At 73.5% G+C, this 54454-nt stretch carries 55 protein-coding genes, 1 tRNA gene and 1 pseudogene (2 of these 57 running past the window's edge); 36 read left to right on the forward strand and 21 right to left on the reverse strand.

The genetic code is table 11. The features are described from left to right. Positions 1-974, reverse strand: partial view of a lipoprotein gene (locus AB2U05_RS20850; RefSeq protein WP_045695793.1) — the 5' portion only. It extends 322 nt beyond the left edge of the window; the window shows 974 of its 1296 coding nt (coding positions 1-974); it begins with the start codon at positions 972-974; the stop codon falls past the left edge of the window. Between the two features lie 477 nt (positions 975-1451). Between AB2U05_RS20850 and AB2U05_RS20855 the strand changes: the two genes are divergently transcribed. The 3 genes from AB2U05_RS20855 to AB2U05_RS20865 are packed head-to-tail and all read left to right on the forward strand — an operon-like array spanning position 1452 to position 5982. Continuing rightward, positions 1452-2096, forward strand: coding sequence for a class F sortase (locus AB2U05_RS20855; protein ID WP_045695794.1), 645 nt, complete (start codon positions 1452-1454; stop codon positions 2094-2096). Next, entirely contained in the window at positions 2093-3418 is a 1326-nt protein-coding gene (locus AB2U05_RS20860) for an alpha/beta hydrolase family protein (RefSeq protein ID WP_052706333.1), read from the forward strand. Before AB2U05_RS20855 ends, AB2U05_RS20860 begins: the two co-directional genes overlap by 4 nt. After that, positions 3385-5982, forward strand: a complete 2598-nt coding sequence (locus AB2U05_RS20865; RefSeq protein ID WP_369183924.1) for a bifunctional lysylphosphatidylglycerol flippase/synthetase MprF — start codon at positions 3385-3387, stop codon at positions 5980-5982. Before AB2U05_RS20860 ends, AB2U05_RS20865 begins: the two co-directional genes overlap by 34 nt. A 166-nt stretch (positions 5983-6148) precedes the next feature. Here AB2U05_RS20865 and AB2U05_RS20870 read toward each other — a convergent pair whose 3' ends face one another. Continuing rightward, positions 6149-6577, reverse strand: a complete 429-nt coding sequence (locus tag AB2U05_RS20870; protein ID WP_045709063.1) for an SsgA family sporulation/cell division regulator — start codon at positions 6575-6577, stop codon at positions 6149-6151. 307 nt (positions 6578-6884) lie between these two features. Between AB2U05_RS20870 and AB2U05_RS20875 the strand changes: the two genes are divergently transcribed. The 3 genes from AB2U05_RS20875 (at position 6885) to AB2U05_RS20885 (ending at position 10567) form a co-directional block, all read left to right on the forward strand. Beyond that, a complete protein-coding gene (locus AB2U05_RS20875) occupies positions 6885-8717 on the forward strand; it encodes a DEAD/DEAH box helicase (protein ID WP_045695797.1) in 1833 nt (610 codons plus the stop codon). A gap of 354 nt (positions 8718-9071) precedes the next feature. Next, positions 9072-9722, forward strand: a complete 651-nt coding sequence (locus AB2U05_RS20880; RefSeq protein ID WP_045695800.1) for an IclR family transcriptional regulator — start codon at positions 9072-9074, stop codon at positions 9720-9722. Between the two features lie 38 nt (positions 9723-9760). Continuing rightward, entirely contained in the window at positions 9761-10567 is an 807-nt protein-coding gene (locus tag AB2U05_RS20885; RefSeq protein WP_244178748.1) for a S16 family serine protease, read from the forward strand. A gap of 26 nt (positions 10568-10593) precedes the next feature. Here AB2U05_RS20885 and AB2U05_RS20890 read toward each other — a convergent pair whose 3' ends face one another. Beyond that, positions 10594-11148, reverse strand: a complete 555-nt coding sequence (locus AB2U05_RS20890) for an Lrp/AsnC family transcriptional regulator (protein ID WP_244178749.1) — start codon at positions 11146-11148, stop codon at positions 10594-10596. 202 nt (positions 11149-11350) lie between these two features. On the opposite strand from AB2U05_RS20890, the gene AB2U05_RS20895 reads away from it, so the two are divergent. Then, on the forward strand, positions 11351-11917 hold the full coding sequence (locus tag AB2U05_RS20895; protein WP_052706331.1) for a VOC family protein: 567 nt from the start codon (positions 11351-11353) through the stop codon (positions 11915-11917). Positions 11918-11942: 25 nt separating this feature from the next. Here AB2U05_RS20895 and AB2U05_RS20900 read toward each other — a convergent pair whose 3' ends face one another. Continuing rightward, a complete protein-coding gene (locus AB2U05_RS20900) occupies positions 11943-12485 on the reverse strand; it encodes a hypothetical protein (protein WP_369183925.1) in 543 nt (180 codons plus the stop codon). Between the two features lie 143 nt (positions 12486-12628). On the opposite strand from AB2U05_RS20900, the gene AB2U05_RS20905 reads away from it, so the two are divergent. From AB2U05_RS20905 to AB2U05_RS20915, 3 genes are all read left to right on the forward strand, one after another. Then, the gene (locus tag AB2U05_RS20905; protein WP_369183926.1) at positions 12629-13339 is read left to right on the forward strand and encodes a response regulator transcription factor; all 711 of its coding nucleotides are present in this window, start codon (positions 12629-12631) and stop codon (positions 13337-13339) included. A gap of 17 nt (positions 13340-13356) precedes the next feature. Next, positions 13357-14781, forward strand: a complete 1425-nt coding sequence (locus AB2U05_RS20910; protein ID WP_045695913.1) for a HAMP domain-containing sensor histidine kinase — start codon at positions 13357-13359, stop codon at positions 14779-14781. Positions 14782-15037: 256 nt separating this feature from the next. Beyond that, the gene (locus AB2U05_RS20915) at positions 15038-16441 is read left to right on the forward strand and encodes a glycosyltransferase 87 family protein (RefSeq protein ID WP_369183927.1); all 1404 of its coding nucleotides are present in this window, start codon (positions 15038-15040) and stop codon (positions 16439-16441) included. Between the two features lie 117 nt (positions 16442-16558). On the opposite strand, the gene AB2U05_RS20920 is transcribed toward AB2U05_RS20915, so the two are convergent. Then, positions 16559-16975 carry an SsgA family sporulation/cell division regulator gene (locus AB2U05_RS20920; RefSeq protein WP_045695806.1) on the reverse strand — a complete coding sequence of 139 codons (417 nt, stop codon included), beginning with the start codon at positions 16973-16975 and terminating at the stop codon, positions 16559-16561. 467 nt (positions 16976-17442) lie between these two features. Here AB2U05_RS20920 and AB2U05_RS20925 point away from each other — a divergent pair, with 467 nt between their 5' ends. Both AB2U05_RS20925 and AB2U05_RS20930 read left to right on the forward strand, forming a co-directional pair. Continuing rightward, positions 17443-18957 carry an RDD family protein gene (locus AB2U05_RS20925; protein ID WP_369183928.1) on the forward strand — a complete coding sequence of 505 codons (1515 nt, stop codon included), beginning with the start codon at positions 17443-17445 and terminating at the stop codon, positions 18955-18957. 87 nt (positions 18958-19044) lie between these two features. Continuing rightward, entirely contained in the window at positions 19045-19779 is a 735-nt protein-coding gene (locus AB2U05_RS20930; protein WP_369183929.1) for an RDD family protein, read from the forward strand. A 70-nt stretch (positions 19780-19849) separates the two neighbouring features. On the opposite strand, the gene AB2U05_RS20935 is transcribed toward AB2U05_RS20930, so the two are convergent. Next, positions 19850-20098 carry a hypothetical protein gene (locus tag AB2U05_RS20935; protein WP_045695812.1) on the reverse strand — a complete coding sequence of 83 codons (249 nt, stop codon included), beginning with the start codon at positions 20096-20098 and terminating at the stop codon, positions 19850-19852. Between the two features lie 205 nt (positions 20099-20303). Between AB2U05_RS20935 and AB2U05_RS20940 the strand changes: the two genes are divergently transcribed. From AB2U05_RS20940 to mycP, 4 genes are all read left to right on the forward strand, one after another. Beyond that, a complete protein-coding gene (locus AB2U05_RS20940; RefSeq protein ID WP_369183930.1) occupies positions 20304-21020 on the forward strand; it encodes an endonuclease V in 717 nt (238 codons plus the stop codon). Positions 21021-21116: 96 nt separating this feature from the next. Beyond that, on the forward strand, positions 21117-21560 hold the full coding sequence (locus AB2U05_RS20945; RefSeq protein ID WP_369183931.1) for a hypothetical protein: 444 nt from the start codon (positions 21117-21119) through the stop codon (positions 21558-21560). A 112-nt stretch (positions 21561-21672) separates the two neighbouring features. After that, a complete protein-coding gene (locus AB2U05_RS20950; RefSeq protein ID WP_157882087.1) occupies positions 21673-22926 on the forward strand; it encodes a WXG100 family type VII secretion target in 1254 nt (417 codons plus the stop codon). A 19-nt stretch (positions 22927-22945) separates the two neighbouring features. Beyond that, positions 22946-24280: a type VII secretion-associated serine protease mycosin gene (gene mycP, locus AB2U05_RS20955; protein ID WP_369183932.1), complete on the forward strand. Its 1335-nt coding sequence runs from the start codon at positions 22946-22948 to the stop codon at positions 24278-24280. Here mycP and AB2U05_RS20960 read toward each other — a convergent pair. Together AB2U05_RS20960 and AB2U05_RS20965 are read right to left on the reverse strand one after the other, a co-directional pair. Further along, complete coding sequence (locus tag AB2U05_RS20960) at positions 24274-24855, reverse strand: GNAT family N-acetyltransferase (RefSeq protein ID WP_369183933.1); 582 nt, start codon at positions 24853-24855, stop codon at positions 24274-24276. The genes mycP and AB2U05_RS20960 overlap by 7 nt on opposite strands. A gap of 69 nt (positions 24856-24924) precedes the next feature. Further along, positions 24925-25587: an NAD(P)-dependent oxidoreductase gene (locus AB2U05_RS20965; RefSeq protein ID WP_369183934.1), complete on the reverse strand. Its 663-nt coding sequence runs from the start codon at positions 25585-25587 to the stop codon at positions 24925-24927. Between the two features lie 149 nt (positions 25588-25736). Between AB2U05_RS20965 and AB2U05_RS20970 the strand changes: the two genes are divergently transcribed. Together AB2U05_RS20970 and AB2U05_RS20975 are read left to right on the forward strand one after the other, a co-directional pair. Then, positions 25737-26117 (forward strand): helix-turn-helix domain-containing protein, encoded by a 381-nt coding sequence (locus AB2U05_RS20970; RefSeq protein WP_045695829.1) that lies wholly within the window; start codon positions 25737-25739, stop codon positions 26115-26117. Positions 26118-26223: 106 nt separating this feature from the next. Beyond that, positions 26224-26802 (forward strand): DinB family protein, encoded by a 579-nt coding sequence (locus AB2U05_RS20975; RefSeq protein WP_045695833.1) that lies wholly within the window; start codon positions 26224-26226, stop codon positions 26800-26802. Positions 26803-26823: 21 nt separating this feature from the next. Here the strand turns inward: AB2U05_RS20975 and AB2U05_RS20980 are convergent, their stop codons facing one another. After that, a complete protein-coding gene (locus AB2U05_RS20980) occupies positions 26824-27270 on the reverse strand; it encodes a hypothetical protein (RefSeq protein WP_369183935.1) in 447 nt (148 codons plus the stop codon). Positions 27271-28105: 835 nt separating this feature from the next. Further along, positions 28106-28630 (reverse strand): hypothetical protein, encoded by a 525-nt coding sequence (locus AB2U05_RS20985; protein ID WP_369183936.1) that lies wholly within the window; start codon positions 28628-28630, stop codon positions 28106-28108. A 256-nt stretch (positions 28631-28886) separates the two neighbouring features. Here AB2U05_RS20985 and AB2U05_RS20990 point away from each other — a divergent pair, with 256 nt between their 5' ends. Then, positions 28887-29891: a hypothetical protein gene (locus AB2U05_RS20990; protein ID WP_369183937.1), complete on the forward strand. Its 1005-nt coding sequence runs from the start codon at positions 28887-28889 to the stop codon at positions 29889-29891. A 324-nt stretch (positions 29892-30215) separates the two neighbouring features. On the opposite strand, the gene AB2U05_RS20995 is transcribed toward AB2U05_RS20990, so the two are convergent. After that, positions 30216-30806, reverse strand: a complete 591-nt coding sequence (locus AB2U05_RS20995; RefSeq protein WP_045695840.1) for an isochorismatase family protein — start codon at positions 30804-30806, stop codon at positions 30216-30218. Positions 30807-31029: 223 nt separating this feature from the next. After that, positions 31030-32346 (reverse strand): nicotinate phosphoribosyltransferase, encoded by a 1317-nt coding sequence (locus AB2U05_RS21000; RefSeq protein ID WP_369183938.1) that lies wholly within the window; start codon positions 32344-32346, stop codon positions 31030-31032. 141 nt (positions 32347-32487) lie between these two features. Between AB2U05_RS21000 and clpS the strand changes: the two genes are divergently transcribed. The 7 genes from clpS to AB2U05_RS21035 all read left to right on the forward strand — a co-directional run bounded on the left by clpS (position 32488) and on the right by AB2U05_RS21035 (position 37354). Next, positions 32488-32781: an ATP-dependent Clp protease adapter ClpS gene (gene clpS, locus AB2U05_RS21005; protein WP_045695847.1), complete on the forward strand. Its 294-nt coding sequence runs from the start codon at positions 32488-32490 to the stop codon at positions 32779-32781. 81 nt (positions 32782-32862) lie between these two features. Next, positions 32863-33435: a DUF2017 domain-containing protein gene (locus AB2U05_RS21010; RefSeq protein ID WP_045695850.1), complete on the forward strand. Its 573-nt coding sequence runs from the start codon at positions 32863-32865 to the stop codon at positions 33433-33435. Positions 33436-33687: 252 nt separating this feature from the next. Next, entirely contained in the window at positions 33688-35142 is a 1455-nt protein-coding gene (locus tag AB2U05_RS21015; RefSeq protein WP_369183939.1) for an amino acid permease, read from the forward strand. A gap of 54 nt (positions 35143-35196) precedes the next feature. After that, positions 35197-35628: a Mov34/MPN/PAD-1 family protein gene (locus tag AB2U05_RS21020; RefSeq protein WP_045695856.1), complete on the forward strand. Its 432-nt coding sequence runs from the start codon at positions 35197-35199 to the stop codon at positions 35626-35628. Positions 35629-35767: 139 nt separating this feature from the next. Further along, positions 35768-35887, forward strand: a complete 120-nt coding sequence (locus tag AB2U05_RS21025) for a putative leader peptide (protein WP_317621128.1) — start codon at positions 35768-35770, stop codon at positions 35885-35887. Between the two features lie 142 nt (positions 35888-36029). Beyond that, positions 36030-36308 (forward strand): MoaD/ThiS family protein, encoded by a 279-nt coding sequence (locus tag AB2U05_RS21030; RefSeq protein ID WP_045695860.1) that lies wholly within the window; start codon positions 36030-36032, stop codon positions 36306-36308. Between the two features lie 77 nt (positions 36309-36385). Further along, positions 36386-37354, forward strand: coding sequence for a PLP-dependent cysteine synthase family protein (locus tag AB2U05_RS21035; RefSeq protein WP_045695862.1), 969 nt, complete (start codon positions 36386-36388; stop codon positions 37352-37354). 49 nt (positions 37355-37403) lie between these two features. On the opposite strand, the gene AB2U05_RS21040 is transcribed toward AB2U05_RS21035, so the two are convergent. After that, on the reverse strand, positions 37404-37865 hold the full coding sequence (locus AB2U05_RS21040; protein ID WP_369183940.1) for a type II toxin-antitoxin system PemK/MazF family toxin: 462 nt from the start codon (positions 37863-37865) through the stop codon (positions 37404-37406). A 181-nt stretch (positions 37866-38046) separates the two neighbouring features. On the opposite strand from AB2U05_RS21040, the gene AB2U05_RS21045 reads away from it, so the two are divergent. The 3 genes from AB2U05_RS21045 to AB2U05_RS21055 all read left to right on the forward strand — a co-directional run bounded on the left by AB2U05_RS21045 (position 38047) and on the right by AB2U05_RS21055 (position 40145). Continuing rightward, positions 38047-38232: a MerR family transcriptional regulator gene (locus AB2U05_RS21045; RefSeq protein ID WP_045704299.1), complete on the forward strand. Its 186-nt coding sequence runs from the start codon at positions 38047-38049 to the stop codon at positions 38230-38232. Between the two features lie 194 nt (positions 38233-38426). Beyond that, the gene (locus AB2U05_RS21050) at positions 38427-39173 is read left to right on the forward strand and encodes an MBL fold metallo-hydrolase (RefSeq protein WP_045704301.1); all 747 of its coding nucleotides are present in this window, start codon (positions 38427-38429) and stop codon (positions 39171-39173) included. Positions 39174-39314: 141 nt separating this feature from the next. Further along, on the forward strand, positions 39315-40145 hold the full coding sequence (locus AB2U05_RS21055) for an LPXTG cell wall anchor domain-containing protein (RefSeq protein ID WP_369183941.1): 831 nt from the start codon (positions 39315-39317) through the stop codon (positions 40143-40145). 7 nt (positions 40146-40152) lie between these two features. Here the strand turns inward: AB2U05_RS21055 and AB2U05_RS21060 are convergent, their stop codons facing one another. The 4 genes from AB2U05_RS21060 to AB2U05_RS21075 all read right to left on the reverse strand — a co-directional run bounded on the left by AB2U05_RS21060 (position 40153) and on the right by AB2U05_RS21075 (position 46064). Continuing rightward, positions 40153-41463 carry an LLM class flavin-dependent oxidoreductase gene (locus AB2U05_RS21060; RefSeq protein ID WP_369183942.1) on the reverse strand — a complete coding sequence of 437 codons (1311 nt, stop codon included), beginning with the start codon at positions 41461-41463 and terminating at the stop codon, positions 40153-40155. Next, complete coding sequence (locus tag AB2U05_RS21065) at positions 41460-42506, reverse strand: LLM class flavin-dependent oxidoreductase (protein ID WP_369183943.1); 1047 nt, start codon at positions 42504-42506, stop codon at positions 41460-41462. The genes AB2U05_RS21060 and AB2U05_RS21065 overlap by 4 nt, the downstream gene beginning before the upstream one ends. Before the next feature lie 431 nt (positions 42507-42937). After that, positions 42938-44209 (reverse strand): PTS transporter subunit EIIC, encoded by a 1272-nt coding sequence (locus AB2U05_RS21070; protein WP_045704307.1) that lies wholly within the window; start codon positions 44207-44209, stop codon positions 42938-42940. Between the two features lie 565 nt (positions 44210-44774). Beyond that, entirely contained in the window at positions 44775-46064 is a 1290-nt protein-coding gene (locus AB2U05_RS21075) for a PTS transporter subunit EIIC (protein WP_045704309.1), read from the reverse strand. Between the two features lie 401 nt (positions 46065-46465). Between AB2U05_RS21075 and AB2U05_RS21080 the strand changes: the two are divergent. From AB2U05_RS21080 to rdgB, 4 genes and pseudogenes are all read left to right on the forward strand, one after another. Then, positions 46466-46708: pseudogene (locus AB2U05_RS21080) on the forward strand (glucose PTS transporter subunit EIIB); the annotation flags it as partial. Between the two features lie 139 nt (positions 46709-46847). Then, positions 46848-47573, forward strand: a complete 726-nt coding sequence (gene rph, locus AB2U05_RS21085; RefSeq protein ID WP_045704311.1) for a ribonuclease PH — start codon at positions 46848-46850, stop codon at positions 47571-47573. 199 nt (positions 47574-47772) lie between these two features. Beyond that, complete coding sequence (locus AB2U05_RS21090) at positions 47773-48171, forward strand: hypothetical protein (protein WP_052706327.1); 399 nt, start codon at positions 47773-47775, stop codon at positions 48169-48171. A 34-nt stretch (positions 48172-48205) separates the two neighbouring features. After that, positions 48206-48811 (forward strand): RdgB/HAM1 family non-canonical purine NTP pyrophosphatase, encoded by a 606-nt coding sequence (gene rdgB, locus AB2U05_RS21095; protein WP_045704313.1) that lies wholly within the window; start codon positions 48206-48208, stop codon positions 48809-48811. A gap of 66 nt (positions 48812-48877) precedes the next feature. Here the strand turns inward: rdgB and AB2U05_RS21100 are convergent. Together AB2U05_RS21100 and AB2U05_RS21105 are read right to left on the reverse strand one after the other, a co-directional pair. Then, a tRNA-Leu gene (locus tag AB2U05_RS21100) sits at positions 48878-48952 on the reverse strand. A gap of 63 nt (positions 48953-49015) precedes the next feature. Then, positions 49016-49876 carry an HNH endonuclease gene (locus tag AB2U05_RS21105; protein WP_369183944.1) on the reverse strand — a complete coding sequence of 287 codons (861 nt, stop codon included), beginning with the start codon at positions 49874-49876 and terminating at the stop codon, positions 49016-49018. A 314-nt stretch (positions 49877-50190) separates the two neighbouring features. On the opposite strand from AB2U05_RS21105, the gene AB2U05_RS21110 reads away from it, so the two are divergent. After that, positions 50191-52503, forward strand: a complete 2313-nt coding sequence (locus AB2U05_RS21110; RefSeq protein WP_369185975.1) for a glycosyl hydrolase family 18 protein — start codon at positions 50191-50193, stop codon at positions 52501-52503. Positions 52504-52589: 86 nt separating this feature from the next. Here the strand turns inward: AB2U05_RS21110 and bcp are convergent, their stop codons facing one another. Further along, positions 52590-53066, reverse strand: coding sequence for a thioredoxin-dependent thiol peroxidase (gene bcp / locus AB2U05_RS21115; RefSeq protein WP_369183945.1), 477 nt, complete (start codon positions 53064-53066; stop codon positions 52590-52592). Between the two features lie 157 nt (positions 53067-53223). Between bcp and AB2U05_RS21120 the strand changes: the two genes are divergently transcribed. Then, complete coding sequence (locus tag AB2U05_RS21120) at positions 53224-53565, forward strand: DUF3618 domain-containing protein (protein WP_045704322.1); 342 nt, start codon at positions 53224-53226, stop codon at positions 53563-53565. Positions 53566-53804: 239 nt separating this feature from the next. Further along, entirely contained in the window at positions 53805-54107 is a 303-nt protein-coding gene (locus AB2U05_RS21125) for a co-chaperone GroES (protein ID WP_244179055.1), read from the forward strand. A gap of 6 nt (positions 54108-54113) precedes the next feature. Here AB2U05_RS21125 and AB2U05_RS21130 read toward each other — a convergent pair whose 3' ends face one another. Further along, a protein-coding gene (locus tag AB2U05_RS21130) for an SDR family oxidoreductase (protein WP_369183946.1) crosses the window boundary here: on the reverse strand, positions 54114-54454 show its final stretch. 379 nt of this gene lie beyond the right edge of the window; 341 of the gene's 720 nt are visible here — the last part of the coding sequence; the start codon falls outside the window, past its right edge — the gene reads right to left on this strand; it ends in the stop codon at positions 54114-54116.

Consider the following 54454-nt stretch of genomic DNA (forward strand, 5'->3'; position numbering starts at 1 on the left):
GCCTGGGTCTGGAAGCCCGGGTGGAGGGCCGGGTCGGCCTTGGTGTTCGGGCCGCACTGGTTGTACATGATGTTGTAGTCCATCGACAGCACCTGGAAGGTGTGCCCGGGGAAGGGGATGGACTGCAGCGGGAGGTCCCAGAGCGCGCCGCCCTGGATCTTCTGCGGCCACACCTGGGTGCCGTTGCCGCTGCTGTCGTAGCGCCAGCCGCGCTTGACCGCGGTGGGAAGCAGGTTGCGCTGGCCCTCCAGGCAGGGGGTGCGGCTGCCGATCAGCTCCTTGCGGTAGTCGAAGGGCAGCGGCGGCAGGTCGGTGAACCCGGTGTTGGTGCGCCAGTTCATCACGAAGTCCATCGCCTGCTGGATCTCGCTGTCCCACTCCTCCGGGGACCACTTGCCGACGCCGGTGCTGCCGCAGAAGTGGCCGTTGAAGTGGGTGCCGATCTCGTGGCCCTCCAGCCAGGCCGCGTGCACGTTCTCCAGGGTGTCGCGGATGTGCTGGTCGCTCAGGTAGCCGATGTCGGAGGCGCCGACCTTGTGCTGCGGCGGGCGGTACAGGTCCTTCTTGGACTCGGGCAGCAGGTAGAGGCCGCTGAGGAAGAAGGTCATCTTCGCGTCGTGCTCCTGCGCCAGCTTGCGGAAGCGGGCGAACAGGCCGTTGTCGAGTTCGCCGGCGCCGTCCCAGGAGAAGACCACGAACTGCGGCGGGCGCTGGCCGGGCTGGAGCCGGTCGGGGACGGGCTGGTGCGGCTGGGCGCCGGTGTCGGCGGTGGAGCCGTCGCCGATCAGGACGGTCTGCGGCTGCGGCACCGGGGCCGGGGTGGTGGTCTGCTCGGCGGCCGCGGCGGTGGCCGGGGCGGCGCTCCCCGCGGCGTGCTCCCCGCCGTTGCCGCCGTCCCTGCCGCAGCCGGCCGCCAGGGTGGCGGCCGTCGCCGCGCCGGCGGCCAGCAGGGTGCGGCGCGAGAGTGCGTCCATGGTCACTCCGTTCATGAGGCGTTCGGCAGGCGTGCGGGCGTGCGAAGGTCCGGTCGGACAAGTGGGGTGATAGAACCCGTGACCGGGTCAGCATGGCACGCGGGCGGCGGCGGCGGTCGCGGCTCGTCGGCCGTTCGGATTCGATCGCTCGATTGACGCAACCGATCGGGCCGACAGGCCGTCGATGCTCGTGCGGGGTCGCTCCTGCGCGGGTCCGGCGCCGGTCGGGGGCCTCACCCTGCGCTCGTGGGCTTCCACGCACCGTGTCCGCGGGGGCCCGGCCCCTGCCGATCGGGGGGTGCCGGTACGACCGTAGTGCGGACGTGCCTTACGGTTCGATCCGATTGAATGGGTTCTCAGGAAATTCCCAGAATGCGGGACCGCGCTTCCGGCGGGTGTTCGACCCGGCGTCCGCCGGGGGCGGCCCAGCGGTTCGACGGCAGGTTCCGGCAGCAGGTACGACAGAGGGGAGCGCCCGTGGGCGGCCAGCAGAGCAGGGGTCCCTGGCCGGGCACCCTGGCGGCGGGTGCCGCGCTGGTGCTCGGCGCCTGGCTGCTGCACGACGGCGGCTCGCCGGTCCTGCCGCCCGCCCCGGGCGCGGGGCAGTCGCTGTCCGGCTTCGCCCCGGTCTCGATCGTCCCGCCGCTGGGCCCGTCCGCCCCGACCCGCGTCCGCATCCCGGCCGTCAAGCTGGACGCCCCGGTCACCGCGCTCGGCCTCGACCCGGACGGCCACCTGCAGACCCCGCCCGCCGAGGACCGCAACCTCGCGGGCTGGTTCCGGGGCGGCGCCAGCCCCGGCCAGCGCGGCACCGCGATCCTCGCGGGGCACGTCGACAACAAGGCCGGCCCGGCCGTCTTCTATCATCTGGGCGCGCTCCGGCGGGGGGACCGGATCGAGATCGCCCGGGCCGACGGCGCCACCGCCGTCTACCAGCTGTACGCCATCGAAGTGCACGACCGAAAGGACTTCCCGGACGATCGGGTCTACCGTCAGGCCGCCGACGCACAGCTGCGGGTGATCACCTGTGGCGGCGCGTACAGCGAGGAACACGGCTACGAGGGCAACGTCGTCGCCTACGGGTTCCTGGCCGACACCACCCGACCGGGCAAAGCCGCATGACCACGCTCAACCTCGCCACGCGCTGGAACCCGATCGACTGGCCGCTCACCCACGGCCCGATCCCGCACGCCGTCCACGCCGCCGGCTGGCTGGCGCTGATCGCGCTCGCCATCGGCCGCGACCGCGGCTGGTGGCGGGTCCGCCTGCCCGCCGCGCTGTTCACCGCGGCCGCGCTCAGCCTGCTGCTCGACGTCGTGGTGGACGGCTGGTGGCACCCCTTCCCCGAGGGCACGCCCCGGTACGTCACCTGGTGGATAGCCACCGCCCTGCTGGGCCTGTGCCTGGCGGGCTACCGGATGGGGCGGCTGCGCTGGCGCGGCCGGGGGCTCGCGCTCGGCGCGGGCCTGCTGGTGCTGCTGATGGCCGCCTCCGAGGTCAACATCGGCTTCGGGCAGTACCCGACCGGGCGGGTGATCCTCGCGCCCTGGCTCACCGACACCAGCGAGCCGCTCACCCCCAAGGTCGGGCAGACCGTCGCCGCCCCGCCGGGCAAGGTGCTGGACGAGGTCTGGCAGGCCCCGGCGGACCTGCCGGCGAAGGGCACCGTCTCGGTGGTGCCGATCCCCGGCCTGCGGTCGGGCTTCAACGCCCGCCCCGCGTACGTCTACCTCCCGCCCGCCTACCAGGCCACCCCCCGGCCGCTGCTGCCCGTCGTGGTGCTGATCACCGGTCAGCCCGGCACGCCCGGGGACTGGGTGCTGGCGGGTCAGGTGAACGAGGCGATGGACGCCTACGCCGCCGAGCACCACGGGCTCGCCCCGATCGTGGTGATGCCCGATCAGCTGGGCTCCACCTGGAACAACACGCTCTGCCTGGACTCGAAGATCGCCCGGACCCAGACCTACCTGTCGGTGGACGTGCCCGAGTGGGTCCGGCACAACCTGCAGACCGCCGAGGGCCGGGGTGCCTGGGCGGTCGGCGGCGCCTCGATGGGCGGCACCTGCGCGCTCCAGCTCGGTGTCAACGCGCCCGACGTGTACGGCACCGTCCTCGACATGTCCGGCCAGGAGGAGCCCACCCTGGGCACCCGGGCGGAGACCGTCAAGGCCGCGTTCGGCGGCGACGGCAAGCGGTTCGACGCGGTCGACCCGCTGCAGCTGATGGCCCGCCGGAAGTTCCCCGACACGTCCGTCGCCTTCGTGGTCGGCGAGGGCGACGGGGAGTTCCGGCCCCAGATGGAGAAGGTCTACAAGGCCGCACAGGAGGCCGGGATGAGGACCAGGTTCGAGCTGATGCCGGGCGGCCACGGCTGGGTCGTGTTCCGCCCGGGCATCGCCCGGCAGATACCGTGGCTGGCGCAGCAGACCGGACTGGCCAGGTGATCGGGCTGCGGACGGCGCCCGCCGCCGAGCGCTCCGGACACGCGGAGCGCGTGCCGACCCCGCGCGAGGCCGACACCGACCCGGCGCCCGTCACCCGGACGGCGGAGCCGCGCCCGCAGCGGGTCCGCCGGGCCGCCCGGGCGCTCGGCGCCAGGCTGCGCGCGGCGCCGCTGACGCTCGCCCTGCTGGTCGGGCTGTGGGCGCTCGGCGCGGCCACCCACAGCCTCCCGCACGGCCCGTCCGCGCACCTGCTCGCCCGGACCGGCGTCGGCGCGGACACCCTCGCCGCGGGCCGCTGGTGGACGCCGCTCAGCTCGCTGCTGTGGTGCTCCGGCATCGGCTCGTACGTCTTCAGCAGCCTGCTGCTGCTCCTGGTCGGCCCGACCGCCGAGCGGCGGCTCGGCCGGCTGCGCACCCTCGCGGTGCTGGCCGGCGGGCAGGTCGTCGGCACGCTGGCCGGCACCGCGCTGGTCGCGGCCGGCTCCGCGGCGGGCGAGCAGTGGACGGCCTCGGTGGCCGACCAGACCTCGGTCGGCCCCGGCGTCGGCCTGTTCGCCCTGGCCGGGGTGCTCGGCTACCGGCTCACCGTGCTGTGGCGCCGCCGGCTGCACCTGCTGGTGCTGCTCCTCCCGCTGGTCATGACGCTGTACGTGGGCCACCTGCAGAGCGTCCAGCGGTGCGCCGCCGCGCTCGTCGGGCTGGGCGCGGGCGCGCTGCTCAGCCGCGGCCGCCCGAACCTGGTCGGCCGCCGCTCCTCGCACACCGAGACCCGGGTGCTGGTCGCGCTCTGCCTGGTCGCCGCCGCCTTCGGGCCGCTGATCGCCTCGCTGTACGACAACGCCAGCGGGCCGTTCAACACCTTCTCCGAGCTGTACTTCTCGCACCGGCTCGGCCCGGACGAGGTGGCCGACTTCTGCGCGATGTCGGCGCACGACTGCGCCCGCGCGCACGCCGTCGAGCGGATCTTCGACACTCCCGGCCGGATGATGGCCGCGCTGTTCCCCGGGCTGCTGCTGGTGCTCGCCGAGGGGCTGCGCCGGGGGCTGCGGTTCGCCTGGCGGATCACCGTCGCCACCGAGCTGCTGTGGGTGGCGCTGCTGGGCTGGCTGTACCTGGACGCCGGGCCGGTCGACCGGGACGTGGTGCAGTACTTCGTCGAGGCGATGCTGCTGCCGCTGCTGACCACCGCGCTGCTGCTGGCCACCCGGCAGCGGTTCCGGCTGCGGCTGCCCGGCCGGTCGGTGCGCCGGCTCGGCCTGCTGGTCGGCGGCGCCGCGCTGGCCTCCGCCGCCGCGTACGTCGGCCTCGGGCGGCTGGTGGCGAACCAGTTCGAGCCCGGTGCGGGCGTGAGCGGGCTGATCGACGGGCTGCCCGCGCAGTTCCTGCCGCCGGCCTACAACGACCTGCTGCCGGACTACCCGATCGCGGTCGGCCCGGTGGCGCGCTTCCTGGAGACGTACTGCGGCCTGGCGTTCTGGGTGGTCGCGCTCGGCGCGCTGCTGTCCGCCTTCCGGCGGCCGGTGCTGCACACCGACGCCGACGCGGCCGCCCGGGCCAGGGCGCTGCTCGCCGAGCACGGCGGCGGCACGCTGTCCTTCATCACCACCTGGGACGGCAACCACTACTGGTTCGACGAGTCCGGCCGGGCGGCCGTCGCCTACCGGGTGCTGGGCACCGTCGCGCTCACCACCGGCGACCCGTTCGGAGCCCCGGAGGACCGCGCCGGGGCGGTGCTCGGCTTCGCCCGGTACTGCGACGCGCGCGGCTGGACGCCGTGCTTCTACAGCGTCTCCCCGCAGACCAGGGACGCCGCCGGGCAGCTGGGCTGGCGCTCGGTGCAGGTCGCCGAGGACACCGTGGTCGCGCTGCCCGAGCTGGCCTTCACCGGCAAGAAGTGGCAGGACATCCGCACCGCGCTCAACAAGGCCGGCAAGCAGGGCATCACCGCCGAGTGGTGGGCGTACCACGAGGCGCCGCTGGCGCTGAAGGACCAGATCCGGGCGATCTCCGAGGAGTGGGTCTCCGAGAAGGGCCTGCCCGAGATGGGCTTCACCCTCGGCGGCCTGGAGGAGCTGGACGACCCGGACGTGCGGGTGCTGGTCGCGGTCGACGAGCAGCGGACGGTGCACGGGCTGACCAGCTGGATGCCGGTCTACGAGGACGGCGTGCCGGTCGGCTGGACGCTGGACTTCATGCGCCGGCGCTCGGAGGGATTCCGGGGCGTCAGCGAGTTCCTGATCGCCTCCGCGGCGCTCGGCTTCAAGGAGGAGGGCGCGCGCTTCCTGTCGCTCTCCGGCGCGCCGCTGGCCCGCACCGGGCAGGACGAGGAGCCCACCGGGCTGCAGCGGATGCTGGACTGGATGGGCCGGGTGCTGGAGCCGGTGTACGGCTTCCGCTCGCTGCTGGCCTTCAAGGCGAAGTTCCAGCCCGAGTACCGGCCGATGTACATGAGCTATCCCGACCCGGCGGCGCTGCCCGCGATCACCAGGGCGATCGGCAAGGCCTACCTGCCGCACCTCACGGCGGCGCAGGGCGTCCGGCTGATGCGTCGGCTGTCGGGCTGAACCGGTTCGGCCCCGCGGCGGCCGCGGCGGCCGCGGCGGCCCGACCCGGGCCCCGGACCCGGGCGTCGTCGGCGGTTTCGGGCGGTGTCGGGCGGTGTCGGAGGTGTCGGAGGTGTCGCCGGTGTCGTCCGGGAGCCCGGGGGAGCTCCCGGACGCCGTACCGCCGTCAGCCGAGCAGTTCGGCGAGCGCGCGGTCGGCGTCCAGGTGCAGGTGCTCCTCGCCCTCGGGGACGAGCAGCCGGCTGCGCCACAGGAAGCGCCGCAGGTCGGCGGTGTCGAACCGGACCAGCGCGGTGCCCTCCGGGGCCCGCAGCTCGACCAGGGTGCGGCGGCCGACCGCGGGCCGGACGTGGACGTCGCCGGCCCCGGACGGCAGCTCCAGCCCGGCCGAGAGCAGCTGGCGGCCGAACACCCAGACGATGTCGTCGCCGCTCGGGCCCTCGGCGGAGTCGTCCAGCGAGAACTCGGCGGGGAAGGCCATCCGGACGGCCAGCGGGTCCTCGGCGAGGTAGGTCAGGACCACCCGCAGGCGGGCGGAGCGGTGCGGCGACAGGATCAGCCGGGCCTGGACGGTCTCTTCGGCGGAGGTGTGCACAGGGCGGTCCCTTCGGTTCTGGGCGAGGCCGCGACAGCAGGGAGGGTCGGGGCGGACTCACCCTGGTGAGAGTCCTGGGGATTACCGCGATTACCCGGTTCCGGGGCCGATTCACTGTGATCCGCGTCACATCGGTTTCCGGCCGCCGGCCCCGGCGCGGGCGCTCGGCTGGAGGCCCGAACGGCGCCGGGCCGGTAGGCTGGGCGGGTTGTCCGATCGCCGCCCGACCGCGGGACGGGGCTGAAAAACCGCCTCTGACCTGCGATGATCCCCCTCGGAGCCCGTGAGTACCGCCGCCGCTTCCTCGATGCCGCTGTTCTCCGACGCGCCGCCGGCGCAGGAGTCCGTCCGGGCCGCCGGCCACGCCGCGCCCACCGCCTCGCACCACCTCTCGCCGGCCTTCCCCGGCCGCGCCCCCTGGGGCACCGCCGGCAAGCTGCGGGCCTGGCAGCAGGGTGCGCTGGACAAGTACATCGAGACCCAGCCGCGCGACTTCCTCGCCGTCGCCACCCCGGGCGCCGGGAAGACCACCTTCGCGCTCACCCTCGCCTCGTACCTGCTGCACAACCACCTGGTGCAGCAGGTGACGGTCGTCGCGCCGACCGAGCACCTGAAGAAGCAGTGGGCCGAGGCCGCCGCGCGGATAGGCATCAAGCTCGACCCGGCGTACTCCTCCGGGCCGCTGTCCCGCGAGTACCACGGCATCGTCGTCACCTACGCGGGCGTCGGGGTCAACCCGATGCTGCACCGCAACCGGACCGAGGCCCGCAAGACCCTCGTGATCATGGACGAGATCCACCACGCCGGTGACTCCAAGTCCTGGGGCGAGGCCTGCTTCGAGGCCTTCGAGCCGGCCACCCGCCGGCTGGCGCTGACCGGGACGCCGTTCCGCTCGGACACCAACCCGATCCCGTTCGTGGCGTACGACGCGGGCAGCGACGGCATCCGCAAGTCCGTCGCCGACTACACCTACGGCTACGGGCACGCGCTCGCCGACCACGTCGTCCGCCCGGTGATCTTCCTCAGCTACAGCGGCAACATGCGCTGGCGCACCAAGTCCGGCGACGAGCTGGAGGCCAGGCTCGGCGAGCCGATGACCAAGGACCTGATCGCCCAGGCCTGGCGCACCGCGCTCTCCCCGCAGGGCGAGTGGATCCCGTCCGTGCTGCAGGCCGCCGACCGGCGGCTGACCGAGGTCCGCAAGGCCATCCCGGACGCCGGCGGGCTGGTGATCGCCACCGACCAGAACGTGGCCCGCGCGTACGCCAAGATGCTGCGCGAGATCAGCGGCGAGAAGGTCACCCTGGTGCTCTCCGACGAGGCCGAGGCCTCGAAGCGGATCTCCGACTACGCGGCCGGCACCTCCCGCTGGATGGTCGCCGTCCGCATGGTGTCCGAGGGCGTCGACGTGCCCCGGCTGTGCGTCGGCGTGTACGCCACCTCGATCTCCACCCCGCTGTTCTTCGCCCAGGCCGTGGGCCGCTTCGTGCGTGCCCGCAAGCGCGGCGAGACCGCCTCGGTGTTCCTGCCCACCATCCCGATGCTGCTCGGCTTCGCCAACGAGATGGAGGTCCAGCGCGACCACGTGCTGGACCGGCCGAAGAAGGAGGGCGAGGGCCTCTTCGACGAGGAGGACCGGCTGCTCGCCGAGGCCGAGCGGGCCAACGACGGGCCGGACGGCGCCGGCGGCGACGAGTTCTCCTACGAGGCGCTGGGCTCCGAGGCGGTCTTCGACCGGGTCCTGTACAACGCCATGGAGTTCGGCATGCAGGCCCACCCGGGCAGCGAGGAGGAGGAGGACTACCTCGGCATCCCGGGCCTGCTGGAACCCGACCAGGTGCAGATGCTGCTGCAGAAGCGCCAGCACCGGCAGATCCAGCGCAGCAAGACCAAGCCCGCCGAGGAGGCCGACCTGCTGGAGCTGCCCGCCGAGCAGCGGCCGGTCGTCACCCACCAGGAGCTGCGCGAACTGCGCAAGGAGCTGAACGCGCTGGTCGCCGCCTGGCACCACCGCACCAACCAGCCGCACGGCACCGTCCACAACGAGCTGCGCCGCCAGTGCGGCGGGCCGCTCACCGCGCAGGCCACCGCCAACCAGCTGAAGGCGCGGATCGCCAAGATCCGGGAGTGGGCGAAGTAACGGTCCGGCAGCCGTCCGGCAGCCGTCCGGCAGCCTTCCGACCGACACACCGGGGCAGGACTCTCTGCCCCGGTGTGTCCGGTTTTCGGACCGATGGCCGACCCGGGTGCCGATCGGCCGGGTGATCTGCGGGGGTTCGTCCGGATTCCGCGGCGACGTTGGTGACGATCACGCCCGAATTTTGGACAAGCACTTCCGCCGCGACATTTCCTTCACTACCTTTCCCCCACGCTCTCCCGCCGGGCGCCAAGGACGACACCCGCGCGGCCCCAGCGCACCCACCCGCCTGAGCGCGACACCGAACCCTCGGCCCGGCGCCGCACGCCCGCGAGCGCCGCGGAAAGGACTGCCGTCGTGACTGCCGAGACCTCCCAGACCCTGGACCGTGGCGTCCGGGTGCTCAAGCTCCTCGCCGACTCCGAGCGCGGACTGACCGTCACCGAGCTGGCCGCCCGGCTGGCCGTCAACCGCACCGTCGTCTACCGGCTGCTCGCCACCCTCGAACAGCACGGCCTCGTCCGCCGGGACATCGGCGGCCGCGCCCGGGTCGGCCTCGGCGTGCTGCGGCTCGCCCACCGGGTGCACCCGCTGCTGCGCGAGGCCGCGCTGCCCGCCCTGCGCAGCCTCGCCGAGGACCTCGGCGCCACCGCCCACCTCACCCTGGTGGACGGCAACGAGGCGCTGGCCGTCGCCGTCGTCGAACCGAGCTGGACCGACTTCCACGTCGCCTACCGCACCGGCCTGCGCCACCCGCTCGCCGAGAGCGCCGCCGGCCGGGCGATCCTGGAGGCCCGCGGCTTCCCCAGCCAGCGCCGCCCCGAACAGGGCTTCGTCATCACCCGCGCGGAGGAGCAGTCCGGGGCCAGCGGTGCCGCCGCCGCGCTGGTCGGGCTGAGCGGCATCGAGGGCAGCGTCGGCGTGGTGATGCTGAACGGGATGGTGCCCGAGCGGGTCGGGCCCCGGGTCGTGGAGGCGGCCACCGAGGTGGCCGACGCCCTGCGGTAGGGCCGGTACCCGGCTCCGGGTGTGTTTGGATTCCTTCTGTGTCCGACACCAAGTTGACCCAGGCCCTGACCTCCCCGCGGACCCGCACGCTCGCGCTGAGCGGAGTGCTGGTCACCGCGCTGTTCGGCGTGGCGGCCTTCGTCCCGCTGCCGTACACCGTCACCTGGCCGGGGCTGACCGCGGACACCCTGGGCGCGTACCAGGACCGACCGGTGATCACCATCACCGGGGCGCCGCTGCGCACCACCGAGGGCGAATTGCGGATGGTCACCATCTCGGCCACCAACCCGGGCGAGCGGACCACCTTCTGGCGGGCGCTGCGGGCCTGGTTCGACCCGGACGAGGCCGTGCGGCCCACCGAGACGGTCTACCCGCAGGGCAACCCCGCCAAGGCCGAGGAGGAGACGGCCAAGCAGATGACCGAGTCGCAGGACAGCGCGACCGCGGCCGCGCTGAACCACCTCCACCTCTCGCCGGACCAGGTGAAGGTCAAGGTCGACCTCGGGGACGTGGGCGGCCCGAGCGCCGGCCAGATGCTGGCGCTCGGCATCGTCGACAAGCTGGCCGGCGACGGCAAGGGCGGCGACCTCACCGGCGGCCTGAAGATCGCGGGCACCGGCACCATCGACAGGAACGGCACGATCGGCCCGGTCGGCGGCGTCCCGCTGAAGACCCAGGCGGCCGCCCGGGACGGCGCGACGGTGTTCCTGCTGCCCAAGGACGAGTGCACGGACGCCAAGGTCAACACGCCGAAGGGCCTGCGGCTGGTGCCGGTCGGCACGCTCGACGATTCGATCGCGGCGCTGGAGGCGCTGCGCACCGGCGGCGCCGTCCCCGGCTGCTGACCCCGGCTGCTGACCCCACCGGACGGCTATTCGGCGGCGGCCTGGTCCACCAGCGGCAGGATCCGGTACGGCACCGGGTTCTCCAGCGCGATCGCGGTGGACGAGCGGACGATCCCCTCGAAGCCCACCACCCGGTCGATCACCCGCTGCAGATCGGCGTTCGAGCGGGCCACGATCCGCACCATCATGTCCCCGGCCCCGGTGATGGTGTGCAGCTCCAGCACCTCCGGCACGCCCGCCAGGTGCTCCCGGACCACCGCGCCCTGGCCCTGGGAGATCTCCAGGGTGGCGAAGGCCGTCACCGGGTAGCCGAGGGCGGCCGGGTCCACCTCCGGGCCGAAGCCGCCGATCACCCCCTTGGTCTGCAGCCGGTCCAGCCGGGCCTGCACGGTGCCCCGGGCGACCTGTAGCCGGCGCGAGCACTCCAGCACGCCGATCCGGGGCTCCTCGGCGAGCAGCCGGATCAGCCGGCCGTCCAGGGCGTCGATCGCGTCGTTCCCGCCCGCCGGAACGGGAGAAGGCCCTTGCGGGGCGGGGGAGTTGGGTGAGCCCGGCGGGCTCGGGGAGTGGGCGGGGGGCATCGCGGCTCCGTCCTCCGATGGGCATTCTGTACAGCGGCGCGGCCGATTCTCCCGCCCGGACGCACAGCTTGACCAGGATGAAACGGAACAGTTGCGCGCAGGTCGCCCCGGCGCCACCCTCCAGCCACGACCCCGTGCCCGGGCCCCACCCGGGCGTGCGGGGCCGCCAGCTGTGGTCGGTACGCCAACCGGGAGGGCCGTCATGACCGACACCGCCGCCGAACCCGCCCTGGGCGCCGCGGGCGCCGGCCCGGGCCACGCCGTGGGCCCCGCACCGGCCCCGGGGGAGCCCGACCTGCTGCCGGTGGGCCGGGCCGACGCGGTGGTCTTCGCGGTCGGGGACGCCGAGCGGGCGGCCCGCCGCTACTGCGCCGCGCTCGGCCTGCGCCCCGCCGCGTACGCCGGGCCCGAGACCGGCGAGCCGGAGACCGTCTCGTACGTGCTGGCCGCGCCCGGCACCCGGATCGTGCTCACCTCGCTGGTGCAGGTGATCGGCCCGCGCGGCCGGGAGCTGGCCGCGCACCTGGCCCGGCACGGGGACGGCGTCCTGGACCTCGCGGTGGGCGTGCCGGACGTCCACTACGCGTACGACTACGCCGTCGACCGGGGCGCGCTGTCGCTGGCCGAGCCGTACGAGACGCGGGACCGGTTCGGCACGGTGCTGCTGGCCACCATCGGGGTGCCCGGCGGGACCAGGCACACGCTGGTCGACCGGTCCGGGTACGCCGGGCCGTACCTGCCGGGGTACGTGCCCTTCCAGGGCTGGTGACGGCCGCGGGGCCCGGCTGCGCCGCTCAGCGGATCGCGGTCTCCACCGTCGGCGCGTGGCCGTTCCAGGCCACGAACACCGAGTTGGCCTTGTCGTCCTTGGTGAAGTCCACCCGCAGCCAGCCCTCGCCGTTCCACACCTGCATCTGCCAGCCCGGGTCCGGGGTGGCCGAGACCAGCGAGGCCTTGTCCGGGCGGAGGTCCAGCGCGACCCGGCCGCCGGGGATCGGGTAGCTCTTCACCGTGGACGTCGCGGTGGCGGTGGGTGTCGGCCGGCGGGTCGGCGGCGGGGCCGTCGGCGGGGCGCTCGGCGCCGGGGTGCGGGAGGCCGGGGCGGACGGGGCGGCCGCCGAGGACGAGGCCTCGGGCTGGTCGGCCGGCCGTGCCCGGTCGGGGGTGGCGGTCGCGGCGCGCGGGACGACGGTGGCCTTCGGCGAGGGCAGCGGCAGCGCCGTGGGCTGCTCGAACGCGGCGCCGGCCAGCACCGCGTGCACGCCGAGCCAGGACAGCGCCACCGCCGCCCCGGTGGCCGCCGCCCAGGCGCCGAGTTGTACCAGTCCGTTCCGCATCGTGCGCACATCCTGCCGCATCCCCGGACCCGGGCCGACCGTTACCCCCGTATTAATCAGGGGAGTTGAACAATGCCGGGACGGGCCCGAGGTCCGACCCGAGGTACAGACCACTGACCGCCGATGGCGTACCGTGCAGGGCCATGGCAACAGTGCTCGTGGTCGAGGACGACCCCTTCGTCCGCTCCGCCCTCATCCGCCACCTGACCGACACCGGCCACGCCGTGCGCAGCGTGGGCACCGCCCTGGAAGCGCTGCGGGAGGTCGCCCAGGTGGGCTGTGACCTGGTGATCCTGGACCTGGGCCTGCCCGACCTGGACGGCAGCGAGGCGCTGAAGATGATCCGGGGCCTGACCGACGTGCCGGTGATCATCTGCACCGCGCGGGACGACGAGGCCGAGATCGTCCGGCTGCTCAACGACGGCGCCGACGACTACCTGGTGAAACCTTTCTCCGGGGAGCACCTGAGCGCCCGGATGGCCGCCGTGCTGCGCCGGCTCGGCAGCGGCGCCGCCCCCGTCGGCCAGGTGCTGCGGGTCGGCGGGCTCGCCATCGACCCGCAGCGCCGCGAGGCCGTCCTGGACGGCCGACCGCTCGACCTCACCCGCCGCGAGTTCGACCTGCTCGCCTTCCTCGCCCGGCGCCCCGGCGTGGTCGTCCCGCGCAAGGAGATCCTCGCCGAGGTCTGGCAGCAGACCTACGGCGGCGACCAGACCATCGACGTCCACCTGTCCTGGCTGCGCCGCAAGCTCGGCGAGACCGCCTCCAACCCCCGCTACCTGCACACCGTGCGGGGCGTCGGGGTCCGGCTGGAGGCCGTCGACGGCCCCGGCCCCGGGGAGCGGCGGGCGTGAGGAGGTTCAGGCGCTCGCTGCGCTGGGCGCTGGTCAAGGCGGCGGTGGCCGGGACGACCATGGTCGCGCTGGCCTTCCTCATCCCGCTCGGCCTGATGGTCCAGCAGACCGCCCGGGACCGGGCCTTCACCGCCGCCGAGCGCCAGGCCGGCGCGCTCGGCCCGGCGCTGGCCATCACCACCGACCAGGAGGCCATCGACCGCGCCGTGGCCAGCACCGACGCGGGCGGGCAGGGCCGGATGGCCGTCCACCTGCCGGTGCCGGCCGGGCCGGCCGTGCTGCCGGGGCCGTCCGCGGGGGCCGGCCCGGGCGGCCCGACGATCGGCGTGGCCCGGGCGGACGACGCCGAGGTCGTCACCGCGGGCGTGCAGGGACGTTCCTTCACCGTCGCGGTGCCCGGCGGCTACGCGCTGCTGCAGCCCGTCGCGGTGGACGCCGGGCGCACGGCCGTGGTCGAGGTGTTCGTCGCCGAGAGCGACCTCACCCGGGGCGTCGCCACCGCCTGGCTGGTGCTCTCCGCCGTCGCGCTCGGACTGGTCGCCATCTCGGTGCTGGTCGCCGACCGGATGGGCACCCGGATCGTCGCCTCCGCCCGCCGGCTCGCCGCCGCCGCCCGCGCGCTCGGCGCCGGGGACCTCGCGGTGCGCGTCCCGCTGGACGGCCGGCAGGCCGCCGACAGCCCCGAGGAACTCCGCGAGGCCGCCCACGCGTTCAACACCATGGCCGACCGGGTCGTCCAACTGCTCGCCGCCGAGCGCGAGTTGGCGGCCGACCTGTCGCACCGGCTGCGCACCCCGCTGACCGTGCTGCGGCTCAACGCCGCCTCGCTCGGCGACGGCGACGCGGCCGACGCCACCCGGCACGCCGTCGCCCAACTGGAGCGCGAGGTCGACCAGATCATCCGCTCCGCCCGCCGCGACCCCGAGGACGCGCCCGCCGTCGCGGTCGGCTGCGACGCCGCCGAGGTGATCCGCGAACGGGTCGGCTTCTGGTCCGCGCTCGCCGAGGACGAGGGCCGGCGCTGGCAACTGGCCGGCGCCGAACGGGCGGTGCCCGTGCCCGTCCAGCGCGGCGACCTGGCCGCCGCCGTCGACGCGCTGCTCGGCAACGTGTTCCGGCACACCGCGGTCGGCACCGCCTTCTCGGTCGACGTCCTGGCCACCGACACCTCGGTGATCGTGCTGGTCGGCGACGCCGGACCGGGCTTCAACGACCCGGCCGCCGCCCTCCGGCGCGGCGAGGGGGACGGCGGCGAGGGCTCCACCGGGCTCGGCCTGGACATCGTCCGCAAGCTCGCCGAGGCCACCGGCGGGGACCTCGCGCTCGGCCGCTCCGCCGTGCTCGGCGGCGCCGAGATCCGGCTGCGGCTGCGCACCCGCCCGGACGGGGCGCCGGTGCGGGGCGGGCGGCGGCGGAGCCGGGGCGTGCTCTTCCCGAGGTGAACGTGCGGAAGGAGGGGTCTTCCTCAACCGCGGCCTAAGGGAGTCGTATCGCCGGCTCAGCCCGCCGGTCCGGCCCGTCCGGCGCCGCTAGCCTCGGTCGCGCCCCCCTGACAGCCCCGGCCACCCGTGCTCCCACCGCAGCCGAGCACGGGCGGCCGGGGCGCCATCGTCACTGTACGTAGTCGAACGTGCCCGGGCCCGCCGCGGCGCCATCCGGTATCGTCGCTGGTTGGCCGAGCGGCGGACGGAGTGAGCGGTGACAGCGGTGCAAGACGAGCGCAGCCAGGTGCGGACCGCACCCGACCCCTCGCCCGCCCCCCGCTCCGACCGGCTGCGACACGCGCTCGGCGCCCCCGTGCGCGCGCTGCGCGAGGCCCCGCGCCGCCCGCTGCTGGCCGCCTCGGCGGTGGCGCTGCTGTCCCTGCTGGTGTACGCGGTGGTCCGCCACTTCGTCCACACCTCGATGGTGGACATGATCGTCTACCGCGCCGAGGGCGCCGCCGTCGCGAACGGCACCGACCTGTACGCGCTGCGCGTCACCGAGTGGAACCTGCCCGCGACGTACCCGCCGTTCGCGGCCATGCTGTTCGTCCCGACCACCTGGTTCCCCGTCCCCGTCCTCCGGGTGGTGATCACTCTCGGCAACCTCGGGCTGCTCGCGCTGCTCACCCACCTGTCGTTCAAGCTGGTCGGCTGGCCGCGCCGCGAGCTGCGGCCGATCGGCGTGGTGCTGGTCACCGGCCTCGGCGTCTGGCTCGAGCCCGTCTTCACCACGCTCCGGTACGGCCAGATCAACCTCGCGCTCGCCTGCCTGATCCTCTGGGACCTCACCCGCCCGGACGGCCGCCGCAGCAAGGGCGTGGCGATCGGCATCGCGGCCGGCATCAAGCTCACCCCCGGGCTGTTCGCCGTCTACCTGCTGGTCACCGGCCGCGTCCGGGCCGCGTTCGTCGCCGCCGGGACCTTCCTCGGCACCTTCCTGCTCGGCGCGCTCGTCCTGCCCGACGCCACCTGGGGCTTCTGGACCAAGTACCTCTACGACTCCTCCCGGGTCGGCAAGACCGAGATCGTCGACAACCAGTCGCTGCGCGGCGCCTTCGCCCGGCTGCTGCACACCGCCGAGCCCGGCACCCTCGCCACCCTCGGCGCCGGGCTGGTCGCGCTGGCCGGCCTCGGCGTCGCCGCCTGGGCCGTGCGCAGTGCCCGCTGGCTGCCCCGCGCGGAGGCCTGGGGCGTCTGCTGCGCGGCCGTCACCGCCGTGCTCATCTCCCCGATCAGCTGGACCCACCACTGGGTCTGGTGCGTGCCGGTCCTCGTCCTGCTCGCCGCCGAGGCCTCCGCCGAGCACGCCCGCCCGGCCGCCGTGCGCCGACCGCGCTGGCGGGTCGCGTTCTGGGCCACCCTGGTCGCCTTCCTGTCCTTCGCCATGTGGGCCGCCAAGCCGCTCGGCCCGGCCGTGCTCCACATGTCACCGCTGCGCCAGCTGCCGACCTCGGTCTATCCGTGGGTCGGGCTCTGCTTCCTGCTCGCCGCCGCGATCCGGATAAGGGCCCGCCGCCGCTCCGCCGGCGCCCCGCTCGTCCGGCTCCCCGGCCAGCGCGGCGGCGACGGCGGCCCGGACGCCGCCCGCGGTCGTCAGCAGGCCCCCGCGGCCCGCTGAGCCGGCGGCGCCGCGCCCGTCGTCGGTGGCCCGCCCGGGCCGCGTCCGCTCGCCCGCGTCCTGGGCCAGGGCCTGCTGCTGCGTGTGCACGTACCAGTGCACGCTGCGGCGCACGGCCTAGGCGAGCAGCTCGGCGAGCGAGCCGTCCATGTCGAGCGTGGACATCTCGCTGCCCGGCGGGACCAGCCGGTGCGCCCGCTCCAGCCAGGCCGCCACGGCCGGCAGCGGCGCCTCCAGCAGCGCGTCCCCGGCCGGGGAGCTGAGCGCCAGGCACAGCACGCTGCGCCGGCCCGAGCGGGTCGGCCAGATCCGCACGTCGCCCTGGCCGCACGGGCGGAAGGTGCCCTCGACCAGTAGCTCGCGGGCGAACACCCAGGTCACCGGGTTGCCGGTGTCCAGGTGGAAGGTGACGTACACCGCGTACGGGTCGTGGCTGCCGTACGACAGCCGGGCCGGGACGGGGACGCTGTGCTCCGGGGAGAGCACCAGGTTCAGCTCCAGTTCGTGCTCCACGACGCTGACGGGACGTTCCATGACCGTCTTCCTCTCTGCTCCGCGGCCTCCGGCCGCCGCTCCGTGACGTTCGGCCGTCGCTCGGCGGCCTTCGGTCGTGCCCGCTTCCGGGCCCTGTGACCTTTGAGAGGGCGGTCGACGCGGGCTCTTACACGCGTTTCCCGAATTTCTTCGGGAAGTTCGGCGGGAGGTGGTGAACAGCCGGACGCGGGGCGCGCGGACGGTCGTCGCGCGCCGGGGTTCGCGGGCCGCCCATACCCCGTACGGCCCCCGGCTGTCCGCGGATTCGCCAAGCTTCCGCCGCCGCCCCGGCGAGGTACTACCCTTTGTGACTGCCCGGCGACTGTCCGCCCACCGATGGCGCCCCCACGCGCGCCGTGCGCCGGGCGCACGCGGGCGCGCATGCCGCCCCCCGCCCACGCTCGCGGCCGCCCGGCCGCACCGGTCACCCCCGGCCCCCGCCGGGACCTGGCAGGAAGAAGACCCCCATGACGGACCGCCCCATCGCCGCCGACGGCGACCCGGCCGTCGCACCCGAGCCGGGGTACTACCCGGACCCGTCCATCCCCGGCTTCGTCCGGTACTGGGGCGGCTCGGCCTGGGTGCCCGGCACCAGCCGCCTCGCACCCGCCGAGGGCGAGGTGCTGCAGCCGCCCCGCTTCGCCACCCGGCGGCCCGCGCCGGGCGGGGTCGCGGCGGGGGCGCGGGCGGTGCCGCCGCCGGTGGTGCCGGTGGAGGCGGCGGCGCGTTCTGCGCAGGCGGAGCCGGTGGTGCAGCCGGAGCTCGTGGCGCAGCCGGAGCTCGTGGTGCACGCGGTGCCCTCCGAGCCCTCGGTGACCTTGGCGCCCTCGGTGACCTCGCCGGGGGCGGGGGCGGGGGCCGGGGACACCGGGCCGGTCTACCTCGACCAGACCACGGGCGGGGCGTCCTTCGTCCTCGGGCCGCGGGTGGCGGAGGTGATCGGCGGGCCGGTGTTCCGGACGGTCGACGCGCCGGGAGCGGGGCTCGCGGAGGGAGCGGTCGGAGTGGTCGGGGCGGTCGGGGCCGTGGGGGCGGGTCCGGCGTCGGAGACCTCCGGCTGGCAGGCCGATCCGCGGACGCAGCGCGGGCTCCTGGAGACCGGCGGTGCGCCGCGCTGGGTCTCCTGGGGGGTGCTTCCGGGGGCGCCCGAGGCGGAGGAGGGGCGCGCGGAGGGCGAGCGTGCTCCGGTTGCCGTGGAGGTGGCCGCGGCCGTCGCGCCGGCCATGGCGGTGGCGGTGCGGGAGGTGGCGGCGCCGGTCGTGGAGCGCGTCGAGCCCGTCACCGCGGTGGAGTCGGTTGCTTCCGTTGCTTCGGTCGAGTCCGTAGAGCCAGTCGGGTCCGTTGAGCGCGGCGAGCGCGTCGGGCGCGTTGAGGCCGGCCCGCCCGCCTCCGCGCCCGGACGGACGGCCGCCACCGCCGTGCTGCCCGCCGCCCGGTCGGCCCGGGACGGCGCCGTCCGCCGCCGCCCCGCCCCGCAGGTGCCGGCCGGGCTCGGGCGCCGACTGGCCGCGCGCGTCGTCGACACCCTCGTCCTGCTGGCCGTCGCCGCGGCCGCCGGCATCCCGCTCGGCCGCTCGGTGTCCGACCACCTCCAGCAGAAGTTCGACCAGGCCAAGATGGCCAGCGCCCTCACCCACCGCCAGGTCCAGGTCTGGCTGGTGGACGGCGTCGTGGTGGGGAAGGCCGCCGTGCTGCTCGGCATCCTGCTGTTCGTCGGGCTGCTCTACGAGGTGCTGCCGACCGCCCGTACCGGCCAGACCTTCGGCAAGCGGCTGGTCCGCATCCGGGTGGTGGACGCCGCCCGCGAGGACCGGGCCCCCGCCGGCCGCACCCGGCTGAGCCTCGGCCGCTCGCTGCTGCGCTGGGTCGTCAGACAGCTCGGCGTGGTGCTGCTGCTCGGCCTGGTCTGGCCGGTGCTGGACCGCCCGGCCCGGCGCGGCTGGCAGGACCGGGCCGCCCGGACCCGGGTGGTGCGCGGCTGAGGGCACCGGGCGGCCGGCCGTCCGGTCATCCGGCAAAACGGACTTAATGTCGCGAAGTGTGTGAATGCGCGATGTTCTACTCGGGGGATGAGCACCTACGACCCCTCGAACCCTGAGCCGGAGAAGGGCGGCAAGCCCTCCTTCGACAAGCAGCCCCCGCGGCCGGGCGACGGCCCGTACGACACCCCGTCCGACGCACCGTCCGACGCACCGTCCGGCGCTCCGTCGGGCGGGGAAGCGGACCGCCCCGGCGCGTACGGCGGCACCTACGGCGGGCCCCCGCCCGGGGCGTACGGCCAGGACGGACACCAGAGCGGGCAGAACCCGTACGACCAGCCCCCGCCCGGCTACGGCCCCGCCGGGTACGGGACGCCCGGCGCCGGCCCCGTCCCCGGGATGCCGGCGATCGGCGCCTGGCCCCGGCGCATCCTCGCCCGACTGATCGACTACCTGCTCATGCAGGCCATCGGCGTGGCCGTCGTCGCGCCCTTCGTCGACCTCGGCACCCGCAACGGCGAGGCGAGCGCGTTCTGGCTCGCCGCGCTCATCTACCTCGTCTACGAGGCCCTGATGCTCAGCCGGGACGGCCAGACCCTCGGCAAGAAGGCGGTGAAGATCCGCGCCGCCATGCTGATCGACGGCAACCCGCCCACCCAGTCCGCCGCCTGGACCCGCGCCGCCGTCTACATCCTGCCCGCCGTGCTCTGCTGCGCCGGGCTCTGGTGGATCGTCGACGGCGTGTTCGGCGTCTTCGACAAGCCCTACCGGCAGTGCATCCACGACAAGGCCGCGAAGACCGTGGTGGTCACCACGGAGATCTGACAGTCAGGCAGGTGGTCGAGCCTTCGAGCCCGGCGGCGTCCCGACGCTGTCGGGCTCAGGGCTGTCGGGTTCAGGGCTGTCGGGCGTGGGCGCGACCGGTCGTCGGGGAGAAGTGCTCGGCCCGGCGCGCCGCTGCGGACCGCCGGTCCGAGGCGGGCTGCGACAGCAGCGTCACCGCGGTGCCGAGCGCCAGCGCGAACCCCACCAGCACCGCGACCGCCAGGACGCCCGTGGCGCCCGAGACGGCCAGCAGCGCCACCGTGGCGGCGACGACGGTGAACGAGCCGAGGCAGAGCTGGCCGGCGGACGGACGCGGCATGGCTGAGGTCCTTCGCACGTCGGGGTCGGGCGGGAGCGGTACCGACTCCAGGGAGCCTGCCCGGCACGGGAGTTCGACGGTTCCAGGGTAGGCCCGCGGGCCGGGGGCACACGGGGGCGCACGGGCTCACCGCGGGGTCGTCCGCCCGCCTCGGTACGGTGGGGACCTTTCGTGTCCGTCGATCCGCGAACCGGGGGAATCGTCCGTGCCCATCCCAGCCGACTGGCCCACCACCGAGACCGAGGCACTCGCCGAGCAGGAACGGCTCCGGCCGCTCGTCCTCGCCCAGGACGACGAGGACGAGGACGGCCGCCCGGCCCCCGGCCGTCTGATCGCGGGCGTCGACGTCGCCTACGACGACGAGCACGACCTCGTCGCGGCCGCCGCCGTCCTGCTCGACAGGGACACCCTCGACGTCGTGGAACAGGCCACCGCGGTCGGCCGGATCGCCTTCCCCTACATCCCCGGACTCCTCGCCTTCCGCGAACTCCCCGCCGTCCTCGACGCCCTGGCCGCACTCAGCCGCACCCCCGACACCGTCGTCTGCGACGGCTACGGCCTCGCCCACCCCCGCCGCCTCGGCCTCGCCAGCCACCTCGGCGTCCACACCGGGCTGCGCACCCTCGGCGTCGCCAAGACCCCCTTCGTCTTCGAGAACCGCGAGCCCGGCGCCGAACGCGGCTCCTGGACCCCGCTCACCGACCCCGCCACCGGCGAGGAGGTCGGCCGCGCCGTCCGGACCAGGCCCGGCGTCAAGCCCGTCTACGTCTCGGTCGGCCACCGCATCGGCCTCGACACCGCCGTCCGCACCACCCTCGACCTCGCCCGCCGCTACCGCCTCCCCGAGACCACCCGGCACGCCGACTCGCTCTGCCGCCGCGCCCTCGCCGACGCCCTGCGGACCGGGACGAACACGAACTGACCCTGGCCCAGGCCGAATTCGGCCCCGGTGTGTTAGACATGTCGCACCGGGGCGGCCCCCGGCACGGACGGACGGACGCACCGGGGAGGCGCCGAAGTGTCAACGGGAACCGGCTCGACCGGCGGAGCCGGCCAGGGCTACCGCGTCGAGGTCGAACAGCTCCGCACCTTCGCCGGCCACGTCCGGGTCATGCTCCGCACCTTCCAGAACGACGCGAACGGCACCACCACCCACGGGCGCACCGCGGTCGGCAAGAGCGCCTTCGGGACCTTCGCCGAGGCCACCGAACTGCACGAGCGGTACCAGAGCATGCGGGACGCGCTGCGCGACATCCTCAACGCGCTGGAGAAGGCCGTCGACGACGCCCAGCGCAACGCCGAACTCACCGCCACCGGCTACGAGGAGCACGAGAACCACACCGCCAAGAGCCTCAAGCTCGCCGGTGACGGCTGGTCCGCCGCCAACTCCAGTACGGCGGCGGAAGCCGCCTACCGGACGAACCTCCACCCGACCGCCAGCCGCAACACGACCGTCAGCTGACCGCTCACCCGCACCGAACGGAGGGCAGGCGCCCGTGGGCTACACCAACTTCCACGACTTCAGCCACGCCGACCTGCGCAAGATGGCCCAAGCCCTCGACCCCGGAGCGGTCATGGCGGCCGGCGACCCCTGGCACAAGGCCGCCGCGACCCTCAAGGACATCCGCCAGCGCCTGAACCGCTTCAGCGGGGAGGCGATCGAGAGCTGGGACGGCGCCACCAGCGACGCCTTCCACACCCACATGCTCGACCTGGCCACCAAGCTCAACACCGCCGCCGCCTACGCGCAGGACGCTGGGAACGCGCTGCACGACATGTCCGAGGCGATGGCCAAGGCCAAGCGCGACATGCCCGAGGAGCCGGGCTGGTGGGACCAGCGGAAGGACGACGTGGGAGGGGTCTTCTCCGATGATGACCACATCCGCCTCGTCGACCGGAAGAAGGCCGAGGCGGCCGCGATCATGCAGACGCTCGCGATGCACTACCGGGTGTCGACGACGGCGCTGAAGGTGCCGCCGCCGCTGTCGACGTGGAAGCAGGATTCCCGGGACCCGGCGGCACAGCCGGACCCCGGCGGAGCCGCGGCTGCGGCGGCCGCGGTCGTCTCGAGCACCTCGGTCGGCATGCCGGCGCGGACGGTGAGCAGCCCGGAGCCGCGGCGGTCGAAGTCCCCCCTGCCGCCGAAGGCGACGACCGTCACGGCCAAGAGCACATCGGTCCCAACGGACTCCGGTATCAAGGGAGGCACGGCGCAGGCTCTGCCGAAGCCGTCCGGCTCGGGGAGCCGGGTTCCGGCGGCCGGCATCTCCGGCACTCCGGTGTCGACTCCCACCGGGAGTGTGCCCAGCCCCGCCACCGCTGGGACCCAGACCTCCGTGCTGAGCACCACGCAGACCGTGGCTCCCGGCACCGGGCCGTTCGGCGGCGGCGGGCAGGAGGTTCGGCCCACGATGCCCACGACGGCCACGCCGGGTGGAGTGCCGCCGGTAGAGGGCCCCGGGCTACGTGACGGTCGAGCTGCCGGCGGCGGTACGGGCACCGGGGGCGGTGGCCGCGGCGCGGCTGCCGCCAAGCCGGGAGGCGGGCCGCTGGGACGGCCGGGCGGTGTCGTGGGCGAGACGGTACTGCCCGGGCCCGGCGAGCGACGGGGCAAGCAGGCGTTCACGGAGGGCGGTTCCGGGCTCGGCGCCCGGAACCGAGCGTCCGGCGTCGGCGGCACGGGCGGGATGCCGCACGGCGTGCCGATGAGCGACGGACAGCGCCGCCGGAAGGGGACGGGGAAGGACGGCAAGCGGCCGGACTACCTCGTCGAGGACGAGGAGACCTGGGCGTCGGACGAGCCCGTCAATCCGAACGTGGTGAAATGAGGCCGTCCGTCAACGGACGGTGACCGGACCGCATCCCGCAGATCGACGATCTGTGGGATGCCTCGCTGAGTGGGGTGAACCAGGTTTGACGCGCCGCCGGTTGGCACGAGGGACGGCGGCCCTGGCCGCCGGGGCGCTGCTGTGGGGCGTCGCGGCGCCGGGGGCGTCGGCCGACCAGATCAGGGACCAGCAGTGGGCCCTGAAGACCTTCGAGGCCGAGACGAAGGTCTGGCCGGTCAGTCAGGGCGAGGGCGTGGTCGTCGCCGTGATCGACAGCGGTGTGAGCCCGGATCATCAGGACCTCACCGGGCAGGTACTGCCTGGGGCGGACTTCTCAGGTGCCGGGACAGACGGCCGGGTGGACAAGGACGGTCACGGAACCGCGATGGCGAGCCTGATCGCCGGGCACGGGCACGGATCGCAGGCCGGCGTGATGGGGCTCGCCCCCAAGGCGAAGATCCTCCCGGTGAAGGTGAAGGGAACGGGTGACAACCCCGACCCCCTGGACAGTGACATCGCCAACGCGATCCGGTTCGCGGTGGATCACGGCGCCAAGATCATCAACATGTCCCTCGGCGGGCCCTACCGGTACAACAGGGAGCTGCGCAAGGCCATCGCCTACGCGGTGTCGAAGGACGCCGTGATGGTTGCCAGCAGCGGTAACGAGAGCGCGTCGCTCGTCGCGTACCCGGCGGCTTTCCCGGGAGTGGTGGCCGTGGGCGCGGTCGACTCCACGGGCAAGGTCTGGGAACGCTCCAACTCGGGGCCGGAGACCACACTCGTCGCACCCGGGGCGGAGATCTATCACGCCACTGCTAAATCCCCGACGAGCTACGGGGTGGCGGACGGCACGTCCGACTCCACCGCGTACGTCTCCGCGACCGCTGCCCTGATCCGCTCCAAATTCCCGGACCTGTCCGCCGGGCAGGTCATCAACCGGATGATCAAGTCCGCCGCCCGCCCGGCTGACGGGTCGGTGACGCCCAATGACCATGACGGGTACGGGATGCTGTCGCCGGCGAAGGCGCTGGAGGCCGATCCGGCCGTGGACAACGGGCCCCGGGAGAACCCACTGGTGGGGAGGGCGGAGTCGCAGGGGGCACCGGAGGAGTACGACACCCCGACCCCGATGGCTCCGGGGGAGGACGAGAGCAACGGGATCGCCGAGACGGCGGGACAGGCGCTCGGAGTGACGCTGCTGGTGGCGGCGGTCGTGGCGGTGATCGGCGGGATCGTCGTGACCGTGGTGCTGGTGGTGCGGGCGCGGCGGCGGAGGCAGCGGCGGGCGGCCGAGGGCGTGCCGTATCCGCCCCACCCCCCGTACGGCGGCCCGGGCCCCGGCCCGCATCAGTGAGCGCGGAGCCACTCCTCCCGTAGCGCGGCCATGTGCAGGACGTCCCAGTAGCGCCCGTCCCAGTGGTGGGCCTGGCGGGCGCGGCCTTCGAGGGTGAAGCCGGCCTTCCGGTAGGCCCGGGCGGCGCGTTCGTTGTACTCGTAGACCTCCAGCTGGACGCGGTGGAGCCGGATGGTCTCGAAGGCGTGCCGCAGCACCAGCAGGGTGGCCTCGGTGCCGATGCCCCGGCCGGTGCTGTCGGGGGTGAGGGCGATCCGGTAGTCCGCGGCGGAGTTGTCGGGGTCGAGGTCGTTGAGGGCGACCTCGCCGAGGAACCGGCCGGTGGCCGGGTCCTCGACGGCGAGGTCGAGGCGGTCGGGCTGTTCGGGGCGGGTGGCGCACCACTGCCGGATCTGTTCGCGGGTGAAGGCCGTCCGGGTGCCGGTGAGCCGGTTGGTCTCCTGGTCGGTGCAGAGCCGGTACATCGGTTCGGTGTGCCGGGCGTCCAGCGGGACGAGGCGGACGGTGGGCCCGTGCAGCACGGGCTTCACGGCGAGCGCGGCGAGGTCCGCGAGCGCGGCGAGGTCGGAGGTCATGCCGGCCAGGATGGCGAGCCGGCATCCCGTTCGTCCACGGCTTTTCGCCCCGTCCGCCGCCCCTCTCTGCTACTCGGCGACGGCGATCTGCTCCCGGTGGTGGGCCGGCGCGGTGAGTTCGTCGACGATGGCGACGGCGAGGTCGGCCTGGGCGATCCGGGGGCCGAGGACCTGTGGCCCGCCGACCCGGTAGCGGCCGGTGCCGGGGTCGGTGCGGTCGAGGTCCATGGGCGGGGTGACGACGACCCAGTCGAGCTCGGCGGGTGCGGCGCGGAGCAGGTCGAGGGCGGTGGCGTGGCCGAGCGAGAAGGCGCGGTGGGCCTCGGGGAACTCGGGGTCGTCGTGGACGGCGGTGCCGGGCGCGGTCTCCAGGGTGGTGGCCACGCCGACGCTCACCAGGCGTGGGACGCCGGCCTGCCGCAGCCCGGCGACGAGGGCGGTGGTGGCGGCGCCGTAGAACTCGGTGGACGGCGTGTCCGGCGTGTAGACGGAGCTGACGGCGGCGGCGTGCCCGCGCGCGCCGGCCGCGACGGCCGCCGGGTCGGTGACGTCGCAGCGCAGCAGCCGGACGCCGGGCCCGGCGAGGTCGGCGTGCCGGTCGGGCTCGCGGACGGCGGCGGTGACGGTGAGCCCGCGCCGCCGGGCTTCCGCGACGACGGCCCGGCCGACCTGGCCGCCCGCGCCGTAGACGATGACGTCGGTGTGCTGCTGCTCCTCGGTGGTGCTGCTCATGGTGCTCTCCCGTCCGTTCCTGCGGGGGCGCTGTCGCCCGCCGCTGACGGGACGGTAGGGCAGGGGGTGCCAGTTACTTCAAGGGAACCGGCCTTCAACGGCGGCTATCGCCACCTCGGTCGCGCGCACGCCCGGGGTACGGTCGGGGCATGACGCAGACCGATCCCGCGCCGCTGCCGGCCGATCTCCTCCCCGCCGACTGCCCGGTGCCGTCGGTGCCGGTGCTGGGCAGCCGGAAGTGGGCCTGGCGGATCATCCGCTGCCTGGAGGACGGGCCGCGCCGGTTCTCGGAGCTGCGGGTTCCGCTGGCGGGCATCACCGCCAAGGTGCTGGCGGAGTCGCTGCGCTCGATGGAGCAGGACGGTGTGCTGGTCCGGACGGAGTTCGACGAGAACCCGCCGCGGGTCGAGTACGCGCTGACGCCGCTGGGCCGGACGCTGCTCGGGCCGATGGACGCGATGTGCGCGTGGAGCCGGGAGAACCTGGCGGGCCTGCTGGCGGCCCGGGCGGAGCACGAGCGCGGGCACTGAAGGGGCGCGGCCCGCTGGCGGCATGCTCGGCCGCTGGCGGTATTTCGGCGCTCGCTGGCGACGGTGCCGCTGGTGGCGGCCCCGGCCCCGCGGCCATGCTGGGCCCATGAACGCTTCTGAGCACGCGGCCGCGTCCGCCGGCCCGGCCGACGAGATCACCCCGGACACCAAGGACTGGACCTGGGTGCTGGAACGCCCGTGCGCCGACTGCGGGTTGGACACCCCGGCCGTGGCGCGGGAGGACGTGGCCGGGATGGTCCGGGCGAACGCCCGCGCCTGGGTCGAGCTGCTGGCGGCCGGTGACGAGGACGGCCTGCGCCGCCGCCCGGCCCCGGGGACCTGGTCGTCGCTGGAGTACGCGTGCCACGTCCGGGACGTCTTCCGGCTGTTCCACCACCGGCTGAACCTGATGCTCGACCAGGACGGCCCGCTGTTCCCGAACTGGGACCAGGACGAGACGGCCGTCGCCGAGCGCTACGGCGAGCAGCGGCCGCGGACGGTGGCCGGGGAGCTGGCGGAGGCCGCGGAGACGCTGGCCGCGGCCTTCGAAGCGGTGGCGGGGGAGCAGTGGCACCGCACCGGCGACCGGTCGGACGGGGCGCGCTTCACCGTGGAGTCCTTCTCCCGCTACCTGATCCACGACCCGGTCCACCACCTCTTCGACGTGACCGGCGAGCGGGTCTGAGGGACGGCCCCGCGGGGGAGGTCACCAGCCGGAGGCCTCGCGCAGCATGGTGCGGCGGAGCCGGCCGGCCACGCTGGCGGTGTCGGTGCCGATCACGTCGGCGATCTCGGGGGCGGCGAGGCCGACCACGTAGTGCAGGATCGCGAGGTCGTCGTCGGCCGGGTGGCGGTCCGGCTCGGGGGGTTCGCGGCGGGTGTGCTCGGCGACGGTGCCGCGCAGGATCTGCCAGGCGAGTGCGGTGGGGTTGGAGCTGCCCAGTAATTCGCGCCAGTGCACGGCGATTTCGGCGAATGCCTGCTGGACGGCGGCAGCCGCGGCGCTGTGCTCGGTCAGCCACACGCGGGCATAGCTGAGGTACCGGGGGCGGTGGAGTTCGCAGAAGGCGGCGAACTCCAGCGGCACGTCCTCCGATTCGCCCGGGCCGGCCTCGGGGGCCGGCCCGGCGGAACTCGCGTGACGGTTGGTCATCTCGTCTTCTCGGCAACGGAGATGGGTATCTGACGGTCGATCATCTGTGCTCACTCTACGGTAGGCCCTCGGTGCACTGGGTGACCAATCCGATGGAATGCCCGGAACCCGCCGCCGCCCGTCCGGTTCCGGTGGCGGCCGCCGCGGCGCGCCGGCGGTGGTGCGCCGCGGGGGCTGGGGAGCGGTGGCGGGGAGGCGGGGTCGGGGGTCGGTCGGGGGAGGGTCGCGCGGTGGTCCGGAGGGCGTTGGTGCGAGCACGTCGCAGCTGGTCAGAGGGCGTGGAACGGCGGTGCCGCAAGGCGGTTGATGTGCCACCGTAGGGCCTGCCGGGGCCGGCGTCCACGCCCACGGCGCGAAGCGGTGCCCGCGCAACCGCCCGCACAACCGCGCTCGCGCCCGGGGGTGTCGTCATCCGCACCCGGACGGCCCAAGCGGTGGCCGGTCCGTCGACCGTGGCGGCGTGCCCGCCGGTGCCGGGTGGCGGGCCGCCGCGAGCCGGGGGGCGTGCGCGGGGTGGGCGCGCTGCGGATGCGCTGGATCGGGCACTCGCCGCGCGCCGGGGCAGGACGTGGCCGCGGAGGGCGCACGCACCCTGCTGGCCGCCACCGTGCGCTTCGACCACGACGCGGCGGTCCGGACCCGGAGGGGCGGACGCGGTCACGGTCGGCGGGCGGCGGCCGGACGTCGGCGCACCCGAACGCCAGGGGCCCGGGAGGTCGGGATCCCGGGACGCGAGGAGATCGGGAAGTCGAGGTGTCGGGAAGTCGAAGTGTCGGGAAGTCGAGGTGTCCGGATGTCTGGATGCCTGGATGTCTGGATGTCGGGAATGCGGGGCTCAGGACGTCGTGCGCGACTCCGCCGGTGCGGCGGACGGCCCGGGCGAGACCGGCGGGGCGAGGTCGTCGACGGCGGTGCCGCGCTCGACCTGGGCGGGGAAGGACTCGACGGCCCGTCGGGCGAGCCGGGCCGCGGCCTCGTCCCCGGACCCGGACCCGGTCTCCTCCCCGCCTTCGTGCGCCGACCGCCGCTGCCGGCCGAGCGCCGCCCGGGCGGCGTGCTCCTCCGCCAGCTGTCTCGCCGTCAGGTACGCCTGAACGGCCGCCATGCCGTAGACCGGCTGGATGAGTTGGTGGCCCTTGAAGAAGGGTCTGGCCGGCGCGAACCCGGCGGCGACCACGAGGTCGCGGATCTCCGCTATCTCCGCCTCGCTGCGGGCGGTGAAGCGGACCTCCCAGCCCTTCTTGTACGTATGGCCCTTCTCGCCGCTACGGCGGGCCGGGTCCGGGCGGCGGACGTATCCGGGCAGGCGGCCGAGGCGGAGCTGGGCCGCGCGGAGGCCGGCGGTCTCGTCACGTGACATGACGTAAGCCTAGGCAATCCCCGGGGTGGGATTGGCGTTCGGAGGGTCCCTCGGCGTATGCCTTTGATCACTCTGGGTCAGAGGTCCAGGTTGCTGATCGTTTTCGATCGGGTTCGACAACCTCGTGAACGGCAATTACTCCGAATGGGTGAGGGTATGAGGACTTTAGTGCGGGTCGGTCCCGGTTTAACGACGGTTGCGTAACAGTGCGTCAGGCGGCCGGTCGCGAGCCCGGGCCGTTGGGGATGGTGTCGGCATGAACTACCGGATTCCCTCGCCGCCGCCGTCTCTTGAGGAGCTGGCGAAGCGTCAGCAGAACGTCGTCACCGCGAGCCAGTTGCGCGCCAGGGGCGTGCCGGGCCGGATCGTCACCGAGCACTGCCGCCGCGGCGGCCCCTGGCAGCGGCTGTTGCCCAGGGTCTACCTGCTGCAGTCCGGCGAGCCCACGCCGGAGCAGCGGATGTGGGCCGCGCTGCTGTACGCCGCGCAGAACGGCCGCGAGGAGGGCCGCCGCGAGGGCGCGGTGATCACCGGGGCGGCCGCGCTGGCGCTGTACGGCTTCGCCACCGTGCCCCGGCTGCCCGCGGTGACCGGGGTGGACGTCCTGGTGCCCCGGCAGCGCCGGCTCAAGGACGCCGGCGAGGTGCGGATCCGGCGCACCGGGCGGGAGTTGGAGGCCCGATCGGTGCACGGCCTGGCCTGCGCCCCGGTGGCCCGGGCGGTCGCCGACGCCCTGCTGGAGTGGACGGCGCAGCCGGCCGCCGCCGCGCCGCTGCGCGCGGTGCTGCGGGAGGCCGTGTCCCGCCCGGAAAGCCGCTGCACGGTACGGGAGTTGGTGACCGAGCTGGCCGAGTGCGGGCTGGCCGACGAGCCCCGGGTGCGCGCCGCGCTCGACGAACTCCTCGCCTCCGAACGGGACTTCACCATCGCGGAGCTCGGCCGGCTGGTCTCGGGGTGGCCGCTGCCCGCCGCGCTGCGCTCCCCCGAACTGCGGATGCGCGGCGGCACCTACATCGCCGTCCCCGACCTCTACTGGCCGGAGCGCGGCGTCGCGGTCGAGGTGGACTCGGAGCTGCGCTGCGTCAGCGAGGGCGAGGCCGCCTGGGTGCGCGGCGGCCAGCACCGGATGGAGTACCTGGGCATCCGGGTGGTGTACGTGTCCGGCGCCCGGCTGGCCGCGGACCCGCAGGCGGTCGGCGAGGAGCTGCGCGAGGCCTACCGGGCCGGCGGCACGGACGTGGTGGAGCTGCTGGCGATCTGAGGGCCCGAGAGCCCAAGAGCCCAGAGCCCAAGAGCCCAGAGCCCAGAGCCCAGAGCCCAAGAGCCCAGAGCCCAGAGCCCAGAGCCCAAGAGCCCAGAGCCCAGAGCCCAGAGCCCAAGAGCCCAGAGCCCAGAGCCCAGAGCCCAGAGCCCAGAGCCCAAGAGCCCGAGAGCCCCAGAGCCCAGAGCCCAGAGCCCAAGAGCCCAGAGCCCAGAGCCCAGAGCCCAAGAGCCCAGAGCCCAGAGCCCAGAGCCCAAGAGCCCGAGAGCCCAAGAGCCCAGAGCCCAAGAGCCCGAGAGCCCGGGCCCACGGGCCCGCGGATCCTCAGGAGCGGACCACCGGGGTGCCGACCAGTTCGACCCCGGCCGCCCGCAGTTCCTCCAGCGCGGCGGCCGTGGTCCCGGGCGCGACCCCGGCGGTGAGGTCGAGCAGCACCCGGGTGGTGAAGCCGGCCCGTGCCGCGTCCAGGGCGGTCGCCCGGACGCAGTGGTCGGTGGCGATGCCGACCACGTCGATCTCGTCGACCTGCCGCTCGCGCAGCCACTCCACCGGGCCGCGGCTGTTCTCGTCCAGGCCCTCGAAGCCGCTGTACGCCGCCGAGTAGGCGCCCTTGTCGAAGACCGCCTCGACCGCGCCGGAGATCACGGAGGGCGCGAAGTTGGGGTGGAAGCCGACGCCCTCGGTGCCCGCGACGCAGTGCACGGGCCAGCTGGTGACGTAGTCGGGCTCGGTGGAGAAGTGCTCGCCCGGGTCGATGTGGTGGTCCCGGGTGGCGAGGATGTGGTGGTAGCCGGGGGAGGACTCGGCGATCAGGTCGGTGATGGCGGCCGCCACCTCGGCGCCGCCGGCGACGGCCAGGCTGCCGCCCTCGCAGAAGTCGTTCTGCACGTCGACGACGATCAGTGCCCGGTGCATGGTTCGCGTCCTCGGATGTGGGGGCGGTGTGCCCCGGTGGTGGGGGCCCTCGTGAGGGGACTCCCGGGAACTCTACGGCTGACTCTAGGGAGTGGCGCGCGGGGGCGGAAGGCTTGGGACCGGGCCGGGGCTCGTCCGTCACGAGCCCCGGGACCGGCCCCGCGACCGCCGCCGGCCCGCGCGGGGGCCGGCCGGGCGGCGGTTCGCCTCCGGACGGTCGCGGTCAGGCGATCAGCTCGGTGGGGATGACCGGGTCGCCCTTGGAGAGCTGAGTGGCCGACAGCGGCAGCGCGGCCCGGGCGCGGACGTGCCGCTCGCGGGCGGCGCCCAGCGGCTCCCGGCCGACCGTCTCGCCGGCCCGCACCAGCGGAACCTGGATCAGGTGCGGCTCCAGTTCGGCGGGCACCGGCCCGGTGCCGACCACCTCGGCCTCGGCGACGCCCTCGGCGTCGGGGCGGCGGGCGGCCCACTTGCGGCCGCCGACGCTGGTCTTGCCGCCGGCCGCGCGCTTGGCCACCGGCACCAGCGGGCCGTCCTCGGTTTCGGCGCGGGCGACCAGCTTGTAGACCATCGCGCAGGTCGGGTGCCCGCTGCCGGTGACCAGGCTGGTGCCGACGCCGTAGCCGTCCACCGGGGCGGCGGCCAGGGCGGCGATCGCGTACTCGTCGAGGTCGGAGGTGACGATGATCCGGGTCTGCTCGGCGCCCAGCTCGTCCAGCTGCCGGCGGACCCGGTGGGCGAGCAGGGTGAGGTCGCCGGAGTCGATCCGGACGGCGCCCAGCTCGGGGCCGGCCACCTCGACGGCCGTGCGGACGGCCTCGCGCAGGTCGTAGGTGTCGACCAGCAGGGTGGTGCCCTTGCCCATGGAGGCGATCTGGGCCTGGAAGGCGTCCCGCTCGCTGTCGTGCACCAGGGTGAAGGCGTGCGCGGCGGTGCCGGTGGTCGGGATGCCGTGGGTGAAGCCGGCCTGCAGGTCGGAGGTGGCGGCGAAGCCGGCGACGTAGGCGGCCCGGGCGGCGGCGACGGCGGCCTGCTCGTGGGCCCGGCGGGCGCCCATCTCGATCACCGGGCGGCCGCCGGCCGCGGCGGTCATCCGGGAGGCGGCGGCCGCGATGGCCGAGTCGAAGTTGAGGATCGAGAGGATGACCGTCTCCAGGATCACCGCTTCGGCGAAGGTGCCCTCGACGGTGAGCAGCGGCGAGCCGGGGAAGTAGACCTCGCCCTCGGGGTAGCCGTGGATGTCGCCGCTGAAGCGGTAGTCGGCGAGGTAGCGCAGGGTGTCCTCGTCGACCACGCCCTGGTCGGAGAGCCAGTCCAGCTGGGCGCTGTCGAAGCGGAAGTCCTCGACGGTGTCGAGCACCCGGCCGGTGCCTGCCATGACGCCGTAGCGGCGGCCGCTCGGCAGGCGGCGGGTGAACACCTCGAAGACGGAGCGGCGGTGCGCGGCCCCGCTGCGCAGGGCGGCCTGCAGCATGGTGAGCTCGTAGCGGTCGGTGAGCAGCGCGGTCGAACCGGCCGCGCGCACGGAAGTGGCGTCCATGAGGATGATGCTACTACCACTTAGCGTCAAAGTGACGATTTCTCGTGACGCGCGCCGGGGCGGAATCGCCCGGCCGTCCCCCGGATGGCAGCATGGGGCGTGTAGGGGGAGCGGACGAGTGTGCAACGAGGAGGCCCGGCGGTGAGTGTCGCGCCCGTGGAGATCGAGCGCCCGGAGGTCGAAGGACTGCCGGTGACGGAACCGGACACGCCGTGGGTGACCATCGTGCACAACGACCCGGTCAACCTGATGAGCTACGTCCAGTACGTCTTCCAGGCCTACTTCGGCTACCCGAAGGACAAGGCCCGGAAACTGATGATGGACGTGCACACCAAGGGTCGGGCGGTGGTCTCCAGCGGCTCCCGCGAGGAGATGGAGCGCGACGTGCAGGCCCTGCACGGCTACGGCCTCTGGGCGACGCTGCAGCACGACTGACCCGACCTGCGCACCCGCCGCGGCCGGCCCCGGCGCGCGGCCGCAGGACCGAAGACGACGAGAACGGGCTGACCGATACACATGGCCGCATTGTTCGAGAGCACCGGAGGCGGCGGCGCGGCGCTCGCGCTGGACGAGGTCGAGGCCGCCATCCTGCGGACCTTCGAGGTGCAGATGCTGGAGCTGATCGGCCCCGGCCCGGGCGGCGACGACAGCGACCCGCTCGCCGCGCTGTTCGCCGAGGGGCCGACCGAGGCGCCCGCCGACCCGGCGCTGGCCCGGCTGTTCCCGGAGGCCTACGTCGACCCGGAGAAGCCCGCGGACGCCGAGGCCGAGGCGGCCTCCGGCGAGTTCCGCCGCTACACCGAGCCGGACCTGCGGACCCGCAAGCGGGACGACGCGCTGGCCGTCGTCCGCTCGCTGGACGGCCTCGGCGGGGCCGGCGTGCTCGAACTGGGCGCGCCCGACTGCCTGCGCTGGCTGGGTGCGCTGAACGACCTCCGGCTGGCGCTCGGCACCCGGCTGGAGGTCACCGAGGACGACGAGACGGGCCTCTATCAGCTGCCGGACGGTGACGACCGCAAGCCGCTGGTGATCGCCTACGTGTGGTTCGGGGCGCTCCAGGAGTCGCTGCTGGAGGCGATCGCGCCCTGACGGCGGCCCGAGCGCACACCGATCGAGCGCTGATCGCGCCCTGATCGCCCGCTCCGTCCGGGTGATCCTGCCCGATTGCGGGCACGCCCCGGCCGGTTCGTCCACCATCTGGACGGTTGGCCGGGGCATTTCCGTTCAAATCGGGCGAACCCTATCAGGTCATGCTCAAATATCGCTCAGATGCACACCGCTGTCCGAACCCTGCGTGGTACGACTTCTCCACCCCACGAGACCCACCCAGGACGGTGCCCCATGGCCGAGCAGTCGTACGACCAAGTGGTCGACACCACCCCGGACGAGGAGGGATACGAGCGGGGGCTGGGCAGTCGCCAGATCCAGATGATCGCGATCGGCGGCGCCATCGGTACCGGCCTCTTCCTCGGCGCCGGAACCGCCATCTCCAAGTCCGGCCCGAGCCTGATCCTCTCCTACGCCGTCGCCGGCGTGGTGATCTTCGCGATCATGCGGGCCCTCGGCGAACTCCTCACCTACCGCCCGGTCTCCGGCAGCTTCGCCGAGTACGCCCGGGAGTTCCTCGGCCCCTTCGCCGGCTACGTCACCGGCTGGACGTACTGGCTGTTCTGGGTCGTCACCGGCATGGCCGAGACCACCGCCGCCGCCGTCTACGTCAAGTTCTGGGCCCCCGGCATCCCGCAGTGGCTCAGCGCGCTGACCTTCCTGGTCATCCTCTACGCGGCCAACCTGATCTCGGTGAAGCTGTTCGGCGAGATCGAGTTCTGGTTCTCCATGGTCAAGGTCACCGCCATCATCGGCATGATCCTGATCGGCATCGGCGTGCTCACCCTCGGCTTCAGCAAGGCCGGTGACACCGCGTCGATCAGCCACCTGTGGGAGAACGGCGGCTTCTTCCCCAAGGGCATCGGCGCCACCGTGATGACCCTGCAGATCGTCATGTTCGCCTACCTCGGCGTCGAACTCGTCGGCGTCACCGCCGGCGAGAGCGAGAACCCCGAGAAGACCCTCCCGCGCGCCATCAACACCCTGCCCTGGCGCATCGCGCTGTTCTACATCGGCGCCCTGGTGGTCATCCTCTCGCTCGTCCCGTGGACCGAATTCCAGCCCGGCGTCAGCCCGTTCGTCGCCGCCTTCGGCAAGATCGGCATCCCGGCGGCGGCCGGCATCATCAACTTCGTGGTGCTCACCGCCGCGCTCTCCTCCTGCAACTCCGGCATGTACTCCACCGGCCGCATGCTGCGCGACCTCGCCCTGCGCGGCCAGGCCCCCGGGCAGCTCACCAAGCTCAACACCCGCCGCACCCCGGCCTTCGCGATCACCGTCTCCTGCCTGCTGATGGGAGCCGGCGTGGTGCTCAACTACCTCGTCCCGGCACGGGCGTTCGAGTACATCACCTCCGTCGCCACGGTCTGCGGCCTGTGGACCTGGGCGATGATCCTGATCTCCCAGATCCGCTACCGGAAGGCCTGGAAGGCCGGCCACCTGCCCGCGCCCACCTTCAAGGCGCCCGGCGGCGCCTGGGTCAGCTGGGCCGCGCTCGCCTTCCTGGCCATGGTCGTCGTGCTGATCGCCCTCGACGAGGACAACCGGATCTCGCTCTACGTCTTCCCCGGCTGGGCACTGGTGCTGGTGATCGGCTACCAGGTGCTCAAGCGCCGCAACCCGCAGGCCGCCCACGGCCTCGCCCACGACCACCTGCACGCCCGCGGCGGAAACGTGGACGCCCGCTGATCACGCCTCGGACGCCCCGGCGGAGGCCCGCCGGGGCGTGCTTATCCTGACCCCATGCTGACCATCACCCGAGAACTCCGCGACCGGATCGTGGCCCACGCCCGCGCCGACCACCCGGACGAGGCCTGCGGCGTGGTCGCCGGACCGGCCGGCACCGGACGGCCCGAGCGGTTCGTCCCGATGCTCAACGCCGCCCGCTCGCCCACCTTCTACGAGTTCGACTCGGGCGACCTGCTCAAGCTCTACCGCGAGATGGACGACCGCGACGAGGAGCCGGTGATCGTCTACCACTCGCACACCGCCACCGAGGCCTACCCCTCCCGCACCGACGTGAGCTACGCCTCCGAGCCGTTCGCCCACTACGTCCTGGTCTCCACCGCCGAAGGCGCCGACGAGGACGACCCGTACCAGTTCCGCTCGTTCCGCATCGTGGACGGCGAGATCACAGAGGAAGACGTCCAGGTCGTCGAGGCCTACCCGGCCTGACCAGCACCCACCTGGACGCGGCCCGCCGACCCCGTGCGAGCGGTCGGCGGGCCCGTACCGTCTCAGTACGGGAAACGGGAACATCCGCATCACGAGACGGGCATGCCCAAGCGGGCCCGGGAATCTATACGATGAGCCCATGCGTTCCGTCGATGTGAGCAACCAGGCCCCGGGCACCCGCCTCGTGGCGCGCCTGCACATCGACCTGTGCCGGCACGCCGGCGCGATCTGTCCCGGCACGCCCGCGCGCTCGCGCTGAGCCGCCCGCCCCGCACCCCGGGCCCGCCGCCGGCGGCGCCGAGCCCCCGGCAACCGCCCGCCCGCCCGGCACCGCCCGCCCCGCCGCGCCCGCCGCGGCCCACCCTCACCTGACGTCACGACTCGCACAGGAGCGCACACCCATGGCCATCGAGGTCCGCATCCCGACCATCCTCCGCACCTACACCGACGGCGCCAAGGCCGTCGAGGGCAACGGCAGTAACCTGGGCGAGCTCTTCACCGACCTCGACGCCCGCCACCCGGGCATCGCCGCCCGCCTGGTGGACGGCGGCGAACTGCGCCGCTTCGTCAACGTCTACCTGAACGACGAGGACGTGCGCTTCCTGGAGGGCATCTCCACCACCCTCGCGGACGGCGACAGCGTCACCATCCTGCCCGCCGTGGCCGGCGGCGCCCGCTGACCTCCCGGGGCTCCCCCCGCCCGGTGGTGGCGGGGGAGCCCCGCTCCTCATCCCCGACGCCGCGGCCGGAGGCCCCCTTGCGTTACGACAGTCCGCTCGAAGCAGTCGGCAACACCCCGCTGGTGCGCCTGCCCCGGCTGTCCGCCGCCGTCCCCGGCAACACCGAGGGGCTGGTGAACCTCTGGGCCAAGCTGGAGGACCGCAACCCCACCGGCTCCGTCAAGGACCGCCCGGCGCTGCACATGATCGAACGCGCCGAGGCCGCCGGCCGGCTCACCCCCGGCTGCACCATCCTGGAGCCCACCAGCGGCAACACCGGCATCTCGCTCGCCATGGCCGCCAAGCTCAAGGGCTACCGGATGGTCTGCGTGATGCCCGAGAACACCAGCGAGGAACGGCGCGAACTGCTCCGCATGTGGGGCGCCGAGATCATCTCCTCCCCGGCCGCCGGCGGCTCCAACACCGCCGTCCGGATCGCCAAGGAGATCGCCGCCGAGCACCCCGACTGGGTCATGCTCTACCAGTACGGCAACCCCGACAACGCCGGCGCCCACTACGCCGGCACCGGCCCCGAGATCCTCGCCGACCTGCCGACCGTCACCCACTTCGTGGCCGGCCTCGGCACCACCGGCACCCTCATGGGCGTCGGCCGCTACCTGCGCGAGAAGGTCCCCGGCGTGAAGATCGTCGCCGCCGAACCGCGCTACGACGACCTCGTGTACGGGCTGCGCAACCTCGACGAGGGCTTCGTCCCCGAGCTGTACGACGCCGAGGTGCTCACCACCCGCTTCTCGGTCGGCTCCGCCGACGCCGTCCGGCGCACCCGCGAACTCCTCCAGCAGGAGGGCATCTTCGCGGGTGTCTCCACCGGCGCCATCCTGCACGCCGCGATCGGCGTCGCCCGCAAGGCGGCGGCCGCCGGGGAGCGCGCGGACGTCGTCTTCGTGGTCGCGGACGGCGGCTGGAAGTACCTCTCCACCGGCATCTACACCGCCGAGACCACCGAGGCCGCCGTCGAGGCGCTGCAGGGCCAGCTCTGGGCCTGACCGCCCGGCGCCCGCGAGGGCCTGACGGTTCTGACGGGTTCTGACGGTTCTAACGGTTCTGCAGCTCGCGCTGGGCGCGGGCCCAGACCTGGCCGTCCAGCGTGCCGGCCCGGCGGCGGAAGTCCCGCAGCGGCACCTCGCGCAGCTCGTCGGTCTCCAGCCAGCTGGCCCGGCCCTGCCGGTCGCCCACCGCGCCGGGCGGCAGCGCCAGCACCCCCGGGCGCTCCGCGTGGTGCTTGCTGGTGATCTTCGCGACGGTGGCCGTCCGGCCGTTCACCCGCAGCACCAGGCACGGGCGGTCCTTCGAGCCCGGGCCGTCCTCGAACGGCACCTCGGCCCACCAGACCTCCCGCGGCCGCGGCCCCGCCGCCCCGCCACCGGCCGGCCGCGGCCCGCTCGGCCGGCGCGGCCCGGGCGGCGCCCCGGCCGAGCGGGTGCGCCGCAGCAGCACCGCCAGGACCACGGCCACCAGGGCCGCCGCCACCACCAGGGCCACCGTGCTCGCGTTCATGGCGCCGAACCTACCGGGGCGGCGGCGCACGCCACCACCGGGACGGCCACGGCCGCCGGGGATTTGTCCGGGTTCTGCTCCCGGTTCGTCACGGATCCGCCACGTCGCCCGTTCCGCGGCGAACGCCCCGCCGTGTCCGGAAAAGCTGCCTCACGACCGCCCGCCGCCCCGGAGGTGCCCCGTGACAGCCGAACTGTGGTCGTACGCGGAGATCGCCCGCCACATCAACGTCCAGCCGGAGACCGTCCGCAGCTACCGGCGGCACGGCCTGCTGCCCGACCCCGACGTCATCGACGCCAACGGCCACCCCCGCTGGTACCCGGACACCGTCCGCGCCTGGGCCCGCAACCGCCCCCGGCACCGCTGACCCGCCGCCCGCGGCCGTCCCCGCCCTTCTGGTGATTCCAGCCACAGCCCGGCACGGGGACGGGGGCAAAGTGCCCCGCCGCCCTTACCCTCGACACACCAACGCAGTGCTACCGGCCGGTTCACCGGCCCGGCCTGCTGTTTCCATGCCGTTTTCCAGCAGCAGCCAGGACGTGTCGGGGCGGAGGGGCTCGGATGAAACTGACCGTGGTGGGGTGCTCGGGGAGCTTCCCGTCCGCCGACTCGGCCTGCTCCAGCTACCTGGTCGAGGCGGACGGCTACCGCATCGTGCTCGACCTCGGCAACGGCGCCCTCGGCGCGCTGCAGCAGCACACCGGCCTGTACGACGTCGACGCCGTGCTGCTCAGCCACCTGCACGCCGACCACTGCGTCGACCTGTGCGCCTACTGGGTCGCCCGCAACTACCGCGCCGAGGGCTGCCCCGACCTGCTGCCCGTCTACGGCCCGACCGGCACCGCCGAGCGCCTCGCCCGCGCCTACGACATGCCGGAGAACCCGGGGATGAAGGAGGTCTTCGAGTTCCGCACCATCACCCCCGGCACCTTCGACCTCGGCCCGTTCCGGATCGCCGTCGCCCAGGTGAACCACCCCGTCGACGCCTTCGCCTTCCGGATCGAGCACGGCGGGCGCTCGCTGGTCTACTCCGGCGACACCGGGGAGAGCGCGGCACTCGTCGAACTCGCCCGCGACACCGACCTGTTCCTGTGCGAGGCCGCCTACCTCGACGGCCGCGACACCTACCGGGCCGTCCACCTCAACGGCCGGGAGGCCGGCGAGCACGCCACCGCCGCCGGCGCCCGCCGGCTCGTCCTCACCCACATCCCGCCGTGGACGGACGCCGAGCGCAACCTCCGCGACGCGGCGGCCGCCTACCCCGGGCCGGTCGAACTGGCCCGCCCCGGCGCGGTCTACGAGCTCTGACCCGGCCTTTCGCGCGGCCGGAAGAATTCTCGGATCCACCTGCAACCCCCCGGGCCCCCGCACGTCCATGTAAGTGAGCGGCGGGGAGCCGCTCGACCCGGCCCGCCGATCCGGCGGGGCCGGCTGCGGATCGGCGCGCCCATGGGCGAGCCGCACAACGGGGCCTCCAACGGCGGCGTCGGCCCCGCCCTCGTCCTGCGCAGCACCGTCAAGGGGGCGCCGGACTCGCCGACCGACACCCACCGGATCGTCGTCGGCTCGATCGCCAACTCGGTCGTCGGGGTGCCGGGCACGGCCGTGGCCGGCGGTGCACCGATCGAGTTCGAGGTGCACCTCACCAACCCGACGCCGTCCGCCCACACCAACCTCGGCAACGTGCTGTTCGCCGACCGGCGCGCCAGGGTCGAGGCCCGTGCCGCGGACGGCAACTGGGTGTCGCTGGAGCCCGTCGTCACCATCCCGGACGACCCGGCGGGCTTCTCCGTGAACGGCCCCGACTCCTCCGCCGAGCCCGGCAGTGACCAGGTCGCGAAGGTCCGGGTCAGCTACCCGGCCGGCATGCCGCTCGGCGGGACCGCGCTGAACCCCTGCGTCTTCGTCAACGAGGGCGAGGGCCACCCGTTCCAGGGCACCACCATGTGTTCGGCCGGTGCCGAGGTCCAGGTCGTCGCCCCCGCGGCGCCGGCACCGTCGACCGCGCCGGACCGGACGGGCGCCCCGGCCGCCGCCGGTGCCCGGCCGGCCGCCGATGTCACCCCGCAGGCCGCCGCGATCACGGACGACAAGCCCGTGATCGCGGCGGACGGCGGCGTGACCCCGTGGGCGGCGAACCCGGCGAAGCCGGCGGAGGGCGAGCTCGCGGCCACCGGCACCGACCTCCACTGGGCGGGCTCGGCGGGCGTCGCCGCCCTGCTGCTCGGCGCCGGCGGCGCGGGGCTGGTCCTGGTCCGGCGGCGTCGCGCTACGCGCTGACGGCTCGTCAGTCGACGGTGTCGGGCGCCGGCTTCCGGCGCCCCGGCACCGGCAGGCCGAGGTGGTCGCGCAGGGTCGAACCGGTGTACTCGGTGCGGAACACCCCGCGCTCCTGGAGCAGCGGCACCACCCGGTCGACGAAGTCGTCCAGGCCGCCCGGGGTGAGGTGCGGGACGAGGATGAAGCCGTCCGCCGCGTCGTGCTGCACGAACTCGTCGATCTGCCGGGCGACGGTGGCGGGGGCGCCGACGAAGGACTGCCGGCCGGTCACCTCGATCACCAACTCCCGGCTGCTGAGCCCCTTCTCGGCCGCGACCTCGCGCCAGCGGGCGGCCGTGGCGAGCGGGTCGCCGTGCCGGACCCGGCCCTGGACCAGGGTGCTCGCCGGGACGGGGTCGACGGCCGGCAGCGGCCCGTCCGGGTCGTGGTCGGAGAGGTCGACGCCCCAGACCTGCTCCAGGAAGTCGATCGCGGTCTGCGGGCTCACCTGGGCCCGGCGGACCTCGGCGGCGAGTTCGACCGCCTCGGCGTCGGTGTCGGCAAGGACGAAGGTCGCCCCGGGCATGATCTTCAGCGCGTCCGGCTCGCGCCCGTAGGCGGCGAGGCGGCGCTTGACGTCCGCGTGGAAGGCCTGGCCGGCGGCGAGGGTGGAGTGCCGGGTGAAGATGACGTCGGCGTGGGCGGCGGCGAACTCCCGGCCCTCGTCGGAGTCCCCGGCCTGGATGACCACCGGGTGGCCCTGCGGCGGGCGGGCCAGCGAGAGCCGGCCCTCGACCTCGAACTGCGGGCCGGCGTGCCGCACGCCGGCCTCCCCGGCGTCCCAGAACTCCCTTGCCAGGCCGAGGAATTCGGCGGCCTGGGTGTAGCGGTCGGCGTGGTCGAGGTAGCCGCCGCGGCGGAAGTTCTCGCCGGTGAAGGCGTCCGAGGTGGTGACCACGTTCCAGGCCGCGCGGCCGCCGGAGAGGTGGTCCAGGGTGGCGAAGCGGCGGGCCAGTTCGTACGGCTCGTTGAAGGTGGCGCTCACGGTGGCCGCGAGGCCGAGCCGTTCGGTGACGGCGGCCAGCGCGTTCAGCACGGTGATCGACTCGGGGCGGCCGACCACGTCCAGGTCGTGGATGCGGCCCTTGGTCTCGCGCAGCCGCAGGCCCTCGGCGAGGAAGAAGAAGTCGAACTTGCCGCGTTCGGCGGTCCGCGCGAGGTGGCGGAAGGAGTCGAAGGCGATGTGGCTGCCGGAGGCCGGGTCGCTCCACACCGTGGTGTTGTTGACGCCCGGGAAGTGCGCGGCGAGGTGGATCTGCTTGAGCGGACGGTCCGTCATCGGGTCACCTCGGCGAGGGAGCGGGAGTCGGTGGCGCCGGCCGCGGGCGCGGCGGCGTAGCGGCTGGCCGGGCGGACCAGGCCCAGGTGCTCGCGCAGGGTGCGGCCGGGGTAGTCGGCGCGCAGCAGCCCGGCGGCGCGCAGGGCCGGGGCGGTCCGTTCGGCGAGGGCGGCGAGGTCGCGTTCGGGCTCGGCGGGGACGAGGTGGAAGCCGTCCACGCCGGTGCCGGCGGCGGTCAGTTCGGCGAGCAGGCGCTCCTCGGCGGCCCGGTCGGGCAGGGCGGCGTCGAGCCGGGCGAGGATGCGCAGGTGTTCGCCGGAGCGCAGCCGCAGCTCGGTGGCGGCGGTGAGCCGGGCGGCCCGGTCGGGGGCGTCGAGCAGGACGACGTCGGCGTGGCGGATCGCGGTGGCGACCCGGGCGCGGCCGGCGGCGGAGGCGTCCGGGGCGAGGTCGGCGGCGGCCACCGGCACGGCGACCACCGGGCGGCCCTGCGGCGGGCGGGGGGTGATGGACGGGCCGCGGACCGAGAAGTACCGGCCCTCGAAGTCGACGTAGTGCAGCTTGTCGCGGTCGACGAACCGGCCGGTGGCGGTGTCGCGGATCTCGGCGTCGTCCTCCCAGCTGTCCCAGAGCCGGGCGGCGACCTCGGCGGCGTCGGCGGCCTCGGCCCACAGCTCGTCGGCGGGCGCGACCGGTCGGCGGCCGAAGGCCCTGGCCTCGGCCTCGGTGGTGGAGACGCCGACCAGCCAGCCGGCCCGGCCCTCGCTCACCCAGTCCAGGGTGTTGAGCGCGATCGAGGTGTGGAACGGCTCGGTGTGGGTGGTGGTGACGGTCGGCACCAGACCGATCCGCTCGGTGAGCGGGGCGATCCGGGCCAGGGTGGCGAGCGCGTCGGGGCGCTGCGGTGCGGCGGCGAAGGAGTCGTCGAGGGTGACGAAGTCCAGGGTGGCCCGCTCGGCGATCCGGGCGAGCGCGGCGTAGTGCCCGGCGTCGAGGCGGCCGGGGCTGTCGAGGGCGGCGGAGAGGTGCAACGGACGGGTCATGGTGTGCCTGGCTTTCCTCGTGCGCGGGCGCGCGGCCGCCGGCTGCCGTACGGACGCGGGTACGCGGATCCGGGGACGGGAGCGCGGCGGGGCGCGGGTGCGTGGTGACGGCCCGGGGGCGGGCGGGGAGCCCGCGGCGGGCGGAGGGGGAGGAGGACGGCCGGCGCCGGGCGGGACTCAGCCTCGGCCGGGCGGCGGCGGAAGGGGTCGGCTCAGCCGCGACACGCCGCGGACCACACGCGACCGAAGTCGATGTGGCTGCGGGTCACCAGCGGGCACGAGGGGTACACGCGTTCAGTTGACCAGGGCCCGCGCCGGTTCGTCAACCGGCTTCCACGGCCCGGGACGGGGCCCCGGGAACGCCGAAGGCCCCGCCCGGCCGCCGGGGGAGTGGCGGTGGGCGGGGCCTGCGGAGCGGGCGGGACGGGGCGTCAGGCCTTGGTGACGTCCTCGATCTCGTCGTCGTCCTCGCGACCGGGGGTCTTGATGTTGAACTTGATGATCGCGAAGCGGAAGAGGAAGTAGTACAGCGCGGCGAAGACCAGGCCGATCGGGATGATCATCCAGGGCTTGGTGGCCAGGTTCCAGTTGAGCAGGTAGTCGATCAGGCCGGCCGAGAAGCCGAAGCCGTCGTGCACGCCCAGGCCCCAGGTCACGGCCATCGAGAGGCCGGTGAGCAGCGCGTGGATCAGGTAGAGGACCGGGGCGATGAACATGAACGAGAACTCGACCGGCTCGGTGACACCGGTGACGAAGCTGGTCAGCGCGACGGAGACCATCATGCCGATCACGGCCTTGCGGCGGTCGGGACGCGCGGTGTGGGCGATCGCCAGGGCGGCGGCGGGCAGGCCGAACATCATGATCGGGAAGAAGCCGGACATGAACTGGCCCGCGGTCGGGTCGCCGTGGAAGAAGCGCGGGATGTCGCCGGTCCAGACGTGGCCGGTGGCATCGGTGTAGCTGCCGACCTGCTGCTGGAAGAAGGTGTTCAGGAACTGGTGCATGCCGACCGGGATCAGTCCGCGGTTGGCGACGCCGTAGATGCCCGCACCGGCGGTGCCGAGGCCGGTGAGCCAGTCGCTGGCGTGGGTCAGGCCGGTGCCGATCGGGCCCCAGACGAGGCCCATGACGACGCCGAGCAGGGTGCCGACGAAGGCCATGATGATCGGCACGAGGCGGCGGCCGTTGAAGAAGCCGAGCCAGTCGACGAGCTTGGTGCGGTGGTACTTCTGCCAGATCACGGCGCTCAGCAGGCCGACCACGATGCCGCCGAAGACACCCGGGTCCTGCGGCTTGCCCGCCGGCAGCGCCGCGGTGACGGAGCCGTCGACCGGGAAGACGGTGAGCACCTTGTGGAAGACGAGGTACCCGACCAGCGCGGCGAGCGCGGTCGAGCCGTCCGACTTCTTGGCGAAGCCGATGGCGACACCGACGCAGAACAGCAGCGCCAGGTTGCCGAAGACGGCGTCACCGGCGGTGGCGAAGACCTGGGCGACCTTCCCCCAGCCGAGTCCGTCCGCGCCGAAGACGTCGGGCTGGCCGAGCCGGAGCAGGATGCCGGCGGCCGGGAGGACCGCGACCGGCAGCTGGAGGCTGCGGCCGATCTTCTGCAGGCCCTGGAGGAGGCTCTGGCCGAACTTCTTGGCGGGGCTTGGCGTGGCCGGAGCCGTGGCGGGCGCCGGTGCCTGCGCAGACTGACTCATGGGGGTGGGTTCCTAACGGCATGGCGGGTCGGTCGGGGGGACGGGCACGGGGGCCGAACCGCGAACTGGTCTACACCACGTGTGGTGTAGACCAGTTTTGTAGCACGGGTGGAGAAGGTGCGGAACCCTCGAAAGCGCGGTCCCGGGGAAGCGCTATGAAATCGAAACCTACGCGCGGAACGACGATCTTGATTAGCCTACGGGATTGGGATTTTGGCTATTTGCGCAACAAAAGATCCGGGCCCCGCGCGCCGGCCGGGCCGGTCCCCTGCTCGGGCCGGAGCAGCGCCGGAGGCGGGCGGGGAGGGCGTCGCGGGCGGATCGGGCGGCGCCGGGGAAGTGGCGGGAATAGCGGTCGGAACGTTTCCCCGTATTGGCGGATCCGGATCGCGGCGCATCCGGGATGTGACCGAATTATCCTTGCGCCGAATATCGCCCCGGGTATTCGGTCCCCTTCGGAAAAGGCCGAAAGCCCCGGGACCGGCGGGTCCAGGGGCCTTGCGGGGACTGCCCGGGCGGGGCCCGGGGCGGGGATCGGGCGGGGTCGGGCGGGGGTCGGAGGCGCTCAGGCCTTGGTGACGTCCTCGACCTCGCTCTCGTCCTCGCGCCCAGGGGTTTTCAGGTCGAATTTGACGATGATGAACCGGAAGAGCGTGTAGTAGACGGCCGCGAAGCAGAGCCCGATGATGATGATCAGCCACGGCTTCGTCGCCAGGCTCCAGTTGATCACGTAGTCGATCAGGCCGGCCGAGAAGCTGAAGCCGTCGTGCACCCCCAGCCCCCAGGTCACCGCCATCGACGCGCCGGTCAGCAGCGCGTGCACGCCGTACAGGGCCGGGGCGATGTACGCGAAGGAGTACTCGATCGGCTCGGTGACGCCCGTGACGAAGGACGTCAGGCCGACCGAGAGCATCAGGCCGTAGATCTCCTTGCGCCGGTGCGGCTTGGCCGCGTGCGCGATCGCCAGCGCCGCGGCCGGCAGCGCGAACATCATGATCGGGAAGAAGCCGGACTGGAACTGGCCGGCGGTCGGGTCGTGCGCCAGGAAGCGCGGGATGTCGCCGTGCACGATCGTGCCGTCCGCCTTGGTGAACTCGCCGAACTGGAACCAGACGAACGTGTTCAGCAGCTGGTGCATGCCGATCAGCAGCAGCGCGCGGTTGAACAGGCCGAAGATGCCCGCGCCGCCCGCGCCCAGGTCGGCGAGGTTCTGCGAGAAGTCGTTCAGGCCGCGGCCGATCGGCGGCCACACCCACAGCGCGAGGACGGCGGTCAGCATGCCGACCAGGGCGGTGATCATCGGCACCAGGCGGCGGCCGTTGAAGAAGCCCAGCCAGTCCACCAGCTTGGTGCGGTGGAAGCGGACCCACAGCCAGGCCGACATCAGGCCGATCAGGATGCCGCCCAGCACCCCCGGGTTCTGGTACGTCGCGTTGGCCGACTTCGCCGAGGAGTAGTCCACGCACTGGTCGCTGACCAGCACCGTCGGCGCCTTGCAGTGCTCGGGGAAGGCGTGCAGGACCTTGTAGTAGACGAGGAAGCCGACCACGGCGGCCAGCGCCGTCGAGCCGTCCGCCTTCTTGGCCATGCCGATCGCCACCCCGATGCAGAACAGCATCGGCAGGCCGAGCGTGGAGTCGAGCAGCGCGCCGCCCGCCGAGGCGAAGACCTTGGCGACGTTGTCCCAGCCCAGCCCGTCCTTGCCGAAGACGTCCGGCTGGCCGAGCCGGTTCAGGATGCCGGCCGCCGGCAGGACCGCCACCGGCAGCTGGAGCGAGCGGCCCATCTTCTGGAGCCCGCCGTAGAACCCGTGCCACCACGTGGTCTGCGGGGCTGTGGCGCCTGCCGAACTCATCCTTCGCCCTCCGGGAGCAGCTGCCGGCCGCGGCCCCCGCGGGACCCCGGGCGGAGCTCGGGAACACCCGGGGCCCTTCCTGCGTTCATCGGAGTACACATATATTGGTGTAGACCACTCTGGGACGCAGGCCGCACTCCGGGACGCGAGCCCCGCTCCGCCATCCTCGGGCGGCGGTCGGGAGCATGCCCGCCGGAATGCGCCGAAAGTGGACTAACGTGGCAGACCGGACCGGCGCGGGCGATGCTGGTCGCGCTGCCCGGCAGCACGACCGCCGCTGAACCCGCGTCAGCACCGGCCGACCCCTCGCCGCCCACCCGGCCGAGGGCACACCCCAGCACACCCCAGCACAGCGCAGGACGGTCACCGGCAGAGCCGCCGGCCGGCCGGAAACAGAGGGAGAGAACCACATGGCCAGCAAGGCTGAGAAGATCGTCGCCGGTCTGGGCGGCATCGACAACATCGAAGAGGTCGAGGGCTGCATCACCCGCCTGCGCACCGAGGTCAAGGACGCCAGCCTGGTCGACGAGGCCGCCCTCAAGGCCGCCGGCGCCCACGGCGTCGTCAAGATGGGCACCGCGATCCAGGTCGTCATCGGCACCGACGCCGACCCGATCGCCGCCGACATCGAGGACATGATGTGAGCTGAGCCACCCGGCTCACCCGTGAGCCGCCCGGGCTCACCCCACCCGGCCCGCCGACCCGCACCCGGGCACGGCGGGCCGAGGCGCATCCGCAGCCGACAGTCGGAGTCAACACCCGGAGCGGCTACGCTCAGTGGCTATGTCACGCATCGACGGCCGCACCCCCGACCAGCTCCGCCCCATCACCATCGAACGGGGCTGGAGCAAGCACGCCGAAGGCTCCGTCCTCATCTCCTACGGCGACACCAAGGTGCTGTGCACCGCCAGCGTCACCGAAGGCGTCCCCCGCTGGCGCAAGGGCAGCGGCGAAGGCTGGGTCACCGCCGAGTACTCCATGCTCCCGCGCGCCACCAACACCCGCGGCGACCGCGAATCCGTCAAGGGCCGCATCGGCGGACGCACCCACGAGATCAGCCGCCTCATCGGCCGCTCGCTGCGCGCCGTCGTCGACCACCGCGCCCTCGCCGAGAACACCATCGTCCTCGACTGCGACGTCCTCCAGGCCGACGGCGGCACCCGCACCGCCGCCATCACCGGCGCCTACGTCGCCCTCGTCGACGCCGTCTCCTGGGCCCGCGAGCGCAAGCTCCTGCGCGCCAAGGGCCAGCCCATCACCGGCGGCGTCAGCGCCGTCAGCGTCGGCATCATCGACGGCGTCCCCATGCTCGACCTCCAGTACGAGGAGGACGTCCGCGCCGAGACCGACATGAACATCGTCTGCACCTCGGACGGCCGCTTCGTCGAGGTCCAGGGCACCGCCGAAGGCGCCCCCTTCGACCGCGCCCTGCTCGACCAGCTGCTCGACCTCGGCAGCCTCGGCTGCGCCGAGCTCGACCAGATCCAGCGCAAGGCCCTCGAAGGCTGACCCGCGCCCCCGTGCGGCGTGCTCGCTGAACCGGCGCGCGCCGCGCGGCCGTCGACCTGAACGGACACCCGCGCGCCCCGCCGCTGTACACGCCGGGCCCCGGAGCCGTACGGTTCCCGCAGCGACTCCCGCTGCGGGAACCGCGCACCACCGAGCGCGCGTCCTTCCCACGGAACCCGCGCCCGCTCAGGAGGACCGGATGGATCGGATGCCGTCGAGCATCGCCCGCCCCGCCGCACTCGCCGTGGCCGGCCTGATCGTGATCCTCCCGCTCAGCATCGTGAGCTGCTCCGCCGCGCAGAAGGCCCTCGACTGCGGCAACACCGCCGTGAAGATCACCGGCGACCTCGCCGACGTCACCAAGGCCTACGACAACGCGAGCAACGACTCCGCCGCCGCCGGCAAGGCGCTCCAGAAGCTCAAGACCGACCTCGACCAGGTCGGCAGGAACTCCAAGAACACCGACGTCGCCAAGGCCGTCGCCGACCTGCGCAAGCAGACCGACAAGGTCCAGCAGGCCGTCGACCGCGGCGAGGCCCCCGACCTCAAGCCCCTCGGCGACGCCGCCGGCAACCTCACCTCCGTCTGCGGCAGCTGACGGCCCGGCGGCGGTGATGGGTAGGGTGGGCGATATGTCCACCCGATTGATCCTCGCCACCCGTAACCAGCACAAGGTCGCCGAACTCCGCGCCATCCTCGGCGAGGCCGGCCTGGACGTCGAACTCGTCGGCGCCGACGCCTACCCCGAGATCCCGGACGTCCCCGAGACCGGCGTCACCTTCGCCGAGAACGCCCTCCTCAAGGCCCACGCCCTCGCCCGCGCCACCGGCCTGCCCGCCGTCGCCGACGACTCCGGCCTCTGCGTGGACGTCCTGGGCGGCGCGCCCGGCATCCTCTCCGCCCGCTGGGCCGGCAAGCACGGCGACGACCGCGCCAACCTCGACCTGCTGCTCGCCCAGCTCTCCGACATCGCCGAACCGCACCGCGGCGCCCACTTCTTCTGCGCCGCCGCCCTCGCCCTGCCGGACGGCACCGAACGCGTCGTCGAGGGCCGCCTCCTCGGCACCCTGCGGACGGCCCCCGCCGGCGACGGCGGCTTCGGCTACGACCCGATCCTCCAGCCCCTCGGCGAAACCCGCACCTGCGCGGAGCTGACCGCCGCCGAGAAGAACGCCATCAGCCACCGCGGCCAGGCCTTCAGGGCCCTGGCCCCGGTGGTCAAGGAGCTGCTGGGCTGACACCCCGCAGGAACGAGGACGGCCCGCTTCCCTTCGATTCGAAGGGAAGCGGGCCATTTCACTCGGTACGCCCGGTGGGACTCGAACCCACGACCCTGCGGACCTAAACCGCAGCCCTCTCGCCAGCTGGGGTACGGGCGCACGCCAGACCAAGCCTACCGGTAGATGGAATCGACCGAGGCGCTTTTCTCGTCCGGCGGGCGGCTAGGCGGCGGCGTCGCCCCCGGTTGCGGTGTGGTTCTTGTTCCGACCACAGTAGGTCGGTGTGATGGAGTGACAGTTGGGGCAGAGCAGCCGGAGGTTCTCGCGCCGGTTGTCGAGCCAGTCGCCGTTCACGTGGTCGACCTCCAGGGTCATCGGTCGCCCGCGCCAAGTCGGGGGAGTGCCGCACTCCTCGCAGACGTCGGGATGCCCGATGTGCACGAGCATGGTCCGAAGTCGCTCGCCCGGAACGCGCTGGCTTCCCGGTGGGCGCCGCACCAGCAACTCCTCGGCCGTGCGCCGTGGTCCGGTCTTCAGGCCCTTGTTGTGAGCCCGCCCGGTGAAGTGGCCGGTGTCGAGCCGATGGAGGTCGATGGCCTCCCGCACCAGCGTCCGCGTGCTGCCGCAGTCGGTCATCCCCAGGGCGAGGATCACGCCACGGATGCTTCGGGATGCGGCGACGGCCTCTGTGAGGGGGCCCTGCGGAATGGCTTCGACTCTGCTGCGGCCGTCGCCCCTGAACCTGAAGTGTGAGGTGTCGATGTCGAATTCGGCCAGGCGCTTCTTCAGGTACGCGTAGAGGCTGTCGTACGGGGTGACGCCCAGGTAGGTCATGATCCCGTTGATGCTGTCGCTGTTTGCGGCCGCCTCGGCCAACGCCTCTCGCGAGTAGCGGCGGCGCCCGTAGTCGGGCCTGGCGTGGTTGAAGTGCGAGATGTCGATGCCGTAGTGCCGGAGCCGCCTGCTCAGGTAGCTGTGCGTGCCGCCCGCCATCGGCACGCCGAGCTTGCGCATCATCTCGTTGACGCTGCTGGATTCGGCCGCGAGCTCGGCGAGCAGCTCGCGGGTGTACTTGACCGGCATGGTCGTCCCCTTCGGGCAGTTGTGTGCCCGTCCCCCGGTGTGCGAACGATCGGCGGTGGGTTTGGTTACGGGTTGCCGGATGTTTAGGCGCTGATGACCAATTGGTACAGACCTATTGACCTCTGTGGTTCAGACCACATAGCTTCGGCGCCAATTGAAATCCCCCACGTGCGTGTTGCCCCACAGGCATGCGCGGACACTCTCTCCTGGAGGACCGAGTGTTGATCCGAAGGACTGCGCAGCGGCGTCCCACCGCCGTTGGGCGAAGGGTCGGTGCGGTGTCGTTGGCGGCGGCGTCGGTGGCCGGGCTGGTGATGGCGACGCTGGGTGCGGCGCCGTCGCAGGCGTCGGCGGCCGTCGACAACGCGGCGTGTCGGCCGGACGGGCTGTACCGGACCCCGGGCGTCGACGTCCCGTACTGCTCGGTCTACGACACCGGCGGGCGCGAGAAGATGGGCGCGGACCACCAGCGCCGCATCATCGGGTACTTCACCGGCTGGCGCACCGGCAAGAAGGGCGACCAGCCGTACCTGGTCAGCGACATCCCCTGGGACAAGGTGACCCACCTCAACTACGCCTTCGGGCACGTCGGCGGCGACAACAAGCTGTCGGTGGGCGCGGACGGTCCGACGAACGAGGCGACCGGGATCGACTTCCCGGGCGTGCCGGCGGCGCAGTTGGACCCGACGCTGCCGTACAAGGGCCACTTCAACCTGCTGACGAAGTTCAAGAAGCAGTACCCGAACGTCAAGACCCTGATCTCGGTGGGTGGTTGGACCGAGACCGGCGGGTACTTCGACGACGGCGGGAGCCGGGTGAACTCCGGCGGCTTCTACTCGATGACCGTGAACCCGGACGGCAGCGTCAACCAGGCGGGCATCGACACCTTCGCCGCTTCGTCCGTGGACTTCATCCGCAAGTACGGCTTCAACGGCGTCGACATCGACTACGAGTACCCGACCTCGATGAAGGACGCCGGCAACCCGCTGGACTGGCAGCTGGCGAACGCCAAGCGCGGTTCGCTGGCCAAGGGCTACGCGGCGCTGATGAAGACGCTGCGGGAGAGCCTGGACAAGGCCGGTGCCGCGGACGGCAGGCACTACCTGCTGTCGGTGGCGGCCCCGTCCTCCGGGTACCTGCTGCGCGGCATGGAGACCTTCCAGGTGGCGCAGTACCTGGACTACGTCAACATCATGTCGTACGACCTGCACGGCGCCTGGAACAAGTACGTCGGCCCGAACGCCTCGCTGTTCGACGACGGCAAGGACGGCGAGCTGGCGGCGGCCAACGTGTACGGCACCGGGCAGTACGGCGGCATCGGCTACCTGAACGCGGACTGGGCGTACCACTACTTCCGCGGCGCGCTGCCGGGCGGCCGGATCAACGTCGGACTGCCGTACTACACGCGCGGGTTCAAGAACGTGCAGGGCGGTACGAACGGCCTGTGGGGCACCGCCGCGGCGACCACCTGCCCGGCCGGTTCGGGCCTGACGGCCTGCGGCGACGGCGCGGTCGGCATCGACAACATCTGGAACGACAAGGACGACGCGGGCAAGGAGTCCCCGGCCGGGTCGAACCCGATGTGGCACGCGAAGAACCTGGAGAAGGGCATCCTGCCCGACTACCTCTCCAAGTACGGCGTGACGGACACCGCGCTGCAGGGCACCTACACCCGCAACTACAGCGACACCCTGGTGGCGCCGTGGCTGTGGAACGACGCCAAGAAGGTCTTCCTGTCCACCGAGGACGAGCAGTCGGTGGGCGCGAAGGCGGACTACATCGTCAACCAGGGCGCCGGCGGCGCGATGATCTGGGAGCTGGCGGGCGACTACCGGTGGGACGCGACGGCCAACGGCGGCAAGGGCGAGTACGTGCCCGGCAACACGCTGACCTCGCTGATGTACGACCGGTTCAAGGCGGCGAGCCCGTACGGCGCGGTCCGTTCGACGGTGCCGCTGCCGGCGCAGACCCTGCCGGTGGACGTGTCGTTCACCAACTTCGCGCTGGGCGACTCGAACTACCCGATCAACCCGAAGCTGCACATCGTCAACAACTCGACGCTGACCCTGCCGGGCGGCACGGAGTTCCAGTTCGACTACAGCAACTCGGCGCCGGGCAACGCCAAGGACCAGTCGGGCTTCGGCCTGCAGGTGATCCGGCAGGACAACCCGGGCCCGGGCAACGCGGGCGGTCTGAAGGGGACGTACAACCGGGTGTCGGTCAAGCTGCCGGGCTGGCAGTCGCTGGCGCCGGGCGCGTCGGTGGACATGGACTTCGTCTACTACCTGCCGGTGTCGACGCCGTCGAACTGGACGGTCAACGTGGGCGGCACGCTGTACGGGATCAGGGGCGACCTGACCCGGGGTGCGGTGGACGGCGGCACGCCGACCCCGACGACCCCGCCGACGACGCCGCCGACGACGCCCCCGACCACGCCTCCCACGACGCCGCCGACCACGCCGGCCGGCTGCGCGGGTGCGCCGGGCTGGGACGCGGGTGCCACCTACGCGACGCCCACCAAGGTCTCCTGGAAGGGCCACTACTACCAGAACAAGTGGTGGACCAAGGGCGACGACCCCACGGCCAGTGGCGCGTGGGGGGTCTGGAGCGACCTCGGGGCCTGCTGACCTGACGGCGGCCCGCCGGGGTGAGGAACGGCGGTGGCGGCGCACCCGGTCGGGGGGTGTGCCGCCACCGCTGCTTGGTCAGGAGCTCAGGAGGTCTCGACCTTGAGGTCGCGCAGCAGCTTGGCGACGTGCCCGGTGGCCTTCACGTTGTAGAGCGCGTGCTCGACCTTGCCCTGCTCGTCCACGATCACGGTCGAGCGGATGACGCCGGTGACGGTCTTGCCGTAGAGCTTCTTCTCGCCGAAGGCGCCGTACGCCTCCAGCACCTTCTTCTCCGGGTCGGAGACCAGGGTGACCTTGAGGTCCTCGGTGTCGCGGAACTTGCCGAGCTTCTCCGGCTTGTCGGGGGAGACGCCGATGACGTCGTAGCCGGCGGCGGCGAGGACGTCCAGGTTGTCGGTGAAGTCGCAGGCCTGCTTGGTGCAGCCGGGGGTGAGCGCGGCCGGGTAGAAGTAGACGATGACCTTGCGGCCCAGGTGGTCGGCGAGCGACACCTGGTTGCCGTCGGCGTCGGGCAGGCTGAAGGCGGGTGCGGTGTCGCCGGGCTGGAGACGCTCACTCACGGTCGTACTCTCCTGGGGGCTGGGACGGGCGGTCGTACCACGGCAAACTTACCTCCGTTGGTGGGTGGGGCCGCGCGGCGCCGTCCGGGAGCTGAGAGACTGGGTCGGTCGTGCTGGACGACCAGGACGACCACGGCGAGTGAATGGGGTGGCCCGAGTGGGCGAGGCGAGCACGCAGGACAAGTCGGCGCGGACGACCGCCCAGATCGAGGCGGACATCGAGCGGACCCGCACCCAGCTGGCGTCGACCCTGGACGAGCTGGCCATGCGCGTGCACCCGAGCACGATCAGCGCCCAGATGAAGGCGAAGGCGTCGGCCGTGGTCGAGGAGAAGACCGCCAAGGCGTACGTGGCCGCGAGCGGCCTGCTGGAGCAGGTCCGGGCGAACTTCGTGGACGAGAAGGGGCAGCCGCGCAAGGAGCGGATCATTCCCGTCGCGGCGGTCGGCGTCGGCATCGTGCTGCTGCTGGCCTCCCGCCGCAAGCGCCGCGAGGCCTGAGCGGGGCCCGAGCGTGGCCCGAGGGGGCCCGAACGAGTACGCGGAAGGCCGGGCGCACACCGCGCCCGGCCTTGCGCGTACCCGGCGTCGCGGCGTCGACTGCCGGGCTGGCGTCACGCTCCGCGCCCGGGAGCGGTACCTTCGGGACCGTGAGTACGAACGACGAAGCGACCCGCTCCTCCTCCTCCGACCACGAGCCCGCCCGGCACGACCGGCTGGGCGAGAAGCTGCCGATCCGGATGCTGCACGACCGCGTGCTGGTGCGCACCGAGGGCAGCGAGGGCGAGCGCCGTTCCACCGGCGGCATCCTGATCCCGGCGACGGCGGAGCTGTCCAAGCGCTGTACCTGGGCCGAGGCGGTCGCGGTGGGGCAGAGCGTGCGCTCGGTGGAGCCGGGTGACCGCGTCCTGTACGACCCGGAGGACAAGCTGGAGGTGGAGGTCCGCGGCGCCACCTACGTGCTGCTGCGCGAGCGCGACCTGCACGCGGTGGCGGCGGGCCGCTTCGGCGACACCGAGGGGTCGACGGGCCTCTACCTGTAGGGGCGGTTACGCGAGCAGCCCGCCGCCGTCGACGGTGACCACGCTGCCGGTGGCGAAGCGCTGTTCCATCAGGTACGCGTAGGCCTCCGCGGTGTCCTCGGGGTCGCCGATCCGCCCGAGCGGGAGGGCGGCGGCGGTCTGCGCGTAGAGCTGTTCGCGGTCGGCCTCGGGCAGGCCGGACCAGAGCGGGGTGCGGACCATCCCGGCGCGGACGGCGTTGACCCGGATCGGGGCGAGTTCCACGGCGAGCGCGCGGACCAGCGCCTCGACCGCGCCGCAGATGCTCGCGGGGACGCTCCAGCCGGGGACGGGGCGCAGGCCGGCGGTGCCGGAGGTGAGGGTGATCG

The sequence above is a fragment of the Streptomyces sp. Y1 genome (assembly GCF_041053115.1).
GTDB lineage: Bacteria > Actinomycetota > Actinomycetes > Streptomycetales > Streptomycetaceae > Kitasatospora > Kitasatospora rubellomurina.

What these genes read in the sequence shown, in the direction of transcription:
- AB2U05_RS20975 (WP_045695833.1), top strand. Translation starts at nt 26,224, where the DNA reads ATGAACGCTTCTGAGCACGCGGCCGCGTCCGCCGGCCCGGCCGACGAG.
- AB2U05_RS21020 (WP_045695856.1), top strand. Translation starts at nt 35,197, where the DNA reads ATGCTGACCATCACCCGAGAACTCCGCGACCGGATCGTGGCCCACGCC.
- AB2U05_RS21110 (WP_369185975.1), top strand. Translation starts at nt 50,191, where the DNA reads ATGGCGACGCTGGGTGCGGCGCCGTCGCAGGCGTCGGCGGCCGTCGAC.
- AB2U05_RS20900 (WP_369183925.1), bottom strand. Translation starts at nt 12,485, where the DNA reads ATGCGGAACGGACTGGTACAACTCGGCGCCTGGGCGGCGGCCACCGGG.
- AB2U05_RS20970 (WP_045695829.1), top strand. Translation starts at nt 25,737, where the DNA reads ATGACGCAGACCGATCCCGCGCCGCTGCCGGCCGATCTCCTCCCCGCC.
- AB2U05_RS20925 (WP_369183928.1), top strand. Translation starts at nt 17,443, where the DNA reads ATGACGGACCGCCCCATCGCCGCCGACGGCGACCCGGCCGTCGCACCC.
- rdgB (WP_045704313.1), top strand. Translation starts at nt 48,206, where the DNA reads ATGTCCACCCGATTGATCCTCGCCACCCGTAACCAGCACAAGGTCGCC.
- AB2U05_RS20875 (WP_045695797.1), top strand. Translation starts at nt 6,885, where the DNA reads ATGCCGCTGTTCTCCGACGCGCCGCCGGCGCAGGAGTCCGTCCGGGCC.
- AB2U05_RS21065 (WP_369183943.1), bottom strand. Translation starts at nt 42,506, where the DNA reads ATGACCCGTCCGTTGCACCTCTCCGCCGCCCTCGACAGCCCCGGCCGC.
- AB2U05_RS21010 (WP_045695850.1), top strand. Translation starts at nt 32,863, where the DNA reads ATGGCCGCATTGTTCGAGAGCACCGGAGGCGGCGGCGCGGCGCTCGCG.
- AB2U05_RS21050 (WP_045704301.1), top strand. Translation starts at nt 38,427, where the DNA reads ATGAAACTGACCGTGGTGGGGTGCTCGGGGAGCTTCCCGTCCGCCGAC.
- AB2U05_RS21090 (WP_052706327.1), top strand. Translation starts at nt 47,773, where the DNA reads ATGGATCGGATGCCGTCGAGCATCGCCCGCCCCGCCGCACTCGCCGTG.
- rph (WP_045704311.1), top strand. Translation starts at nt 46,848, where the DNA reads ATGTCACGCATCGACGGCCGCACCCCCGACCAGCTCCGCCCCATCACC.
- AB2U05_RS21070 (WP_045704307.1), bottom strand. Translation starts at nt 44,209, where the DNA reads ATGAGTCAGTCTGCGCAGGCACCGGCGCCCGCCACGGCTCCGGCCACG.
- AB2U05_RS21125 (WP_244179055.1), top strand. Translation starts at nt 53,805, where the DNA reads ATGCTGCACGACCGCGTGCTGGTGCGCACCGAGGGCAGCGAGGGCGAG.
- AB2U05_RS21075 (WP_045704309.1), bottom strand. Translation starts at nt 46,064, where the DNA reads ATGAGTTCGGCAGGCGCCACAGCCCCGCAGACCACGTGGTGGCACGGG.
- AB2U05_RS21040 (WP_369183940.1), bottom strand. Translation starts at nt 37,865, where the DNA reads ATGAACGCGAGCACGGTGGCCCTGGTGGTGGCGGCGGCCCTGGTGGCC.
- AB2U05_RS21000 (WP_369183938.1), bottom strand. Translation starts at nt 32,346, where the DNA reads ATGGACGCCACTTCCGTGCGCGCGGCCGGTTCGACCGCGCTGCTCACC.
- AB2U05_RS20985 (WP_369183936.1), bottom strand. Translation starts at nt 28,630, where the DNA reads ATGTCACGTGACGAGACCGCCGGCCTCCGCGCGGCCCAGCTCCGCCTC.
- AB2U05_RS21015 (WP_369183939.1), top strand. Translation starts at nt 33,688, where the DNA reads ATGGCCGAGCAGTCGTACGACCAAGTGGTCGACACCACCCCGGACGAG.
- AB2U05_RS20965 (WP_369183934.1), bottom strand. Translation starts at nt 25,587, where the DNA reads ATGAGCAGCACCACCGAGGAGCAGCAGCACACCGACGTCATCGTCTAC.
- AB2U05_RS20950 (WP_157882087.1), top strand. Translation starts at nt 21,673, where the DNA reads ATGGCGGCCGGCGACCCCTGGCACAAGGCCGCCGCGACCCTCAAGGAC.
- AB2U05_RS21030 (WP_045695860.1), top strand. Translation starts at nt 36,030, where the DNA reads ATGGCCATCGAGGTCCGCATCCCGACCATCCTCCGCACCTACACCGAC.
- AB2U05_RS20990 (WP_369183937.1), top strand. Translation starts at nt 28,887, where the DNA reads ATGAACTACCGGATTCCCTCGCCGCCGCCGTCTCTTGAGGAGCTGGCG.
- AB2U05_RS20895 (WP_052706331.1), top strand. Translation starts at nt 11,351, where the DNA reads ATGACCGACACCGCCGCCGAACCCGCCCTGGGCGCCGCGGGCGCCGGC.
- AB2U05_RS20980 (WP_369183935.1), bottom strand. Translation starts at nt 27,270, where the DNA reads ATGACCAACCGTCACGCGAGTTCCGCCGGGCCGGCCCCCGAGGCCGGC.
- AB2U05_RS20995 (WP_045695840.1), bottom strand. Translation starts at nt 30,806, where the DNA reads ATGCACCGGGCACTGATCGTCGTCGACGTGCAGAACGACTTCTGCGAG.
- AB2U05_RS20890 (WP_244178749.1), bottom strand. Translation starts at nt 11,148, where the DNA reads ATGCCCCCCGCCCACTCCCCGAGCCCGCCGGGCTCACCCAACTCCCCC.
- AB2U05_RS20920 (WP_045695806.1), bottom strand. Translation starts at nt 16,975, where the DNA reads ATGGAACGTCCCGTCAGCGTCGTGGAGCACGAACTGGAGCTGAACCTG.
- AB2U05_RS21060 (WP_369183942.1), bottom strand. Translation starts at nt 41,463, where the DNA reads ATGACGGACCGTCCGCTCAAGCAGATCCACCTCGCCGCGCACTTCCCG.
- AB2U05_RS21055 (WP_369183941.1), top strand. Translation starts at nt 39,315, where the DNA reads ATGGGCGAGCCGCACAACGGGGCCTCCAACGGCGGCGTCGGCCCCGCC.
- AB2U05_RS20935 (WP_045695812.1), bottom strand. Translation starts at nt 20,098, where the DNA reads ATGCCGCGTCCGTCCGCCGGCCAGCTCTGCCTCGGCTCGTTCACCGTC.
- AB2U05_RS21105 (WP_369183944.1), bottom strand. Translation starts at nt 49,876, where the DNA reads ATGCCGGTCAAGTACACCCGCGAGCTGCTCGCCGAGCTCGCGGCCGAA.
- AB2U05_RS20905 (WP_369183926.1), top strand. Translation starts at nt 12,629, where the DNA reads ATGGCAACAGTGCTCGTGGTCGAGGACGACCCCTTCGTCCGCTCCGCC.
- AB2U05_RS20930 (WP_369183929.1), top strand. Translation starts at nt 19,045, where the DNA reads ATGAGCACCTACGACCCCTCGAACCCTGAGCCGGAGAAGGGCGGCAAG.
- AB2U05_RS20860 (WP_052706333.1), top strand. Translation starts at nt 2,093, where the DNA reads ATGACCACGCTCAACCTCGCCACGCGCTGGAACCCGATCGACTGGCCG.
- AB2U05_RS21025 (WP_317621128.1), top strand. Translation starts at nt 35,768, where the DNA reads ATGCGTTCCGTCGATGTGAGCAACCAGGCCCCGGGCACCCGCCTCGTG.
- AB2U05_RS20960 (WP_369183933.1), bottom strand. Translation starts at nt 24,855, where the DNA reads ATGACCTCCGACCTCGCCGCGCTCGCGGACCTCGCCGCGCTCGCCGTG.